This is a genomic window from Leifsonia sp. 2TAF2 (assembly GCF_052115085.1).
In the GTDB taxonomy this organism is placed as follows: domain Bacteria; phylum Actinomycetota; class Actinomycetes; order Actinomycetales; family Microbacteriaceae; genus Leifsonia.
This window is the reverse complement of record NZ_JBFRFY010000001.1, coordinates 1797935-1855605: the sequence shown is the minus strand read 5'-3', so window position 1 is coordinate 1855605 and position 57671 is coordinate 1797935. Positions and strand designations below refer to the sequence as shown.

The 57671-nt window shown below is 69.7% G+C and carries 48 protein-coding genes and 1 pseudogene (2 of these 49 running past the window's edge); 36 read left to right on the top strand and 13 right to left on the bottom strand.

Annotated features, from left to right (window positions below):
- Positions 1–1140, top strand: the 3' portion of a protein-coding gene (locus AB4Z18_RS08955) for a M50 family metallopeptidase (protein WP_441782333.1). The gene continues 192 nt to the left of window position 1, outside the view; 1140 of the gene's 1332 nt are visible here — the last part of the coding sequence; its start codon lies beyond the left edge, outside the window; the stop codon is at positions 1138–1140.
- Between the two features lie 104 nt (positions 1141–1244).
- On the top strand, positions 1245–2378 hold the full coding sequence (ispG, locus tag AB4Z18_RS08950) for a flavodoxin-dependent (E)-4-hydroxy-3-methylbut-2-enyl-diphosphate synthase (protein ID WP_441782998.1): 1134 nt from the start codon (positions 1245–1247) through the stop codon (positions 2376–2378).
- A gap of 326 nt (positions 2379–2704) precedes the next feature.
- On the opposite strand, the gene AB4Z18_RS08945 is transcribed toward ispG, so the two are convergent.
- Positions 2705–4138 carry an RNB domain-containing ribonuclease gene (locus tag AB4Z18_RS08945; RefSeq protein ID WP_441782332.1) on the bottom strand — a complete coding sequence of 478 codons (1434 nt, stop codon included), beginning with the start codon at positions 4136–4138 and terminating at the stop codon, positions 2705–2707.
- Between the two features lie 125 nt (positions 4139–4263).
- On the opposite strand from AB4Z18_RS08945, the gene AB4Z18_RS08940 reads away from it, so the two are divergent.
- Complete coding sequence (locus AB4Z18_RS08940; RefSeq protein WP_441782331.1) at positions 4264–6030, top strand: proline--tRNA ligase; 1767 nt, start codon at positions 4264–4266, stop codon at positions 6028–6030.
- 56 nt (positions 6031–6086) lie between these two features.
- Here the strand turns inward: AB4Z18_RS08940 and AB4Z18_RS08935 are convergent, their stop codons facing one another.
- The 3 genes from AB4Z18_RS08935 to AB4Z18_RS08925 are packed head-to-tail and all read right to left on the bottom strand — an operon-like array spanning position 6087 to position 9438.
- Positions 6087–7181 (bottom strand): FUSC family protein, encoded by a 1095-nt coding sequence (locus AB4Z18_RS08935; RefSeq protein WP_441782330.1) that lies wholly within the window; start codon positions 7179–7181, stop codon positions 6087–6089.
- Between the two features lie 18 nt (positions 7182–7199).
- Positions 7200–8297, bottom strand: a complete 1098-nt coding sequence (locus AB4Z18_RS08930) for a winged helix DNA-binding domain-containing protein (protein ID WP_441782329.1) — start codon at positions 8295–8297, stop codon at positions 7200–7202.
- A gap of 40 nt (positions 8298–8337) precedes the next feature.
- A complete protein-coding gene (locus tag AB4Z18_RS08925; protein ID WP_441782328.1) occupies positions 8338–9438 on the bottom strand; it encodes an App1 family protein in 1101 nt (366 codons plus the stop codon).
- Positions 9439–9640: 202 nt separating this feature from the next.
- Here AB4Z18_RS08925 and AB4Z18_RS08920 point away from each other — a divergent pair, with 202 nt between their 5' ends.
- The 5 genes from AB4Z18_RS08920 to AB4Z18_RS08900 all read left to right on the top strand — a co-directional run bounded on the left by AB4Z18_RS08920 (position 9641) and on the right by AB4Z18_RS08900 (position 13877).
- Positions 9641–10297 (top strand): TetR/AcrR family transcriptional regulator, encoded by a 657-nt coding sequence (locus tag AB4Z18_RS08920; RefSeq protein ID WP_441782327.1) that lies wholly within the window; start codon positions 9641–9643, stop codon positions 10295–10297.
- Positions 10298–10570: 273 nt separating this feature from the next.
- Positions 10571–11470, top strand: a complete 900-nt coding sequence (locus AB4Z18_RS08915) for an ABC transporter ATP-binding protein (RefSeq protein ID WP_441782326.1) — start codon at positions 10571–10573, stop codon at positions 11468–11470.
- Positions 11467–12156 carry an ABC transporter permease gene (locus tag AB4Z18_RS08910; RefSeq protein WP_441782325.1) on the top strand — a complete coding sequence of 230 codons (690 nt, stop codon included), beginning with the start codon at positions 11467–11469 and terminating at the stop codon, positions 12154–12156. Before AB4Z18_RS08915 ends, AB4Z18_RS08910 begins: the two co-directional genes overlap by 4 nt.
- Positions 12153–12896 carry an ABC transporter permease gene (locus AB4Z18_RS08905; protein ID WP_441782324.1) on the top strand — a complete coding sequence of 248 codons (744 nt, stop codon included), beginning with the start codon at positions 12153–12155 and terminating at the stop codon, positions 12894–12896. The genes AB4Z18_RS08910 and AB4Z18_RS08905 overlap by 4 nt, the downstream gene beginning before the upstream one ends.
- A 54-nt stretch (positions 12897–12950) precedes the next feature.
- Complete coding sequence (locus AB4Z18_RS08900) at positions 12951–13877, top strand: ABC transporter substrate-binding protein (protein WP_441782323.1); 927 nt, start codon at positions 12951–12953, stop codon at positions 13875–13877.
- Positions 13878–13879: 2 nt separating this feature from the next.
- On the opposite strand, the gene AB4Z18_RS08895 is transcribed toward AB4Z18_RS08900, so the two are convergent.
- The 3 genes from AB4Z18_RS08895 to AB4Z18_RS08885 are packed head-to-tail and all read right to left on the bottom strand — an operon-like array spanning position 13880 to position 15928.
- Complete coding sequence (locus AB4Z18_RS08895; protein ID WP_441782322.1) at positions 13880–14557, bottom strand: DedA family protein; 678 nt, start codon at positions 14555–14557, stop codon at positions 13880–13882.
- Positions 14558–14606: 49 nt separating this feature from the next.
- A complete protein-coding gene (locus AB4Z18_RS08890; RefSeq protein WP_441782321.1) occupies positions 14607–15563 on the bottom strand; it encodes a M56 family metallopeptidase in 957 nt (318 codons plus the stop codon).
- A complete protein-coding gene (locus AB4Z18_RS08885) occupies positions 15560–15928 on the bottom strand; it encodes a BlaI/MecI/CopY family transcriptional regulator (protein WP_441782320.1) in 369 nt (122 codons plus the stop codon). The genes AB4Z18_RS08890 and AB4Z18_RS08885 overlap by 4 nt, the downstream gene beginning before the upstream one ends.
- A gap of 112 nt (positions 15929–16040) precedes the next feature.
- Between AB4Z18_RS08885 and AB4Z18_RS08880 the strand changes: the two genes are divergently transcribed.
- Genes AB4Z18_RS08880 through cydC form a run of 4 tightly spaced genes read left to right on the top strand, consistent with a single transcriptional unit; the run spans position 16041 to position 21895 of the window.
- Entirely contained in the window at positions 16041–17450 is a 1410-nt protein-coding gene (locus AB4Z18_RS08880; protein ID WP_441782319.1) for a cytochrome ubiquinol oxidase subunit I, read from the top strand.
- A 12-nt stretch (positions 17451–17462) separates the two neighbouring features.
- Complete coding sequence (cydB, locus tag AB4Z18_RS08875; protein ID WP_441782318.1) at positions 17463–18515, top strand: cytochrome d ubiquinol oxidase subunit II; 1053 nt, start codon at positions 17463–17465, stop codon at positions 18513–18515.
- A gap of 1 nt (position 18516) precedes the next feature.
- Positions 18517–20166 (top strand): thiol reductant ABC exporter subunit CydD, encoded by a 1650-nt coding sequence (gene cydD / locus AB4Z18_RS08870; protein ID WP_441782317.1) that lies wholly within the window; start codon positions 18517–18519, stop codon positions 20164–20166.
- A 4-nt stretch (positions 20167–20170) separates the two neighbouring features.
- Positions 20171–21895 carry a thiol reductant ABC exporter subunit CydC gene (gene cydC / locus AB4Z18_RS08865; protein ID WP_441782316.1) on the top strand — a complete coding sequence of 575 codons (1725 nt, stop codon included), beginning with the start codon at positions 20171–20173 and terminating at the stop codon, positions 21893–21895.
- Between the two features lie 239 nt (positions 21896–22134).
- On the opposite strand, the gene AB4Z18_RS08860 is transcribed toward cydC, so the two are convergent.
- Positions 22135–22950, bottom strand: a complete 816-nt coding sequence (locus tag AB4Z18_RS08860) for an aminotransferase class IV (protein WP_441782315.1) — start codon at positions 22948–22950, stop codon at positions 22135–22137.
- 17 nt (positions 22951–22967) lie between these two features.
- On the opposite strand from AB4Z18_RS08860, the gene AB4Z18_RS08855 reads away from it, so the two are divergent.
- The 5 genes and pseudogenes from AB4Z18_RS08855 to holA all read left to right on the top strand — a co-directional run bounded on the left by AB4Z18_RS08855 (position 22968) and on the right by holA (position 31534).
- Positions 22968–24401 (top strand): anthranilate synthase component I family protein, encoded by a 1434-nt coding sequence (locus AB4Z18_RS08855; protein ID WP_441782314.1) that lies wholly within the window; start codon positions 22968–22970, stop codon positions 24399–24401.
- A gap of 170 nt (positions 24402–24571) precedes the next feature.
- Positions 24572–27187: a leucine--tRNA ligase gene (gene leuS, locus AB4Z18_RS08850; protein ID WP_441782313.1), complete on the top strand. Its 2616-nt coding sequence runs from the start codon at positions 24572–24574 to the stop codon at positions 27185–27187.
- 119 nt (positions 27188–27306) lie between these two features.
- Positions 27307–28053 (top strand): ComEA family DNA-binding protein, encoded by a 747-nt coding sequence (locus tag AB4Z18_RS08845; RefSeq protein WP_441782312.1) that lies wholly within the window; start codon positions 27307–27309, stop codon positions 28051–28053.
- Positions 28053–30212, top strand: a pseudogene (locus AB4Z18_RS08840) (ComEC/Rec2 family competence protein); the annotation flags it as partial. The gene AB4Z18_RS08845 and the pseudogene AB4Z18_RS08840, both read left to right, overlap by 1 nt.
- 284 nt (positions 30213–30496) lie before the next feature.
- Positions 30497–31534, top strand: a complete 1038-nt coding sequence (gene holA, locus AB4Z18_RS08835; protein WP_441782311.1) for a DNA polymerase III subunit delta — start codon at positions 30497–30499, stop codon at positions 31532–31534.
- Between the two features lie 92 nt (positions 31535–31626).
- Here the strand turns inward: holA and rpsT are convergent, their stop codons facing one another.
- Positions 31627–31887 carry a 30S ribosomal protein S20 gene (rpsT, locus tag AB4Z18_RS08830; protein WP_441782310.1) on the bottom strand — a complete coding sequence of 87 codons (261 nt, stop codon included), beginning with the start codon at positions 31885–31887 and terminating at the stop codon, positions 31627–31629.
- A 146-nt stretch (positions 31888–32033) separates the two neighbouring features.
- Positions 32034–32921 (bottom strand): NAD-dependent epimerase/dehydratase family protein, encoded by an 888-nt coding sequence (locus AB4Z18_RS08825; RefSeq protein WP_441782309.1) that lies wholly within the window; start codon positions 32919–32921, stop codon positions 32034–32036.
- A gap of 86 nt (positions 32922–33007) precedes the next feature.
- On the opposite strand from AB4Z18_RS08825, the gene AB4Z18_RS08820 reads away from it, so the two are divergent.
- The 4 genes from AB4Z18_RS08820 to hemW are packed head-to-tail and all read left to right on the top strand — an operon-like array spanning position 33008 to position 38060.
- Entirely contained in the window at positions 33008–34228 is a 1221-nt protein-coding gene (locus AB4Z18_RS08820; RefSeq protein ID WP_441782308.1) for an amidohydrolase, read from the top strand.
- A gap of 38 nt (positions 34229–34266) precedes the next feature.
- Entirely contained in the window at positions 34267–36117 is a 1851-nt protein-coding gene (lepA, locus tag AB4Z18_RS08815; RefSeq protein WP_441782307.1) for a translation elongation factor 4, read from the top strand.
- 60 nt (positions 36118–36177) lie between these two features.
- Complete coding sequence (locus tag AB4Z18_RS08810) at positions 36178–36825, top strand: DUF1990 family protein (protein ID WP_441782306.1); 648 nt, start codon at positions 36178–36180, stop codon at positions 36823–36825.
- Positions 36825–38060, top strand: a complete 1236-nt coding sequence (gene hemW, locus AB4Z18_RS08805) for a radical SAM family heme chaperone HemW (protein WP_441782305.1) — start codon at positions 36825–36827, stop codon at positions 38058–38060. Before AB4Z18_RS08810 ends, hemW begins: the two co-directional genes overlap by 1 nt.
- A gap of 37 nt (positions 38061–38097) precedes the next feature.
- On the opposite strand, the gene AB4Z18_RS08800 is transcribed toward hemW, so the two are convergent.
- Both AB4Z18_RS08800 and AB4Z18_RS08795 read right to left on the bottom strand, forming a co-directional pair.
- A complete protein-coding gene (locus tag AB4Z18_RS08800; protein WP_441782304.1) occupies positions 38098–38481 on the bottom strand; it encodes a DUF4870 domain-containing protein in 384 nt (127 codons plus the stop codon).
- 94 nt (positions 38482–38575) lie between these two features.
- Positions 38576–39091 carry a DUF4870 domain-containing protein gene (locus AB4Z18_RS08795; RefSeq protein WP_441782303.1) on the bottom strand — a complete coding sequence of 172 codons (516 nt, stop codon included), beginning with the start codon at positions 39089–39091 and terminating at the stop codon, positions 38576–38578.
- Between the two features lie 157 nt (positions 39092–39248).
- On the opposite strand from AB4Z18_RS08795, the gene hrcA reads away from it, so the two are divergent.
- The 15 genes from hrcA to leuA all read left to right on the top strand — a co-directional run bounded on the left by hrcA (position 39249) and on the right by leuA (position 57255).
- Positions 39249–40271 carry a heat-inducible transcriptional repressor HrcA gene (hrcA, locus tag AB4Z18_RS08790; protein WP_441782302.1) on the top strand — a complete coding sequence of 341 codons (1023 nt, stop codon included), beginning with the start codon at positions 39249–39251 and terminating at the stop codon, positions 40269–40271.
- 55 nt (positions 40272–40326) lie between these two features.
- A complete protein-coding gene (gene dnaJ / locus AB4Z18_RS08785; protein ID WP_441782301.1) occupies positions 40327–41442 on the top strand; it encodes a molecular chaperone DnaJ in 1116 nt (371 codons plus the stop codon).
- Positions 41443–41449: 7 nt separating this feature from the next.
- Positions 41450–42178 carry a 16S rRNA (uracil(1498)-N(3))-methyltransferase gene (locus AB4Z18_RS08780; protein ID WP_441782300.1) on the top strand — a complete coding sequence of 243 codons (729 nt, stop codon included), beginning with the start codon at positions 41450–41452 and terminating at the stop codon, positions 42176–42178.
- Positions 42179–42231: 53 nt separating this feature from the next.
- Positions 42232–42597, top strand: coding sequence for a histidine triad nucleotide-binding protein (locus AB4Z18_RS08775; RefSeq protein ID WP_441782299.1), 366 nt, complete (start codon positions 42232–42234; stop codon positions 42595–42597).
- Entirely contained in the window at positions 42587–43669 is a 1083-nt protein-coding gene (locus AB4Z18_RS08770) for a PhoH family protein (RefSeq protein WP_441782298.1), read from the top strand. Before AB4Z18_RS08775 ends, AB4Z18_RS08770 begins: the two co-directional genes overlap by 11 nt.
- A 7-nt stretch (positions 43670–43676) precedes the next feature.
- Positions 43677–44138 carry an rRNA maturation RNase YbeY gene (gene ybeY / locus AB4Z18_RS08765; protein ID WP_441782297.1) on the top strand — a complete coding sequence of 154 codons (462 nt, stop codon included), beginning with the start codon at positions 43677–43679 and terminating at the stop codon, positions 44136–44138.
- Positions 44139–44146: 8 nt separating this feature from the next.
- Positions 44147–45574, top strand: coding sequence for a hemolysin family protein (locus AB4Z18_RS08760; protein ID WP_441782296.1), 1428 nt, complete (start codon positions 44147–44149; stop codon positions 45572–45574).
- On the top strand, positions 45571–46464 hold the full coding sequence (era, locus tag AB4Z18_RS08755) for a GTPase Era (RefSeq protein ID WP_441782295.1): 894 nt from the start codon (positions 45571–45573) through the stop codon (positions 46462–46464). Before AB4Z18_RS08760 ends, era begins: the two co-directional genes overlap by 4 nt.
- Before the next feature lie 88 nt (positions 46465–46552).
- Positions 46553–48409 (top strand): sensor histidine kinase, encoded by a 1857-nt coding sequence (locus tag AB4Z18_RS08750; protein ID WP_441782294.1) that lies wholly within the window; start codon positions 46553–46555, stop codon positions 48407–48409.
- Positions 48406–49092: a response regulator gene (locus AB4Z18_RS08745; RefSeq protein WP_441782293.1), complete on the top strand. Its 687-nt coding sequence runs from the start codon at positions 48406–48408 to the stop codon at positions 49090–49092. The genes AB4Z18_RS08750 and AB4Z18_RS08745 overlap by 4 nt, the downstream gene beginning before the upstream one ends.
- Positions 49093–49198: 106 nt before the next feature.
- Positions 49199–49954: an ABC transporter ATP-binding protein gene (locus AB4Z18_RS08740; RefSeq protein ID WP_441782292.1), complete on the top strand. Its 756-nt coding sequence runs from the start codon at positions 49199–49201 to the stop codon at positions 49952–49954.
- Positions 49951–51396 carry an FtsX-like permease family protein gene (locus AB4Z18_RS08735; protein ID WP_441782291.1) on the top strand — a complete coding sequence of 482 codons (1446 nt, stop codon included), beginning with the start codon at positions 49951–49953 and terminating at the stop codon, positions 51394–51396. The genes AB4Z18_RS08740 and AB4Z18_RS08735 overlap by 4 nt, the downstream gene beginning before the upstream one ends.
- A gap of 149 nt (positions 51397–51545) precedes the next feature.
- Positions 51546–52835 (top strand): alpha/beta hydrolase, encoded by a 1290-nt coding sequence (locus AB4Z18_RS08730; RefSeq protein ID WP_441782290.1) that lies wholly within the window; start codon positions 51546–51548, stop codon positions 52833–52835.
- A complete protein-coding gene (locus AB4Z18_RS08725; RefSeq protein WP_441782289.1) occupies positions 52832–55315 on the top strand; it encodes a bifunctional lysylphosphatidylglycerol flippase/synthetase MprF in 2484 nt (827 codons plus the stop codon). The genes AB4Z18_RS08730 and AB4Z18_RS08725 overlap by 4 nt, the downstream gene beginning before the upstream one ends.
- A gap of 167 nt (positions 55316–55482) precedes the next feature.
- Positions 55483–57255, top strand: a complete 1773-nt coding sequence (leuA, locus tag AB4Z18_RS08720) for a 2-isopropylmalate synthase (protein WP_441782288.1) — start codon at positions 55483–55485, stop codon at positions 57253–57255.
- Positions 57256–57400: 145 nt separating this feature from the next.
- Here the strand turns inward: leuA and AB4Z18_RS08715 are convergent, their stop codons facing one another.
- A protein-coding gene (locus AB4Z18_RS08715; protein ID WP_441782287.1) for a trimeric intracellular cation channel family protein crosses the window boundary here: on the bottom strand, positions 57401–57671 show its end. The gene runs 491 nt beyond the window's last position; the window shows 271 of its 762 coding nt (coding positions 492–762); its start codon lies beyond the right edge, outside the window; the stop codon is at positions 57401–57403.

Genomic DNA, 57671 nt, shown 5'->3' with positions numbered 1-57671 from the left:
GCGATCCCGCTCGGCGGCTATATCTCCATGATCGGGATGTTCCCCCCGGGCAAGGAGGGCGGACGCGGCCGCAACGCGACCACCGGCTTCATGCAGCAGATGGTCCAGGATGCCCGCACGGCGAGCACGGAGACCGTCGCGGTCGGCGAGGAGGAGCGCACCTTCTACCGGCTCCCCGTATGGAAGCGGATCGTGATCATGTTCGGCGGTCCGTTCATGAACCTGGTGATCGGCGTCGTCCTCTTCGGCGTCCTGCTGATGGGCTTCGGCGCTCCGCAGAGCTCGACGACCGTCGCGACGGTGAGCCAGTGCGTCCTGCCGGCCGGGAGCACCTCCAAGACCTGCCCGGACGACGCTCCGCAGGGTCCGGCCGCCGCGGCGGGCCTCAAGCCCGGCGACACCATCGTCAGCATCGACGGCACCAAAATCAGCAGCTGGGACCAGTCCACCGCCATCATCCGCGAGTCGGCGGGTCGCTCGCTCACTATGGTGATCAGCCGCGGCGACGAGCAGCGCACGGTGCAGCTCACACCGGTCGTCAACAAGGTCGCCAAGACGGACGCCAACGGCGCCGTCGTGAAGAACGCCGACGGCGGCATCGAGACCCTCACGGTCGGCTTCGTCGGCATCGGCCCGGTCGCGAAACTGGTGCCTCAGCCGGCCACCGCCGTACTCCCCGCGGTCGGCGCCCAGACCGGCGCGGTCTTCAACGTGTTCCTGCACCTGCCGCAGCGCATGGTCGACGTCTGGAACGCCGCGTTCGGCTCGGCCGAGCGCGACCCGAACGGACCCATCAGCGTCGTCGGCATCGGCCGGGCGGCGGGGGAGCTGACCGCACTCGACGGCGTCCCCGCGGTCGACAAGGTCTACACGATGATCGGGATGCTGGCCTCGCTCAACATCGCGCTGTTCGTCTTCAACCTCGTGCCGCTGCTGCCTCTCGACGGCGGCCACATCGCCGGCGCCCTCTGGGAGGGGCTGCGCCGCACGTGGGCGAAGATCTTCCGCCGACGCGATCCCGGACCGGTGGACATGGCCAAGCTCATGCCCCTCACCTTCGCCGTCGTGATCGTCCTCGGTGGCATGAGCGTCCTGCTCATGTACGCGGACATCGTGAAGCCGGTCAACCTCTTCGGCTGACCCCTGGCCGGCCTGGGCGATCCGTTGGCGCGCTCACCGGAGGCACCCAGCCGCCTCCCACGGAGCCGCGTAGGATTGAGCCCGTGGCAGCAATCAATCTGGGGATGCCCAAAGTCCCCGAAACCCTCGCACCCCGTCGCAAGTCCCGCCAGATCAAGGTGGGCAAAGTCCTCGTCGGCGGTGACGCTCCTGTCAGCGTCCAGTCGATGACCACGACGCCGACGACCAACATCAACGCCACGCTGCAGCAGATCGCCGAGCTGACCGCATCCGGCTGCGACATCGTCCGCGTCGCCGTGCCCAGCCGTGACGACGCCGAGGCGCTGCCGATCATCGCCAAGAAGAGCCAGATCCCGGTGATCGCCGACATCCACTTCCAGCCGAACTACGTGTACGCCGCGATCGACGCCGGCTGCGCCGCGGTGCGCGTGAACCCGGGCAACATCCGCAAGTTCGACGACCAGGTCGCCGAAATCGCGCGCCGGGCGAAGGCGGCCGACGTCTCCCTCCGCATCGGCGTGAACGCGGGATCGCTCGACCGGCGACTGCTCGAGAAGTACGGCAAGGCCACCCCGGAGGCGCTCGTCGAGTCCGCCGTGTGGGAGGCCAGCCTGTTCGAGGAGCACGACTTCCACGACTTCAAGATCTCGGTCAAGCACAACGACCCCGTCGTCATGGTGAAGGCGTACCGGATGCTCGCTGAGCGCGGCGACTGGCCCCTCCACCTCGGTGTGACCGAGGCCGGCCCGGCGTTCCAGGGCACGATCAAATCGGCGACGGCATTCGGCATCCTTCTCGGCGAAGGCATCGGCGACACCATCCGCGTCTCGCTGTCGGCGCCGCCGGCAGAGGAGGTCAAGGTCGGTCTGCAGATCCTGCAGTCGCTGAACCTGCGCGAGCGCAAGCTCGAGATCGTCTCGTGCCCGAGTTGCGGCCGCGCCCAGGTGGATGTCTACTCGCTGGCGGACAGCGTGACCGAGGGCCTTCAGGGCATGAGCGTGCCGCTCCGTGTCGCCGTCATGGGCTGCGTCGTCAACGGCCCCGGCGAGGCTCGCGAGGCCGACCTCGGCGTCGCGAGCGGAAACGGCAAGGGACAGATCTTCGTCAAGGGCGAGGTCATCAAGACCGTGCCGGAGTCCGAGATCGTCGCGACGCTCATCGCCGAGGCGAACCGTCTCGCCGAGGAGATGGGCGACTCCACCTCCGGCGAGCCGACGGTCAGCGTCGGCGCGCACTGAGATTGGGGCGGCGTGCGCGCTGCCTCGCGTTTTCCGCCCGGTCCTGTTTTCAGGACCGGGCGGTCGCGTTTTCAGGACCGGGCGGTCGCGTTTTCAGGAGTTGGCGGTCCTGTTTTCAGGACTGGGCGTTCCTAGGTACGGGACCGGCACGCTGTCCCGTATTCAGGAGATGTGAGGTCGGTGGGGCTCTGCGGTCCTGAATAGAGGACATGGCTGAACGTGTCCGGCCCCGAGTCCTGAAAACAGGTCCGGGCGCCGGTCCTGAAAACAGGACAAGACGGAGCGCCGCCGAACGGAGGACGCCCAAGCCCTACTGCGCAGGGCAGCTACTCAGGGACGTCCGCGAACGACACGCGTCCCGTCGCGATGTCCGCCGCCGTCAGCCGCAGGCGTACTCGGTCGCCCGGCCCCACGCCGTCCGGGCGGGGCGCCGACGCCGTGACCGCCGGGTCATCGAGTTGGACGAGGATGTTGCCGTTGCGCACGCCGAGCACCGTGGCATCCAGTTCGCTCCCGATCCGGGAGGAGAGGAGGGCCGCCTCCACCCGGTCCACGGCGCCGGCGTCGAGCTGCGCGGCGAGTCGAGAGGAGTTGCCCATGATCGACGGCAGCACGCCGAGCGAGCCGCGCGCCCACTCGGGAACCGGCTCACCGGCGCAGAGAGCCGCGCAGATCACCAGCCCCCAGCGGTCGACTAGTCGGCGGAGCGGCGCCGTGACGTGCGCGTACGGAGCCGCGATGGCGGACTGCTGCGGATCCGTCGGCGCCTCGCCGTCCATCACGACGTAGCCAGCGCCTCGGAAGAGACTGGTTGCGGCCTGCAGCACCGCCGCGGCGCGCGGCTCCGCGTGGTCGAGCAGGCGCAGGTACTCGCCGTACGGCACGCTGTCGGCCCAGGGGAGACCGAGGGCGACGGTCTGCGCGCGAAAGGCGGCGAACGCGTCGGCGCTCGGCGCGGGCATGGTGCGGAGGATGCCGACCCGCGCATCCAGCATCAGCTTGGCGGCCGCCATGCCGGTGAGAAGCGACAGTTGCGCGTTCCACTCCTCGACGGGCAGGGGCGCCCGGCGCTCCAGGGTGTACGCGCCGTCGCGGAAGACCACTTCCTCGTCGGGGGTGTTGAGGCTCGCGCCGCCGCGTTCCCGCTCGCAGGCGATGCGGGCGGTGCCGATCTCGCGCAGCAACGCGAGCTCGGGCGGCGCACTGCCGTCGTCGAGCGCCCGCTGCGCTTCCTCGTAGCTCCATTGGCGGCGGGAGCGGATGCGCGCGCGCGACACGTGGACCGAAGTCTCGTGTCCATCAGCGTCGAGCGCGATGTCCCAGACGAACGCTCCGCGCACCGCGTCGGGCAACAGAGAGCCGGCGTGCTCGCCGATGGCGGAGGGGTGCAGCGGCACCCGCCCGTCGGGGGCGTACAGGGTCTGCCCTCTGCGCCGTGCCTCCGCATCCACCTCGCCGTCGGGCGTCACCAGGGCCGGGACGTCGGCGATGGCGTACCGGACGCGGAAGCCGTCGTCCGTGCGGGACAGATGCAAAGCCTGGTCGAGGTCGGTTGAGCCGGCGGGGTCGATAGTGAGGAACGGAACGTCGGTCAGATCGGCGTCGGGCAGGGGATGCTGCGCGGAGACCGCGTGCGCCTCGGCCTCAACGGGCGCGGGGAAGCCGTCGGGAAGGCCGAGCTCGTGACGCAAGGCCGCCAAGGAGGCGGCGAGCGGGGCCGCCGAGGCGGAGTCGGTGACACGGGTCCGGCGGTCGGGCATGCCGCCACATTAGCCTTCGCGTCCGACGCCCCCGGATCGCGTCCACAGGTTGCCTCTTCCCGTGGTTGTCCACACCGGGCCCGCGCCGAGCATGGAGCCCGGTCGTCGCCCCTTAACATGGAACGGTGCCTACACGCCTCAGCAACTACTTCCTCCGCACCCTCCGTGAAGATCCCTCCGACGCCGAGGTGACCAGCCACCGGCTGCTCGTCCGCGCCGGATACATCCGCCGCCAAGCGCCGGGCATCTTCGCGTGGCTGCCGCTGGGATTGCGGGTGAAGGAGAAGATCGAGCGGATCATCCGCGACGAGATGACGGCGGCGGGCGCGCACGAGGTGCACTTCCCGGCGCTGCTGCCGCGAGAGCCCTACGAGGCGACGGGCCGGTGGGAGGAGTACGGGGACGGCATCTTCCGCCTCCAGGACCGCAAGGGCGCCGACTACCTGCTCGCGCCGACGCATGAGGAGGTGTTCACCCTGCTGGTGAAAGACCTCTATTCGTCTTATAAAGATCTGCCGCTGAGCATCTTCCAGATCCAGGACAAGTACCGCGACGAGGCGCGTCCCCGTGCCGGGCTGCTGCGTGGGCGCGAGTTCACGATGAAGGATGCGTACTCGTTCGACTACACGGACGAGGGGCTCGACGCCAGTTACATGGCGCAGCGCGACGCCTACGAGAGGATCTTCACCCGGCTCGGGCTGTCGTATGTGATCGTCCAGGCCGACGCCGGGGCGATGGGCGGCTCGCGCTCGGAGGAGTTCCTGCACCCGACAGTCGTGGGCGAGGACACGTTCGTCCGTTCGCCCGGCGGCTACGCAGCGAATGTCGAGGCGTTCACGACCGAGGTTCCGCCGACCCGTTCGTACGAGAAGCTGACGCCGCAAGAAGTGCTGGACACGCCGGGCACTCCGACCATCCAGTCGCTCGTCGAACTCGCCAATGAGAAGCACCCGCGGCCGGACGGCCGTGCGTGGGGCGCCGCGGACACGCTCAAGAACGTGGTGCTCGCGCTCACGCACCTCGACGGCACCCGCGAGCTCGTGATCGTCGGTCTGCCCGGCGATCGTGGCGTCGACCTGAAGCGCGCCGAGGTGGCCTTCGCCCCGGCCGAGGTCGAGGCGGCCACGGACGCCGACTTCGCCAAGCACCCCGGGCTTGTGAAGGGCTACATCGGCCCCTGGTCACCGGAGGGTCCCGTGCTGGGCGAAGAGTCGGCGACGGGGATCCGCTACGTCGTCGACCCGCGCGTCGTGGATGGCTCGGGATGGATCACCGGTGCGAACATCGAGGGCAAGCACGTGTTCGGCCTGGTCGCCGGTCGCGACTTCGGCTGGGACGGCGTCGTGGAGGCCGCAGAGGTCAAGGCGGGCGACCCGGCACCGGACGGCTCGGGGCCCGTGGAACTCGCCCGCGGCATGGAGATCGGTCACGTCTTCCAGCTCGGCCGCAAGTACGCGGAAGCGCTCGGACTGAAGGTGCTCGACGAGAACGGCAAGCTCGTCACCGTGACGATGGGATCGTACGGCATCGGCGTCACCCGGATCCTCGCGATCATCGCGGAGGAGAACAACGACGACCGTGGCCTGATCTGGCCCGAATCGGTCTCGCCGTTCGACGTGCACGTGGTCGCGGCGGGTCGGGATGCGGCCGCCTACGAGCTCGCCGAGCAGGTCGTCGCGGAACTGGAGGACGCTCGTCTCGATGTGCTCTACGACGACCGCCCCAAGGTGTCGCCGGGTGTGAAGTTCGGCGACGCCGAGCTGATCGGCGTTCCTCGTGTGCTCGTCATCGGCCGCGGTGCGGCCGAGGGCGAGGTCGAGTTGTGGAACCGTCGCACGGGCGACCGCCGCACCCTTCCGGTCGGCGAGGCGGTAGCAGAGCTCACGGCGTAGTCGGGCCCAGCCCGGGTCAGCCCGGGTCAGCCTGGGTCAGCCTGGGTCAGCCCGGGTCAGCCCGTGGAAGCGTCGTCGCCGGCGATCTCCACATGGATGCGGCGGAGGTCCTCCACGAGCGACCCGATCAGCACCCAGTGGCGCGGGTCCGGGGTGACGACGGTCAGGGGAGCGGTGAGCACCGGAACTCCGGCGGTCTCCGTTCCGGGTACGACCACGGGCTCGTCCGGATCGCGCGTCAGCAGCCGGAGGTCGTGAGCGGCGCGGTCGAGTTCGTCCGCGATGGCCCGGATGGTCGGCTCGGCCGCCAGGCTGTCGTCGTAGTGGTCGTGGAAGGCGCGCGTCATCCCGAGCGTGCGGTTGATCAGCGGACGCAGCCGGTCGAACAGCTGCTGATCGTGGTCCAGGAACGCGCGATGCTTCCGCTGCCGAGGGTTCAGCGAGAGGCTCTCGTCCGCAGCGGTCAACGTCGCCTGCGCCTTGGCCTCCATCGGCCGCAGCAATCGCGCCTCGATCAGCAGCGCATCCAACTCGGGTCGGGTCTGCTCGGTCGTCAAGGCGTCGGCGAGACGATCCAGCGTCGACGCGATCTCGGCCCCCAGCGCGATCACCGCCTGGCGGGCGGGAGCCGTCAGGACGGGAGGGACGATCGCCACGTTGACGACGACACCGATCGCCGCGCCGATCACCGTTTCCACGATCCGGGCGAGCGCGTACTCGGGGTCGGAGGCCCCGATCGCGAGGACGAGCATGGCGGTGATCGGCACCTGGTTGGCCGTACCCGGTGTCAGCCGGAGCGCCCAGGCGAGCAGCACGGAGACGACGACCGCGAGCAGCACGATCCAGCTGTTGGTGCCGAACGCCAGACCGATCAAATACGCGATGACGACGCCCCCGATGACTCCGAGGGAGCGCTCGATGGCCCGGCCGACCGACTGATTCACACTCGGCTGGACCACGAGCAGGGCGGCGATGGTGGCGAAGATCGGCAGCTCGCCGTGGACGAAGAGGCTGGCCGCTCCCCAGGCGAGGATCATGGCAACCGCCGTCTTCACGACCTGCAGGAAGGGCGCGCGGGTCGACGTGCGGATGGTGGTGGGAAGCGCGAGGGCCGCCGGGAGCCGGCGTCCGGACGTCCTGTTGCGAGCCACCCGTCAACGCTACCCGGCCTACGCCGAGTACGTCGCGTATGCGCGCGCCGAGCGCTCCAACCGGGCCGCGCGCGCCTTGGTCAGCGTCGCGAACGGTTGGGGCACCACTCGGCCGCCGTCGCGGCGCCAGGTGCCGACGACGCGACCGCCGGCGACGATGATCGGCTGGAAGATCCCGTTGTTGCCGGGAACGATGAGTTCGGCGTGCTCGTCATCGAGGATCGGCGAGCGGTCCTGGTAGCCGAGCAGGTACTCGTCGAACCCCGGGAGCAGGTGGACCGCCTCCTTCTCGGCGCGCGTCTCCGGCGTGGCCTGCGCGCGGTCGAGGAGTTCCGTCGTCACGAGGTACTCGGTGCCGTCCACCTCGAGCGTCGTGAGCGCATCGCCCAGCACCGCGCGGGCAGTCTTCGCTCCCGCGACCGTGCCCTTCGTCCACCAGACGAAGTCGCGCACCGTCGCGGGCCCGTGTCCCTGCAGATACCGCAGCAGGAAGCGGGCGACCGCCTCGTCCGGAGACAGCTCTGCGGGAGGCGGCGCCCATTCGTCGAGCAGCACGAGTGCCTGGGACGGATTACCGTTGCCGGCACGCACCACCGGACCCCAGCACAGGAGCCCGGTCTGCGCGAGGAAGTAGATGAGGTGGTACCCGCGCTGTCCGGCCGCGGAGATCCCCGCCTCCTCCCACACCGTCATCAGGTCGGCCCGGCTGATGCTGCGGCCGCCCGTGAGTGCGGCGGTCACCACCTCGGCCGCGCGCGCAAAGTCGGCGGCCTCGAGTTCGAGCTGCCTCTGCCGGAGTGCAAGCCCGGCCACCATGCGCTCGGTCGTCACCGACAGCATCCAGCGCAGGTCCTCCGGCGGGACGAAGTGGAGGGTGCCGCGCATGGGCCAGGAGCGGATGATCCTGCCCGCGTCGAGGTCGGCGAGCACGTCGGCCTGCGTCGCGCCGGTCGTCCGCAGAGCGAGAGCCCAGCATCCTGCGGCGAAATCTTGGCCCTGCAGGGCGAGCAGGCGACGCGCGACGGAGGCGGGATCGGGCTCGCGCGGGCCGTCGATCGCTTGGGCGAGTCGACGCAGGCGGAGGAGGTCGGCGCGGCGGACTCGGCTGGCGGGCATGGGTCCAGCCTGCCAGTGACCGCCGACACGGCGCATCCGGCTAGTGGAGCAGGCCGAGCTCTCCGAGCTGTTCGCTCAAGCCGGCCCCGTCGGGGGCGTACACCCACGGCGTGCCGGACAGCTCGCTGTGCTTGTCGGCCTTCGACCGCCCACCGGCGAGGACGGCCTCACCACTGGACAGCTGTCGGATGGCGACTGCCGCGACGTTGTCGGGGTGGGCGACCGTGAACTCGCCGTAGAGGTCTTCGTCGTGCTGACCGTCGTCGCCGATCAGCAGCCACTTGAGCCCGGGGAACTCCTCCGACAGGCGCTCGAGGCTCGTCCGCTTGTGCTCGCGACCGCTGCGGAACCAGCGGTCGTGTGTGGGCCCCCAGTCGGTGAGGAGCAGGGGGCCGGCCGGGAACAGGTTCCGCGAGAGGAAGCGGCTGAGCGTGGGCGCGACGTTCCAGGCCCCGGTCGAGAGATAGACGACGGGTGCTCCGGGATGCGCGGCGGCGAGCCGTTCGAGCAGCACCGCCATGCCCGGCGTCGGGACGCGGGCGTGCTCATCGAGCACGAACGTGTTCCACGCGGCAAGGAAGGGGCGGGGGAGCGCCGTGACCATGACCGTGTCGTCGACGTCGGAGATGATCCCGAAGGTCGCCTTCGGGTCGATGACGAACACGGGTGCTTCGAAGACCCGGGCCGACTCGGCGGTCGAGAGGCGCACGGTGTGCCAGCCGGGGGTCAGCTGCACCGGGACGACGGTGTCGATCACGCCGCCGCGATCGGTGACGACTTCATGGCGCTCGCCCTCGATCTCGACCGTCACGGTGGTCATCGCCAGCGGGACGCTGACGAACGAACGCCAACCACGCACGGACTCCTCCCGCTTCCGGTGCAGGCGCTCGGCACGGCTCCCGGGTCGCGGGTCCTTCGCGAGCACGACGCGGCCGAGGATGCGCACCCAGGTCGGCGAACCGTAGCCGGTGTACGGCACCACGGTCGCCAGGAAACCGCGCTTGCGGGCGCGACGGGCGCGGAACTCGTGGAACGCATCCTCCAGGCGCGCTGCGCGGTGCATGATCGGCTCGACCGCGGCGCCTCGGCGGGCGACGGGGTCGCCGGAGACCTGCTCGGGGCGCGATTCGGGGGAGGGCATCTGAGCTATTTTCTCATGGAGTGAACGTGCGCACGAATGCATCCCCCAGATTTGGGGGACAATTCCGCGGCGCGTCACAGGGTAATCCTCAGCAGAAGTGAGGTTTCCACGAATATGATCGGGTCAGTGCGACGGGTCGCCCCGTCGCCGGGCTGGGGACCCGCAATACCGCCTTATTCGAGAGAAAGAAGGAGTCGCCCTCGTGCCCATCAACGATCTGGTTGCCGGTCAGACCTCTGTCGGAGCGCAACTCGTGCGTACGGAGCCGATTCAGGAGCGCAGTGCTGCGCGGATCGACGCCCTCCTCGATGCCGCCGCCGATGTCGTCGACGAAATCGGCTTCGACCGGCTCACCACCGCCATGGTGGCAGAACGCGCCGGCGCGTCCATCGGGACCGTGTACCGCTACTTCCCTGACCGCATCGTGCTGCTCCAGGCACTGCGCGACCGGGCGCTGCTGCGCTACCGACGCTCGGTGGTCGAGGCCATTGACGCCCAGTCGCCCGCGCACTGGTGGAACGCCGTGGAGTGCGCGATCGACGCTTTCGTCGAGATGTTCCGCACCGAGCGCGGTTTCCGCATCATCCGGTTCACCGACGCAGAGCGCTCCGGTGCCGCAGAGGATGAGACGCTTCCCGACACGGGATTCGCGAACCAATTCGCGCAGATTCTTTCCGACGAGTACGGGCTCCCGGGAGGCGACGACCTCGCTTTCCGGCTCCAGGTGGTCGTGGAGATCATGGATTCCCTGATCAACCGCGCTTTCGTGGAGGACCCGAACGGCGACGAGCGCTACATCTCGGAGGCGCGGGACGTCGCACGCGAGTACCTGGAACGGCGGTTCGGGCCGAACTCCTGAGTTCGGCTGGTCGCATCCCTCGGGAATGTCGGTGGTCGGTGGCAAGTTGCCATCCACAGAGGCGAGCACTCCGAACACAGAGTGCACCACACCGAATCGCCGCTTCACCGAGAGGAAGGGGGCCGGAATGCGACCGACCCTGTCCGCCACAATTCGACGTATTCCGTTGCGCAAACGGCTCGACGCTGTTTGGCTTACGTCGATGGCTGTCACGTCCCCCGCACTCTTCCGCGCCTCGATGAGCGCAGCGTTCCCGACCCAGGGAGCGCTAACGTGATCGAGTTCCGCGATGTGACCAAGCGCTTCCCGGACGGGACGCTCGCCGTCGACGACTTCTCGCTGGTGATCCCGTCCCGCAAGATCACCGTGCTGGTCGGCTCCTCGGGAAGCGGAAAGACGACCATCCTGCGGATGATCAACCGCATGGTCGACCCGACCTCGGGGCAGGTCGAGATCGACGGAGAGGATGTCCTCTCGCTGAAGCCGGTGGCCCTTCGCCGATCGATCGGCTACGTGATGCAGAATTCGGGCCTGCTCCCGCACCGCAAGGTCGTCGACAACATCGCGACCGTTCCGCTCCTGACCGGAGTGAAGAAGAAGGATGCGCGCGAGCGTGCCCTCGAACTGATGGACACGGTCGGACTCGAACGGTCGCTGGCCGACCGGTACCCGAGTCAGCTGTCCGGCGGGCAGCAGCAGCGCGTGGGCGTGGCCCGCGGTCTTGCCGTGGACCCCAACATCCTGCTGATGGACGAGCCCTTCGGAGCGGTGGACCCGATCGTGCGCGACGATCTGCAGAACGAACTCCTCCGGTTGCAGCGCGACCTGGGCAAGACCGTCGTCTTCGTGACGCACGACATCGACGAGGCCTTCAAGCTCGGCGACCAGGTCGTCATCTTCCGCAAGGGCGGGATCGTGGCCCAGAAGGGCACACCCGCCGAGATCCTCGCCGACCCGGCCGACGACTTCGTCGCGTCGTTCGTAGGCGCCGACCGGGGTCGCCGCGCCCTGCACGTGGAAGAGACGCCGACCGGTTCGGTACTCGTCGACAGCGATGGCCGCGCCGCGGGCGTCCTCTCCGGTCCACTGCACGGTGGTTCCGGCTCCTTCGAGGCAAAGGCCGCGACCGTTTCGGGCGCGGGTGCTCCGGCGCAGGGTGAGGACGCGCCGTGAGCTTCTTGTGGTCGAATCTCGGCCAGGTCTGGAATCTCACGGTCTACCACGTGTGGCTGAGCGCACTGCCGATCGTCATCGGCTTCGTGCTCTCGTTGCCCATCGGGTGGGTGGCGAACCGCTACCGGCTCAGCCGGGGCGTCCTGCTGACGGTGGGCGGCATCCTGTACGCCATTCCGTCTCTGCCGCTGTTCTTCGCCATGCCGGCGCTGATCGGCACGCAGATCCTCTCGCCCATCAACGTCGTGGTCGCGCTGAGCATCTACGCGCTGGCGCTGATGGTCCGTACCACGGCTGACGCGCTCGGTTCGGTCCCGGGGGATGTGCTTCAGTCGGCGACCGCGGTCGGCTTCTCCGCCTGGCGTCGGTTCTGGTCGGTCGAGCTGCCGCTCGCAGGTCCGGTCCTCCTCGCCGGCCTCCGGGTCGTTTCGGTCAGCACGGTCAGCCTGGTCAGCGTCGGGGCCCTGCTCGGCGTCCCGAACCTTGGCTACTTGTTCACCGACGGCCTCAACCGCTCGTACACGGAGGAGGTGGCGGTGGGCATCGTGCTCATCATGCTGCTCGCCCTCGTGTTCGATCTGATCCTCGTCGGCATCGGCCGTCTGCTGCTGCCCTGGTCGCGCGCCGACCGGCGCGCGGGGCGGCTCAGCCGTCGCCAGGCCATGAAGACGGTGGTGGGCGCATGACCGACATCGTTGCCGCCTTCGGGTGGATCTTCGACCCGGTCAACTGGTCGGGGCCGAACGGCATCCCGATGCGGTTGGGCGAGCACATCGTGTACTCGCTGCTGACGCTCCTCCTCGCGGCCATCATCGCGCTGCCCATCGGGTTCGCGATCGGTCACAGCGGGCGGTTCCGCGGGCTGGCCGTCGGAGTCTCCGGCGCCCTCCGCGCGCTGCCGACGCTCGGTCTCGTGATCTACCTGGCGCTGATCACGACGAACCTCACGATCGTGCCGCCGCTCATCGCGCTGACCATCCTGGCCATCCCGCCGATCCTCGCCGGCGCGTACTCCGGCCTCGAATCGGTCGACCGGGCGCCCATCGATGCGGCGCGCGCGATCGGGATGACGGGCTGGCAGGTGTTCGCCAAGGTCGAGCTCCCGCTCGCCCTGCCCCTCGTGATCGGCGGCATCCGCTCCGGAGCCCTGCAGGTGATCGCCACCTGGACGGTGGCCGCCATCCTCCCGGTGGGAGGCCTCGGCCGCTTCCTGTTCGACGGGATCGCCGTGCAGAACTACCCCGAGATGCTGGGCGGCTCCATCATCGTCGTCGCGCTAGCACTCGTCTCCGACGGGATCTTCGCGATCGTCCAGCGGCTGGTCGTCCCCCGCGGCGTCGCCGCAGGCCGCGTCCGCGACTCCGCTGAGGGGGAGCCCAGACGGGCCGCCCGCAGCACGGCGCGCGAGAGCGCATCCACCACCTGACCCGAACCCTTACGTCCCACGCACACAGAGAAACACACCAAGAGAAGAGAGATCATGTTCGCATCGAAGAAGAGCCGCATCGCGGCCGGCGTGCTCGCCGCCGGGGCGCTGCTCGCCCTCAGCGCCTGCTCGTCCGGCGGTGGCGCCTTCAGCTCCGACAAGGCATCGTCCTCCGGCGACACCGTCACGATCGGCTCGGCCGCGTTCGGCGAGTCCGAGATCCTCATGCAGATCTACGGCCAGGCGCTCGAGGCCAACGGCGTCAAGGTCGCGTTCAAGCCGAGCATCGGCCAGCGCGACGTCTACCTGAAGGCCCTTCAGGACGGCTCCATCGACCTCATCCCCGAGTACAGCGGCAACCTGCTCCAGTTCTACGACAAGAGCAGCACCGCCACCTCCAGCGACGACGTGATCGCCGCGCTCGGCAAGGCACTGCCGAAGGGCTACGAGGTGCTCGACCAGTCGGAGGCGCAGGACGCCGACTCGTACAACGTCACCAAGGAGTTCTCCGAGAAGTGGAAGGTCACGAGCCTCGATGACCTCAAGAAGGTGACCGACCCGCTGACGGTCGGCGCGAACCCGGAGTTCCAGACGCGGCCCTACGGCATCCCGGGGCTCAAGTCGGCCTATGGCGTCACCGCGACGCTCAAGCCGATCAGCGACTCGGGCGGCCCGCTGACCGTCGCCGCTCTGAAGAACGGCGATGTGCAACTGGCGGACATCTACACGACGACTCCGGCGATCAAGGACAACGGCTTCGTCACGCTGAAGGACCCGAAGAACCTGATCGCCGCGCAGAACATCGTGCCGCTGATCAACAGCGACAAGGCGTCCGACAAGGTCAAGGACGTGTTGAACAAGGTCTCCAAGGAACTCACCACGGAAGACCTGATCGACATGAACGGCGAGAACCAGGGCGACAGCAAGACGCAGCCCGACGCCGTCGCGAAGAAGTGGCTCCAGGACCACCCGATCAAGTAGGCCTATTCGGCATCAGGCAGCGGCGGCTCGGATTCCCGGGCCGCCGCTTCCATGTGCCGGGCCTCTCGCGCACCCAGCACCTTCTTCACCACGAACACGGCCACCAGGAAGACCGCGATGACGGCGACGAAGACATATCCCGCCCAGTGCAGCTCACGCGAGAGCTCGCGGTATCCGCCGGCCGCGGCAGAGCCGACGCTCACGTAGGCGAAGGCCCACAGCACGCACGCCGGCACCGTCCAGGCCATGAAGGTCCGGTAGCGCATCGGGCTCATGCCCACCGTCAGCGGGATGATCGAGTGCAGCACCGGCAGGAACCGCGAGAGGAACACGGCGATTCCGCCGCGGCGCGCCAGGTACGCCTCGGCCCGGTCGAAGTTGCGGATACCGATCCGCCGACCGAGACGGCTGCCCCGGATGCGTGGACCGAACCATCGCCCGAGCGCGAATCCGATCGACTCGCCGCAGAGCGCCCCCACGATCACCGCGAGCACCAGGGCGACGTATTCGACCGGGTTGGCGACTCCAGTGCTGGCGACGAGAACGATCGTGTCGCCGGGCACGATGAGCCCGACGAGGATGGACGTCTCCAGCAGGATGCCGACGCCGGCGAGAAGCGTCCTGAGAACAGGGTCGACGCTCTGGACGAGGTCGAGGATCCAGGTCAGCGCATCGTTCATGTCGTTCCCCGCGGCGGCATACCCGAATGCTAGCGGGGCGGTCTGCCTCTCAGCTGAGGAGGACCACGACGGGCGGAACGACGACCAGCAACACGGTCAGCACCACGACGACGGCCCGCAGCACCGGACCCACCGTGCGCCGGTGCCCCGTCAGGCGCTCCTCCCGGGCGACGAGCGCAGCGCGGCGCTGCTCGGGCGTCCTCCGATCCTTCGGAGCGCCGAGCACGGCGCCGGCCTGCCCCGTCTCGTCGACCAGCCGGATGGCCTCGGCGAGCGCCGCATCCCCGGAGGTGCGCCGGGCGGTGTCGTCGGCCAGCATCTCCAGCAGCAGGGCAACGGCGTCCTGTGCCCGGGTCGCGATGGGGAACCACGGCAGCGCCCGCTTCCACGACCGGAACGCGTCGAGCAGTAGGTGGTGCTTCTGCCGCAGGTGGGCGCGCTCGTGCGCGACCACCGCATCCAACTCGGCGGGGGAGAGGAGCTCGATCATGCCCTCGCTGAGCACGGTGACGCTGCGGGCGCCGGGCAGGCAGTATGCCGCCGGCGCCGGGTGGTCGATGACCCGGGTGCTCGGGGCGTCGGGGAGCGGCGAGGAGAGCAGCCGCAGCAGCTCCATGTGCCGGTGACGCTGGTTGCGGCTCCGTACGGAGGTGAGCGCGAGGTTCAGGAGCAGATGCGCGGTGAGCAGGATGGCGGCGCTGAGCAGGAACGCGTTGAACAGGGTCGCCTCGGGAGGGAGCGGGCCGTGGAAGAGAGACGCCCAGGCGCCTTCGATCCGGCTCCACAGGGTGTCGCCGAACGGCTGCAGCCCGGCGAGCAGCAGCGAGCCGATCATCGAGATACCGCCGGCGAGAGCGATCGACTGCCAGAGGGCGACGGCGAGTACCGGGGCGGCAGAGGGCCATTTCGCGCGGGCGAGCAGCAGCGGCACCGGCCACGCGAGGGCGACCGCGAGGGCGCCGAGGAAGATCGCCCCGGTCAGTCCCGCGGCGGGGTCGGCGCTCACACGCTGCGCGCGTCGAGCAGACGGCGCAGCATCTCCGCCTCGGATTCGTCGACCGAGCCGACGAAGTACGCGAGGGCTTCGCTGCGGTCGGAGGACGACTCCAGTACCTCCCGCATGAGGTCGGCGACGTGTCCGGCCCGTGTGAGGGCGGCGAAGTAGAGGTGGGGGCGGGCATCCCGGTCGCGGCCGACGAAGCCTTTGGCCTCCAGTCGGGAGAGCACGGTGAGGATCGTGGTCAGCGCCGGTGCCTTTCCTGTGTCGCGCGCCGCCGCTAGCTTGTCGCGTAGTTCGCCCGCGGTGATGGGCGCGTCGCCGTCCCACAGGGCGTCCATGACTGCCCGCTCCAGTTCTCCGAGATTGGCCACGGATACAGGGTAGCGCGATCGGGCTGGGAATGTTCTACACTTCGTAGAAGTTCTGTTCTACAGAGCGTAGAAGAACCGTCTACAGAGCGTAGAAGAGGCGAAAGGGATGCACGTGAACGAGCTGCTGGACCCGCTCCTGCTGTCGCGCTGGCAGTTCGGGCTCACCACGATCTACCACTTCCTGTTCGTTCCGTTGACGATCGGTCTGGTCACCTGCACCGCCGTCTTCCAGACGGCCTGGTACCGGACGGGGAAGCCGCACTACCTGCAGCTCACCCACTTCTTCGGCAAGATCTTCCTGATCAACTTCGCGATGGGAGTCGTCACCGGCATCGTGCAGGAGTTCCAGTTCGGCATGAACTGGTCGGACTACTCCCGCTTCGTCGGCGACATCTTCGGGGCCCCCTTGGCGCTGGAGGGTCTCCTGGCGTTCTTCCTGGAGGCGACCTTCATCGGGTTGTGGATCTTCGGTTGGGACCGATTGCCCAGGGGTCTGCACTTGGCGACCATCTGGGTCGTGTCGGTGGGCAGCATCCTCTCGGCGTACTTCATCCTGGCGGCCAACGCCTTCATGCAGAACCCCGTCGGCTACCACCTGAATGCGGCGAAGGGACGGGCCGAGCTCACCGACCTCTGGGCGGTGCTGACGAACAAGGTGGCCCTCGCGGCGTTCCCGCACACGATCTTCGGCTGCTTCATGGTGTCCGCCGGCCTCATCATCGCCGTCGCGGCCTGGCACCTGTCGCGCAACCGGCACCTCGACACCATGCGGCCGGCGCTGAAGTTCGGCCTCTGGCTGATGGTCGGCGCCGCGGTCGGCACGGTGCTCAGCGGCGACCAGCTGGGGCTTGCGATGGTCGAGACGCAGCCGATGAAGATGGCGGCGGCGGAGGCGCTCTACAAGACCTCGACCGGGGCTGACGCGTCCTTCTCGATCTTCACCCTCGGCACCCCCGACGGCGTGCATGAGCTGTTCTCCATTCGCATCCCGTATCTGCTGTCGTTCCTCTCGACGCACAGCCTGAACGGCACCGTGGAGGGGATCAACGACCTTCAGGCGCAGTACACGCAGCTGTACGGGCCGGGCGACTACACGCCGATCATCTGGGTCACGTACTGGGCGTTCCGGTGGATGATCGGGCTCGGCATGCTCCACGTGCTGATCGCCGTCGCCGGACTCTGGTTGACCCGCAAGGGCCGGACGCCGCGGCCGTGGATGTGGCGGATCGCGATCTGGGCGATGCCGCTGTCGCTCCTCGCCATGGTGGTCGGGTGGGTGTTCACCGAGATGGGCCGCCAGCCGTGGATCGTGTTCAGTCTCATGAAGACCGCCGACGGCGTCTCGCCTGGGACGACGGGCCTGGAGGTGCTGATCTCGCTGGTGGCCTTCACCGCCGTGTACGGCACCCTCGCCGTGGTCGAGTTCCTGCTCATCAAGCGCGCGGCGCAGAAGGGCCCGGAGGACGTGTCGAAACACCTCGATGACACCGGCGAGCCCATCCCCGTCGCGACGATCTACTAGGAGGCACCGCTCATGGATCTCGCAGTTCTCTGGTTCGGCTTCGTCGCCTTCTTCTTCGTCGGCTACTTCGTGCTCGACGGGTTCGACTTCGGCGTCGGGATGGCGCTGCCGTTCCTCGGCCGCGACGACGTCGACCGCCGCGTGATGATCAACACCATCGGCCCGGTCTGGGACCTCAACGAGACGTGGGTCATCGTCGGCGGGGCCGCCCTCTTCGCGGCGTTCCCGGAGTGGTACGCCACGCTGTTCAGCGGGTTCTACCTGGCCCTGCTGCTCATCCTTCTCGCTCTGATCGTTCGCGGTGTGTCGTTCGAGTACCGGCACCAGCGCGCCGGCGCCCGCTGGAAGAAGTGGTTCGACGGGATGATCATCACAGGTTCCGCGCTGCCCGCGTTCCTGTGGGGCGTCGCGTTCGCGAACATCGTGCAGGGCGTGGCTCTGGACGCGAACCACGACTACACGGGCACGTTCTTCGACCTGCTGAACGGCTACGCGCTTCTGGGCGGCCTGACGACCCTCCTGCTGTTCTTCACCCACGGCGTCGTGTTCATCTCGCTGAAGACGGATGGCGGCCTGCGGCTGCGGGCGCGGCGGCTGGCAACCAGGTCCGGCCTTGCGGCGATCGTCGTCGCGGTCGTCTTCCTCGGCTGGACGGCGCTGTCGCACTTCTCGCCGGTCTTTCTGGCGCTGGCCATCCTCGCAGCGGTCGCCCTCGTCTCCTCCTGGATCGCCAACCTGCGCGGGGCCGAAGGCTGGTCGTTCGGGTTCATGGCCGCGACGATCGCGCTGGCCGTTGTCTCCCTGTTCGCCGCGCTGTTCCCGGACGTAATGCCTTCCTCGCCGAACCCGGAGAACAGCCTGACGATCGCGAACGCGTCGAGCTCCCAGACGACCCTGACGATCATGACCTGGGTGGCGGCGATCTTCCTGCCGCTGATCCTCGTGTACCAGGGGTTCACGTACTGGATCTTCCGCAAGCGGGTCACGCGTGACCACATCCCGCAGGAGGGGACGCCCGTGGAGCCGACGGCAGACGACGACACCCCGCGGCCGGTGACCGCCTGACATGAAACCGCTCGACCCGCGCCTCCTGCGTTACGCGTCGTCCACCCGCGGCACCCTCGCCGTCGGGGGGATGCTCGCGGTGCTGCAGACCGCATCCATCATCGCGTTCGCGTGGCTCGTCACCGACCTGGTGGTGCACGCGATCGCGGGGGAGTCGCTAACGGACCTCGGCCGCACGCTCGCGCTGCTGGCCCTCGTGGTGCTTGCGCGCGCCGTGCTGCTGTGGGCCGTCGACGCGGTTGCGGCTCGCGGCGGCGCGCGCGCTGTCGGGCAGCTGCGCGAGCGCCTGGTGTCGGCGATCGGGCGCCTGGGTCCGGGATGGGTCTCCCGCCGCAACAGCGGTGAGGTGACGCTGATCGCGGGCCACGGCATGGATGCGCTCGACGGGTACTTCGCCAAGTACGTGCCCCAGCTGATCGCGACGGCGGTGGCGACGCCCTTGCTCGTGCTGACGATCGGATGGCGGGATCTGACCAGCGGGATCATCCTTGTCGTGACGCTCCCGATCATCCCGGTCTTCATGATCCTGGTCGGGTGGGCGACGCAGGCCGCCCAGCGGCGGCAATGGCGGGCGCTCTCGGCGCTGTCCAGCGGTTTCCTGGATGTCGTCGCCGGGCTCGCGACGCTCAAGCTGTTCGGGCGGCAGCACCGCCAGGAGGCCCGCATCCGCCAGGTCAGCGAGCAGTACCGCCTGCACACGATGCGCGTGCTGCGGATGTCGTTTCTGTCGGGCTTCGTGCTGGAACTGGCGGCGAGCCTGTCGGTCGCGGTCATCGCGGTGACGATCGGGCTGCGGCTGCTCGGCGGCTCGCTCGACCTCTCGGCCGGGCTGTTCGTTTTGCTGCTCGCGCCGGAGGCGTTCCTCCCGTTGCGCAATGTCGGCGCGAGCTATCACGCGGCCGCCGAGGGCATCGAGGCGGCTTCGAACGCGTTCGCGGTGATCCAGGCGGCGGAGGATGTGGCGGTTGTTGCTGCGGCGGATGCTGGAGCCGGCAGGGGCGGGCTGGTGTTCGACAACGTCTGCGTCGCGCATGACGGAAGGACCGTGGTGGACGGGTTCAGCGCGGAGGTCCGGCCGGGCGAGTTCGCCGTGCTGCAAGCGCCGAGCGGGGCCGGTAAGTCGAGTCTCATCGCCGCGGTGCTGGGGTTCGTGGCGGCGGAGGGTCGCATCCAGGTGGGCGGTCATACGGACGCCGAAGGTCGACGGGAGGCGGTGTCGTGGTCGGGGCAGCGTCCGGCGCTCGTGGCGGGGAGCATCGCCGAGAACGTCGCGCTGGGGGATGCGGTCGACCCGGTGCAGGTGGCCGAGGCGCTGCGTGACGCGGCTGCCTCGGAGTTGGACCCGAGGCTGGTGCTCGGGCCGGGCGGCGCGGGGCTGTCGGGAGGGCAGGCGCAGCGAGTCGCGGTTGCCCGCGCGCTGTACCGGCTACGGAGCCACGGATGCCGGGTGCTGATCCTCGACGAGCCGACGTCGGCGCTGGACGCCTCGACCGAGCGGCGGTTGTTCGAGTCTCTGCGGAAGGTGGCGGAGGACGGCGTGGCGGTGCTGGTGGTCAGTCACCGGCAGGCGGTCGCGGATGCGGCCGATACGGTGCTCACGATTCCCGAGCTGCGGGTCGCAGTGGGGACGGAGGTGTCCGGTGTCCGATGAGTCCGTGCGATCTGCAGCCGATGCCGCTGCCCAAGCCGCCGTCGATGGCGCTGCCGGTCCGTCGGAGGTGCGCCGCATTCTGCGCCTTGCCGTTCCCGCGGCCGGTCGGCTGTGGACCGCGATCGCCTTCGGCGCGATGAGCGGCGCGAGCGCGGTCGCGCTACTCGGCGTCTCCGCGTGGCTGATCACGCGCGCCTCGGAACAGCCCGCGCTGATGTACCTGTCGATGGCGGTCGTCGGCGTTCGGGCCTTCGCCCTGGGCAGGGCGTTCTTCCGCTACCTGGAACGGCTGGCCGGGCATGACGCGGCCTTTCGGCAGCTGGGCACCATCCGGTCGCGGCTGTTCGCCCGCCTGGTGCCGCTCGCGCCGGACGGGCTTCGCGGGGTGCGGTCCGGCGACCTCCTCGCCCGTATCGCGGATGACGTGGACGAGCTGCAGAACCTGTCCGTGCGCGTGATTCAGCCACTGGTCGCGGCCGGTGTCGTCGCCGTGGGCAGCGTGGTTGTGGCGGCCCTCATCCTTCCGGCGGCGGGCGTCGCGCTGCTGGTGACACTCGTCGCGGCGCTGGTCGCGGGCGCCCTGGTCAACCGCTGGTCCGCCGGGGCGGCCGAGCGCCGCATCGCGCCGCTGCGAGCCGCCGTGAACGATGCGCTGCACGACCTGGTGAGCAACCTCGACGTGCTCACCGCCTACGGCGCCCTCCCCGCAGCGGAAGAGGGGGTGCGTCGTGCGAGCGCGCGGCTCACCGCGGCGGTCCGCGCGCGAGCAGTGGGACTGGGGCTCACCGCCGGTGCGGTGTCGCTGTTCGCCGGCGCCGCCACGGTCGGGGCGCTGGCCGGCGGCATCCCGGCTCTGGGCGGCGGTGCGATCGACGGCCCTGGACTCGCCGTGATCGTGCTGCTGCCGTTGGCGGTGTTCGAAGTGTTCGGGACGGTGCCGCTCGCCTTCGGTGCCTGGCGCCGGGTGCGGGCCAGCGCCGAGCGGATCGCGTCCGTCGCGCCTGTGACCGTGCCCGATGGGATCCCGGTGGATGCGCCGGACGCGCATCCGCTCGAGGTCCGGGCGGTGCCGGAGGTGCGGCTGGATGCCGTGTCGGCCAGTTGGCCCGACACGGCGTCGCCGGTGCTCGATGGCGTCTCGCTGCGGTTGGCACCGGGGGAGCGCGTGCTGCTCACCGGTCCGACCGGCGCCGGGAAGACGGCGCTGGCGCACGTGCTGACGCGCCTGCTCGACCACACCGGCGACTACCGGCTCGACGGCATCCCCGCGCGGGAGCTGCGACAGGATGACGTGCGCCGTGCGGTCGGGCTCGTGGAGCAGCGTCCGTACCTGTTCGACTCCGACCTCCGGCAGAACCTGCTCTTCGCGCGGGACTCCGCGACCGACGACGAGCTGCTCGCGGTTCTCGATCGGGTGGGGCTTCGCGACTGGGCGGTCTCGCGCGGCGGGCTGTCAGCTCGGATGGGGGAGCGTGGGGCCCTGGTATCGGGCGGCCAGGCGCAGCGCATCGCCCTCGCCCGGGCGCTGCTCGCCGACTTCCCGGTGCTGATCGTCGACGAGCCGACCGCGAACGTGGACGCGCCGGTCGCGCACGCGATCGTCCGGGATGTGCTGCAGACGGCGGCGGAGGACGGCCGGACAGTGTTGCTCATCTCACACACGGAGGTGCCGGCCGGGCTGATCGACCGTGAGGTGCGGTTGGAGGGTGGGCGGCTCGTGGGCGCGTGAGCTGCTGTCCGACCCCGGTCCTGTTTTCAGGACGCCCCGCTCCTGTTTTCAGGAGAATCGGGCTCGGCCGTGCAGCCATGCCACGAACTCAGGACATAGCTGCACGCGAGCACCTCGAAGTCCTGAATACAGGATCGACCCAGCGGTCCTGAATACAGGACGATGCTCGTCCTCAAAGCAGGACGGGCAACGGGACGCGACGACATCCGGCCCGGCCGCCGCCGCCTGCGGTCCTGTATTCAGGACCGCGACACCGGGGGCAACGGCCGCGCGAGCATCGCGAACCGCGCCCGCCACGCCTCCGTCCGCGCAGCATCGTGCACCAGCGCCGGCCCGTCGACCCACGCCGTGACCATGCGGATCCCGTGCAGCGCATTCACGGCCCACAGCACGACGCCGTCGAGCTCCGCCGGACGCACCGCCTCCTCGTCGACCGGCACCCCGAGCGCCGCGGCGATCCCGCGTACCGTCCTCGCCGCGACGCTGTCCACCCGCGGAAGGGAGAACGGCGGCGCGAACAGCGCATCCCCGCGCCACCACAGCAGCGCGGTGCTCGTGCCGTCCGACACCTGCCCGCCGTCGAGGAGGATCGCCTCCTGCGCCCCGCGCCGCTGGGCCCGCTGACGTACGGCGCTCAACGCGTCGATGTCCGGCCCCTTGAGTTCGGGGGTGCGCCGCGGGTCCGCCTCCGCCGTCGCCACGACCACCGAGGTCGTCAGCGGCGGCGCGGTGCGCAGGCGGAATCGCAGGCGCAGCGCATCCCGTGCGCGAACCAATTCGAAGCGGGGGAACCACGCGCCGTCGCGCGGCAGAGTGGCGACGCCAGCCTCCCAGAACGCCTCGAGCTCCCCGGCCGAGGCGAACCCTTGCTCGCGCGCGGTCTCGGCGAACCGCGTCCGGTGGAGGCCCAGAGCGAGGGCCTCACCGTGCTGCACCAGGAACGAATCGGCCGCCAACAATTGCGTCTCGACCAGCTCGCAGTCGTCGCGCACCCGCAACGCGCCGTCCGCCCAATCGGCGATCGTGCTGACAGGTCCGGTGCCGTGCGCGTCCACTCGCCTAGGCTAGCCCGGTGGTCCTCCCGCTCCGCACGCAGCCGCTCGACTTCTGGGTCGACCCGGCGGACGCATTCGTTGCCCTTTTCGGCGACGAAGCCGGGGCGGACGCCGCCTGGCTCGACAGCGGGCCGGAGGCGGCCGCCGGACATTCGTTCATCGGCACGGGCCGGCTCACCATGACGTCGTCGGTCGCCGACGGCACCGTCACGGTCGGCGAGGTGCGGAAGCCGGGTGGAATCCTGGATGCGCTACGCACCGACCTCGCGCAGCGCCCGCATTCCGAGCCGTCGCCGTATTCCGTGGGCTGGTGGGGCCGGATCGGGTACGAAGCCGGGGCCGCGGCGGTCGGCGCGCCGGTCGCAGCCGGCGACGCGACGGAGAACGCGCCGGAGAACGCGACGGAGAACGCGCCGGAGAACGCGACGGGCGACGCGACCGCCGACGCCGCCCTGCTCCTCGTCGACCGCCTCGTCGCCTTCGACCACGCGGCGCGGTCCGTAGCGGTCGTCACCGCCGACAATTCCGACGGTCGCGCCTGGGCAGCCGCGACCGCGGCGACGCTGGGCCAGGCCTCCGGCGCCGCGCGTGCCTACGAGACAGCGCATCCCCTCCCGGAAGCCGCAGCGCACTGGCGTCACGACGACCCGGCCTACCTCGCCGCGATCCGCGCGTGCCAGGACGCCATCCACGACGGGGATGCCTACCAGCTCTGCTTGACGAACCGTGCCGTCGCGACGACCACCGCGGATCCGCTGGCCGTCCATCTCCGCCTCCGCCGGGCGAGCCCGGCACCGCACGCCGGTTTCCTCCGGATCGGCGGCGAGACCCTGGTGAGCTCGTCGCCCGAGCAGTTCCTCCGCGTCGAGCCGGACGGTCGCGTGCGCACGCGCCCGATCAAAGGGACGCGGCCGCGAGGAGCGACCCTCGCCGCCGACCTGGAGCTGCGGGCGGAACTCGAGGCGAGCGAGAAGGAACGCGCCGAGAATGTGATGATCGTCGACCTCATGCGCAACGACCTGGGCCGGGTCAGCCGGGTCGGATCGGTCGAAGTCACGCACCTCCTCGCGGTGGAGAGCTACGCGCAGGTGCACCAACTCGTGTCCACCGTCGAGGGGCTCCTGCGGCCGGGTCTCGGCGCCGTGGATGCGGTCGCCGCGTGCTTCCCGGCCGGCTCGATGACGGGCGCGCCGAAGCTCAGCGCGATGCGCATCCTGAATCGTCTGGAGGGCGGTCCGCGTGGGGCGTTCGCGGGATGTTTCGGCTTCTTCGCCTTCGACGGCACGGCGGACCTGGCCATGGTGATCCGCAGCATCCACTTCACCGGGGACACCGCGGTGATCGGTGCGGGAGGCGGGATCACCGCGCTGTCGGTGCCGGAGGAGGAGCTCCAGGAGGTGCGGGTGAAGGCCGCGGCCCTGCTCGCAGCGGCCGGGCTGACGGTGCGCTGACCACACCGCCCGCTCGGGCAATGACGCCTGCCGCGAACTGAACGGTCACTGGGAACGGACTGGGCGTGTCCGAGGTTTAGTACGCTGGAGTCCCGGGCGCACGCCGTCCGGCCTCTTCCGTGCCGTCCGAATCCCGCCGACGGCACGACGGAACCCAGATTGAGAGTCACGTGGCACACGAGCACGACGCAGCCGGCACCACGGCAGCGAGCACCCCGCAGGACACCCGCGCCGAGCGCGCCCAGTACGACTTCGCGGCGATCCAGGACAAGTGGCTCCCGGTGTGGGAGCAGCTCCGGCCCTTCGCGACCGACGACCCCGCCGACACGCGTCCGCGCAAGTACATCCTCGACATGTTCCCGTACCCCTCCGGCGACCTGCACATGGGCCACGCCGAGGCCTACGCGCTGGGTGACGTGGTCGCCCGGTACTGGCGCCAGCAGGGCTTCAACGTACTGCACCCGATCGGCTGGGATGCGTTCGGCCTGCCCGCCGAGAACGCCGCCATCAAGCGCGGGCTCGACCCGCGCGGCTGGACGTACGACAACATCGCGCAGCAGAAGGCCAGCATGCGCCGCTACGCGCCCAGCTTCGACTGGGACCGCGTGCTGCAGACGAGCGACCCCGAGTACTACCGCTGGAACCAGTGGCTGTTTCTGAAGCTGTACGAGAAGGGACTGGCGTACCGCAAGGCGAGCCAGGTCAACTGGTGTCCCTTCGACCAGACGGTGCTGGCGAACGAACAGGTCGTGAACGGACGCTGCGAGCGCTGCGACCACCTGGTCACCAAGAAGAAGCTGACCCAGTGGTACTTCCGGATCACCGACTACGCGGACCGGCTGTTGGACAACCTGAACCAGCTGGAGGGCGCGTGGCCGTCCAAGGTCATCTCCATGCAGCGCAACTGGATCGGACGTTCGACCGGCGCTGACGTCACCTTCCAGATCGAGGGACGCGACGAGCCGGTCACCGTCTACACGACCCGTCCGGACACGCTGTACGGCGTGACGTTCATGGTGGTGGCGCCCGACTCCGACCTGGCCGCCGAGCTGGTCGAGGGTGCGCGTCCCGAGGTCAAGAAGCGCTTCGACGACTACCTGGACGTTGTGCGCGGCACCACCGAGATGGACCGCCTGAGCACCGAGCGCGAGAAGACCGGCGTGTTCCTCGAGCGCCACGCGATCAACCCGCTGACCGGTGAGCGGCTGCCGATCTGGGCCGCCGACTACGTGCTGAGCGACTACGGTCACGGCGCGATCATGGCCGTGCCCGCGCACGACCAGCGCGACCTCGACTTCGCGCGCGCTTTCGACCTGCCGGTGCGCGTGGTCGTCGACACCACGCAGCCGGTGACCGGTGCCATCCCGGTGATCCACACGGACCCTGCGACCGGCGAGCCGATCCTGCCGGACGAGGCGGCGCTCGAGAACCCCTCCGAGACGGGTGTCGCGCTGACCGGCGAGGGCCGGCTGATCAACTCGGGACCGTTCGACGGCCTGAGCAAGTCGAACGCCATCCGCCGGGTCACCGAGGCTCTGCAGAGCTCCAAGCTGGGCGCGCCGGCGAAGAACTTCCGCCTGCGCGACTGGCTGATCTCCCGCCAGCGGTACTGGGGCACGCCCATCCCGATCATCCACTGCGAGCAGTGCGGCGAGGTGCCGGTTCCCGAGTCCGACCTGCCCGTGCTGCTGCCGCCGGCTGAAGGCCTCGACCTGCAGCCGAAGGGCACCAGCCCGCTGGGCGCCGCGAGCGACTGGGTGAACGTCTCCTGCCCGAACTGCGACGGACCGGCGAAGCGCGACACGGACACCATGGACACCTTCGTGGACAGCTCGTGGTACTTCCTGCGCTTCCTGTCGCCGAAGGACGACACGCAGGCGTTCGACCCGCGCGAGGCGGAGAAGTGGGCGCCGGTCGACCAGTACATCGGCGGCGTCTCGCACGCCATCCTGCACCTGCTGTACGCGCGGTTCATCACCAAGGTGCTGTTCGACCTCGGCTACATCAGCTTCACGGAGCCGTTCACGGCCCTGCTGAACCAGGGCCTGGTGCTGATGGACGGCTCAGCCATGTCGAAGTCGCGCGGCAACCTGGTCAAGCTGTCCGAGCAGCTGGACGAGCACGGTGTGGATGCGGTGCGCCTGACGATGGCCTTCGCCGGCCCCCCGGAGGACGACATCGACTGGGCGGACGTGTCGCCGTCGGGTAGTGCCAAGTTCCTGGCGCGCGCCTGGCGTATCGCGGACGACGTGACGAGCGCTCCGGATGTGGTCTGGAAGACCGGCGACCCGGCCCTCCGCCGGGTGACCCACCGCTTCCTGGCGGACGCCCCAGGGCTCATCGAGTCGTTCAAGTTCAACGTGGTCGTCGCTCGCCTGATGGAGCTGGTGAACGCCACCCGCAAGGCGATCGACACGGGAGCAGGCCCGGCGGATGCCGCCGTGCGCGAGGCCGCCGAGGTCACCGCGATGGCGCTCAACCTGTTCTCGCCGTACACCGCCGAGGACATGTGGAGCAAGCTCGGCTACGAGCCGTCGGTGGCGCTGGCGCAGTGGCGCAAGCCCGACCCGACGCTGCTGATCGAGGAGTCCGTGACGGCCGTGGTGCAGGTCGACGGCAAGGTCCGTGACCGGCTGGAGGTGTCGCCCAAGATCGCGTCCGACGAGCTGGAGGCGCTGGCTCGCGGCCTGGAGGCGGTCGTCCGCTCGGTCGGGGACCGAGAGATCGTCAACGTGATCGTGCGCGCGCCGCGGCTGGTGAACATCGCTACCAAGCCGCGCGGCTGAGGTCGGTCGCTCGCGCCCGAGGGCGTCGGATTGTCGTGCACAATCCGGCGCCCTGGGCGTTTGTCCACCTCTTCGCTCTCGGGCGGTTCGGGAGCGGCGGCTCTTCCTAGCGTGAAGGGATGCGACATCGTTCCGATTCCTCCGACCTCGACGGGCCACCGCCCGAGCTGAGCGACGGCTCCGCCGGCCCTGCGCCGGATGTGGAAGTGCCGGGGGATGGCGACGGGAACGACGGGCGACGTCCGCGGCGGGTGCGGGTCGGGGTCGGAGCGGCCGTCGTGCTGCTCATCGTGGCGGCCGTCGTAGCGGTGCTCGTGTCGGCGACCGCGCAGCGGGGGAGTTCGCTTCCGCTGCCGACCGGCACGGGCGCCGTCTCGCGCGCCCCCTCCTCGCCTGGATCCGGGCCGGACACGGCGGGCAGCAGCGCGATCGTGCATGTCACCGGCGCGGTTCGAACACCCGGTCTCGTCGTCCTGCATTCCGGGGCGCGGGTCGTCGACGCGGTCGCTGCAGCGGGAGGGTTCGCCGACGGAGCGGATGCGGCCGCCCTGAATCTCGCCCGGCCGGTGGCCGACGGCGAGCAGCTGGTCGTTCCGCGGGTGGGCGAGCAGCCGCCCTCCGGCGCCGTCGCGAACGTTGGGAGCAGTCCTGGAGGGGCGGCGGCCGTCCCCGGAGCGCCCGTCAATCTGAACACGGCGACTCAGCCCGAGCTCGAGAACCTTCCGCGGATCGGCCCGGCGCTCGCCCAGCGCATCCTGGACTGGCGAGCGGCCAACGGCCGGTTCGTCCAGGCGACGGATCTCCTGAAGGTCTCCGGCATCGGCCAGAAGCTCTTCGACGGCCTGAAGGATCGGGTGACGGTGTGATGCCCGACCTTCGGCTGGCTCTTCCCGCCGTGGCCCTGTGGGTCTGCTGCGCGGTGCTGATCGGGCTTCCCGACGTCGCTTGGATCGTTGCGATCGTTTCGGCGGCTTCGGCCGTTGTCGCTGTCTGCGCCGCGCTGATCGGCCGGCCGGGAGCGGGCCGGGTTGCCCTGACATCGCAGGGGCGGATCACGCGGATAGGTCCGTTGATCGCGACGGTGCTCGCGGCTGCCGGGTTGGCCGCCGCCATCGTCGCCACGCAGGCGCCCGGTCGGTCCTCCCCGGAGCTGGATGCCGCCGCCGACGCCTTCGAGACAGCGGACCTCCGCGTCCGTGTGGAGCGAGCGCCGCAGCGCGTCGCTGCCGGCTTCGACGGGGCCTCGCGGTGGAGCGTTCGGGGCAGGACGGTCGAGCCGCACGCGTCCATCCCGGTCTCGGTGCTGTTCGGGGCCGGCGAGCGGGAGGCGAGAGTCCTCGCGCTGGGCGCGGTGATCGAAGTGGAGGGAACGGTCGTCCTCAACGAGCCGGGGGAGGCGACGACCTATACGATCCGGGTGAGTGGCGACCAGCCTCCTGCCGTCTCGGAGCATCCGCCGTTGTGGGTCGCGTGGACCGCCGTGATCCGCACCGGCTTCGCCGAGGCGGCGAGCGTGACGCCGGGTGACGGGGGAGCGCTGCTTCCGGGCCTCGCGATCGGTGATGAGACGGCCGTCTCGCAACAGCTCGACGAAGCGATGAAGGCGTCGTCGCTGAGTCATCTCACAGCGGTGTCGGGGGCGAACTGCGCGTTGGTGATCGGACTCGTCTTCGGCCTCGCCCGCTTGGCGGGGGCCGGGCGGCGGATGCGCATCCTCGCGGCGTTCACTTCGCTCCTGGCCTTCGTGGCGCTGGTCGGTCCGGGAGCGAGTGTGATCCGCGCCGCAGCGATGGCCGTCGTGCTGCTCATCGGGTTGGCACGCGGTCGGCCGGCTGACGGCGTTCCTGCGCTCGGCCTCGCGGTGATCGCGCTGCTGGTCAACGACCCCTGGCTGGCGCGCGACTACGGTTTCGCCCTCTCGGTGCTGGCGACGGCGGGCCTGTTGGTCCTCGCGGGCCCGCTGAGCCGGGTGCTCTCGCGATGGATGCCGCGCTCACTCGCGATCGCACTGGCCGTCCCGACCGCGGCGCAGCTGGCCTGCCAGCCGGTGCTGGTGCTGCTGACGCCGACGCTGCCGCTGTTCGGCATCCCCGCGAACCTGCTCGCCGAGCCGGCAGCGCCCGTCGCGACCGTGCTCGGGTGCCTCGCCTGCGCACTGCTGCCCTGGGCGCCCGCCGTGGGTCAGTTCGTGGTGTGGCTGGCGTGGGCGCCGTCGGCATGGATCGCGCACGTCGCGACCTTCGCGAGCGGACTACCCGGCGTCGCACTGCCGTGGGCGCCCGGGGCGGTCGGAGTGGTCCTCAGCGGTGTCGTCCTTCTCGCGGTCGGAGTCCTGCTTCTCGCCCGTCGAGCTCCGCGCCTCGTGTCGGCCACGGCCGTGGTCGCGCTCTGTCTCGGCGCTGTCGTGTACACAGGGGCACTGGGTGGCAGCGCGGTGGGCCGTGCGCTGGCCATCCCCGCCGACTGGCAGATCGCCGCGTGCGACGTCGGGCAGGGAGACGGCGTGCTCATCCGCGATGGCGACTCGACGGCCATGATCGATGTGGGACGGAAGCCGGAACCGGCGACAGCGTGCCTCGACCGGCTCGGGATCGACAGACTCGACTTCCTTCTCCTCACTCATTTCGACGCGGACCACGTCGGCGGTGTCGCATCGGTGGCGCAACGGGCTGATCGCGCGATCGTTCAGCGTCCCGTGCGGGACGCCGACGAACGGACGCTGGCCGTGCTGGAGTCCGCCGGGGTACCGCTGGAGCAGGGCCACGCCGGGCTCCAGGGCCGGCTGGGTGCCCTGTCCTGGCGGCTGCTCTGGCCTCTCGGCGGGAAGGGCCGGGAGACCCTCGCCACCTCCGGCGCGGCGGAGGACACCGGTAACGCCGGGAGCTTGACGCTCGAGGCGGAGGGTCGGGGAGTCCGCTCGATCTTCCTCGGCGACCTGGGCGAGCAGGCACAGGATGCCCTTCTCGCCACGCGAGCCATCCGGCCCGTGGATGTGGTGAAGGTCGCCCACCACGGCTCCGCCGACCAAAGCGCCGCGCTCTATCAGGCGCTCGGGGCGAGGGTGGGCCTGGTGTCCGTCGGCGCGCACAACGGCTACGGGCATCCCACCCGACGTGCGCTGGAGCTGCTGGCGGACTCGGGAACGGCGGTCGCACGGACCGACGAGTCCGGCCTGCTGCTCGTATCGCCCGGTCCCTCCGGGGTGCAGCTGTGGAGCGAGCACGCCGCGACGAGCAGTGCCGGTGGTCGCCCGTATCCTGGATACGCAGGGCCGGAACAGGACGGCTCCCGACCCCGACGAGGAGACCCGTGGCGACCCGAGGCAGCAGTAGAGCCGGCGCAAGCAAGCCGCGTGCCGCGAGCGCGATCCCGCAGGTCCCGTGGAATCAGATCCGCGCGGCGCCCGTGGTGCTCGTCACAGGGACCGAGGGATTCCTCGCCGAACGTGCCGTCCGCACCCTTCGCGATGCGCTCAAGGCCGACGACCCCAGCCTCGAGATCAGCGACCTCAATGCCGGTGACTACGCCCCCGGAGAGCTCCTCACCCTCGCGAGCCCCTCCCTGTTCGGTGAGCCGCGGCTGATCCGGGTCGAAGCCGTGGAGAAGTGCAACGACGCGTTCCTCGCCGACATGCTCGACTATCTGAGCTCTCCCGCCGAAGGCACGGTCGTCACGCTGCGGCACGGCGGCGGCGTCCGAGGCAAGAAGCTGCTCGACGCCATCCGCTCCGGCTCCGGTGGAGGCATAGAAGTCGTCTGCGCAGAACTGAAGAAGGACGCCGAGAAGTACGACTTCACCCAGGCCGAGTTCGCGGCGGCGGGACGCAAGGTGACGCCGGGCGCGCTTCGCGCGATCACGTCGGCGTTCTCCGACGACCTCGCCGAGCTCGCGGCGGCGTGCCAGCAGCTCCTGTCCGACTCCTCGGAGCAGATCACCGAGGCCACGGTCGACAAGTACTACGGAGGGCGCGTCGAGACCAACGCCTTCCAGGTCGCGGACGCCGCGATCGCCGGTCGGCACGGCGAAGCGCTGGTGACCATGCGTCACGCCCTTGCGTCCGGCGCCGACCCGGTCCCAATGGTGGCCGCCTTCGCCAGCAAGATCCGCACGATGGCGAAGATCTCGGGGTCGCGAGGCGGCTCCGGGCAGCTCGCCCAGCAGTTCGGCCTCGCTCCGTGGCAGGTCGACCGCGCACGCCGCGACCTCCAGGGCTGGACCGAGGACGGCCTGGGACGCTGCATCGAGCTCCTCGCCGAGACCGATGCCAACGTCAAAGGCGGAGGACGCGACCCGGTGTTCGCGCTCGAGCGGATGATCCGCATCATCAGCGCCCGCGGTCGCGACTGAGCGCACCGCACATGCAGCGAGCCCCCGCCCGGACCGTAGTCCTGACGGGGGCTCGCTAGCGGCGCGGGACAGGTCCCGCGGGCGGTCGTCGCTTAGAGCGCGGCGACCTGCTTGGCGATTGCCGACTTGCGGTTCGCCGCCTGGTTCTTGTGGATTACGCCCTTGCTGGCAGCCTTGTCGATCTTCTTCGCGGCGAGGCGCAGCGCCGCGGTCGCCTTGTCCTTGTCACCGGCGGAGACAGCCTCGCGGGTGGCGCGGATGGCCGTCTTGAGCTGGCTCTTCACGGCCTTGTTGCGCTCCTGCGCCTTCTTGTTGGTGCCGTTGCGCTTGATCTGCGACTTGATGTTTGCCACGAATGGTCACTTTCGTTCTGGAGTGAGTTAGGGATGTGCCGCTCAGCGGAGAGGGCGCCTTGCGGCGTTTCGTGCGGACACATCCACACGCAAGCCAACAAACAACATTACCAGCGATTGCACCCTCCCACCAAAACGGTGTGCGGTCACCGTCCGACGCGTGCGGGCGCGTACGACCCGACGAGCAGCTCCTCCGACAGCGCAGGGCCGTTCGGCTCCCATCCGAGCTCCACCCTCGCGCGGATTCCGCGTGCCTGCTGATCGAGCAGCAGCGCCTCCGCGAGTCCTTCGCCCAGCCGCGAGGTCGTCTCTTCGAGAGACTCGGCAGCGACCCCGCCGGCCACGTCCGCGGCCTGGGCGGCGACTTCGCCGAGTTCGCGGACCGTGGGGTTGTGCCCGCCGGCGCCGATGTAGGTGTGTCCCGCCGTGCCGTTCTCCAGGGCGAGCACGTAGAGCGCCGCCAGATCGTCGACATGCACCGTCGCCCAGTGCTGCGACCCATCGCCGATGAGACGGAGCGTCGGGACGGCGCCTGTGCCGCGGGGCGCGTCCACGATCACGTTCGCGAGGCCCTTGCCGTGCCCGTAGACGATCGAGGGGACGACGAGGGTGCCGCGCACGCCCTCCGCCGCGAGCACCAGACGCTCGCCCGTCGCCCGCCAGGCGGTCAGGACAGGTGGCGCGGCCGGGGACTCCTCGGTGATGTCGTCGCACGAGCCATAGGTCCAGATTCCGCCAGTGTGCACGAACGGCTTTCCCGAGTCGGCGAGTCCGGCAAGGACCGCGGGGACGAGCACGGCATCCACGTCCTTCGAGGAGGCCAGGTGGATGACGCCGTCGCTGGCCCGCGCGGCACGCTCCACGAGAGCGGCGTCACTCGCGTCGCCGATGAGCGCCGTGGCGCCCGCCATCTGGACTGCAGCTGCCTTGGCCTCGTCGCGGACGAGGGCGGTGATGGCGTGGCCCTCGTCGAGAAGACGGGGGAGAACGGCCGATCCGATGAAGCCGGTCGCGCCGGTGAGAAGGATGTTCATATCGTCCACAACATCAGATGCCCGCGAACATTCCCCAGGTTGCCGTCCCCTCGGAGCCCGCCGGGCCACGCGCGTAGGCTCCTTCCATGACTTCCACCAGCATCGCCATCGTCAACGGTTACGTCGTCCCCGTCTCGCAGGAGCCGATCGAGAGCGGCGTCGTCCTCATTCGGGACGGCGTCATCCACGCGGTCGGAGCAGCGGGCGACATCGAGATCCCCGATGACGTGACCGTGGTGGATGCGGCAGGCAAGTGGGTGCTTCCCGGCTTCATCGAATCGCACGGGCACGTCGGCATCCACGAGGAGGCGAACGGCCCGGCCGGCGACGACACCAACGAGATGACGACGCCGAACACTGCGGCGGTCCGCGCGATCGACGCGATCAACATCGACGACGAAGGGTTCCGCGATGCCCTTTCCGGCGGTGTGACCTCGGTCGTGGTGAAGCCCGGATCGGGCAACCCGATCGGCGGCCAGACCGTGGCGATCAAGACCTGGGGCGGACGGATCATCGACGAGCAGGTCATCCGCGAGGCCGTCAGTGTGAAGTCGGCTCTGGGCGAGAACCCCAAGCGTGTCTACGGAGCCAAGAATCAGACCCCGAGCACGCGTCTCGGCGTCGCCATGATCATCCGCGAGGCGTTCGTGGACGCCCAGAACTACCGGACCCGCCGCGACGAGGCGCAGCTGGAGGGCAAGCCCTTCGACCGCGACCTCGCGAAGGAGACCCTGGTCCGCGTGCTCGACGGCGACCTCGCCTGGGATCAGCACACCCACCGTCACGACGACATCGCGACCGCGCTGCGCCTCGCGGACGAGTTCGGCTACCGCCTGGTCATCAACCACGGCACGGAGGCCCACAAGATCGCGGACGTTCTGGCCGAGCGCGACATCCCGGTGATCTTCGGGCCCATGTTCACCTCGCGCTCCAAGGTCGAGCTCCGTGACCGGGCGATCGCCAATCTCGCCACCCTCGCCCAGGCCGGAGTCCGGGTCGCGATCACCACGGACCACCCGGTCGTGCCGATCAACTTCCTCGTGTACCAGGCAGCTCTGGCGGTGAAGGACGGCCTGCCGCGGGAGACCGCGCTCGAAGCCCTGACCATGAACCCTGCGGCATTCCTCCGTCTCGACGACCGCGTCGGCTCGCTGGCCGTGGGGCTCGACGGCGATGTGGTGGTCTGGTCGGGTGACCCGCTCGATGTGAACTCGCGCGCCGAGCGCGTCTACATCGGCGGCGCCGAGGTCTACCGCTTCGAGGACGGGCGCGGCCACGTCGCCGAGCGCGCCGAGCGATTCGCCTGACGACGGCCACCGAGCGTTCATGGGAGAATGGCCGGACGATGTCACCACGAGCTCTTCAGGCCCTCGAGCCCGCCGCGACCGACCCGGCCTCCCTCCGCAACTTCTGCATCATCGCGCACATCGACCATGGCAAGTCGACCCTGGCCGACCGGATGCTGCAGATCACCGGCGTGGTCTCCGACCGGGACATGCGCGCCCAGTACCTCGACCGGATGGACATCGAGCGTGAGCGCGGTATCACGATCAAGAGCCAGGCCGTCCGCATGCCGTGGGAGGTCGACGGGCAGACCTTCGCGCTGAACATGATCGACACCCCCGGGCACGTCGACTTCACCTACGAGGTGTCGCGCTCCCTCGCCGCGTGCGAGGGCGCCATCCTGCTGGTGGATGCGGCCCAGGGCATCGAGGCGCAGACGCTCGCCAACCTGTACCTCGCCCTGGAGAACGACCTCACGATCATCCCGGTGCTGAACAAGATCGACCTGCCGGCGGCCGACCCCGAGAAGTACGCTCAGGAGCTCGCCAGCCTGATCGGTGGCCGCCCGGAGGACGTCCTGCGCGTGTCCGGCAAGACCGGCATGGGTGTCGAGGCGCTCCTCGACCGCGTCGTCGCCGAGATCCCCGCGCCCGTTGGCGCCGCCGACGCCCCGGCCCGCGCGATGATCTTCGACTCCGTCTACGACAGCTACCGCGGCGTCGTCACCTACGTCCGCATGGTCGACGGCACGCTCCACCCGCGCGAGCGCGTGCAGATGATGTCCACGAGGGCCACCCACGAGATCCTCGAGATCGGGGTCTCCTCGCCCGAGCCGACGCCCTCCAAGGGGCTCGGCGTCGGCGAGGTCGGCTACCTCATCACCGGCGTGAAGGACGTCCGCCAGTCGAAGGTCGGCGACACGATCACGACGGCGGCGAAGCCAGCCACTCAGGCCCTGCCCGGCTATACCGAGCCGAAGCCGATGGTCTTCTCCGGCCTGTACCCGCTCGACGGCAGCGACTATCCCGAACTGCGTGAAGCCCTCGACAAGCTGAAGCTGTCGGATGCGGCGCTCGTCTACGAGCCCGAGACCTCCGTCGCCCTGGGCTTCGGCTTCCGCTGCGGCTTCCTCGGCCTGTTGCACCTCGAGATCATCACCGAGCGGCTGTCGCGGGAGTTCGACCTCGACCTCATCACGACCGCCCCGAGCGTGATCTACGAGGTGACGACGGAGGACAAGAAGACCGTCACCGTCACCAACCCGAGCGAGTTCCCCGGTGGCAAGATCGAGAAGGTCGAGGAGCCGGTCGTCAAGGCCGCCATCCTCGCCCCGAAGGACTACGTCGGGGTCATCATGGAGCTGTGCCAGGGTCGCCGCGGGACGCTCCTCGGCATGGAGTACCTCGGCGAGGACCGCGTCGAGATCCGCTACACGATGCCCCTCGGCGAGATCGTGTTCGACTTCTTCGACCAGCTGAAGTCCAAGACCGCCGGTTACGCCTCGCTCGACTACGAGCCGTTCGGAGAGCAGGAGTCGGACCTCGTGAAGGTCGACATCCTGCTGCAGGGTGAGGCGGTGGATGCGTTCAGCGCGATCGTCCACCGCGACAAGGCCTACGCGTACGGCACCATGATGGCGTCCCGTCTGCGCGAGCTCATCCCGCGCCAGCAGTTCGAGGTGCCCATCCAGGCCGCCATCGGCGCCCGCATCATCGCGCGCGAGAACATCCGCGCGATGCGTAAGGATGTCCTCGCCAAGTGCTACGGCGGCGACATTACGCGAAAGCGCAAGCTCCTCGAGAAGCAGAAGGAGGGCAAGAAGCGCATGAAGATGGTCGGCCGCGTCGAGGTCCCCCAGGAGGCCTTCATCGCGGCGCTCTCCGGCGACACGGAGAAGAAGGACAAGAAGTAACGAGTCCCGGCGGTCGCAGCTCGTTTCGCGAACCCCGGGGACATGGCGGAAGATGAATACATGCGCCGCTCCACGTTCACCGATCAACCCGTCACGTACGGGGCGGTCGGCGGCACCCAGGCGGCCGATCTGCTGTACTACCCGCCGAAGGGCTACAAGCCGCTCGAGCGCAGCATCCGGCTGGGCAGCGGCGACGAGCGCTTCGAGACCGCGGCCACCGCGCTGATGGCGTGGGGTGTGCAGAAGGGCAGCGGCATCCAGGTCACGGACGTCCACGAGGGCACCGGCGTGCAATACGAGGGCGTCGAGTTCGGCCCGGACGGCACACCGGTCAGGATGCGCACCAACCGGCCTGAGGAGGACGTCTTCGCCGACGACGGAACGCCCTTCGTCCGCAACGGGATGACCGCGGTCCTGAAGATCCCGTTCGGCCCGTTCCGGGTGTCCGCGCCTATCCGCGTCGTCTACGTCATCGACGAGCCGCACCGGCGCGGTTTCGCCTACGGCACCCTGCACGGCCACCCGGAAAGCGGTGAGGAGCTGTTCCTCGTCGAACAGCGTGAGGACGGGACGGTCTGGTTCCTGCTCCGCGCGCTGTCCCGACCATCCAACGCGTTCTACCGCCTGGTCTCGCCCGTGCTCGGCCTCGTGCAGCGCCGGTTCACCGCGAAGTACCTGCGCGCGCTCCACCCCGTCCGGTCCGCCTGATGCCGAGCGTCCTTCCGCTCGGTGACCCGGCGCCCGCCGACGGTCTGCTCCCCGCGACCGCCGCCGACGGCACCGAGACCCGCGACTTCGGCGTCTACCTGCACGTGCCGTTCTGCCGCGTGCGCTGCGGGTACTGCGACTTCAACACCTACACGGCCACCGAGCTGCGCGGGGTCTCGCAGTCGGACTACGCCGGGCACGCGGTTCGGGAGGTGGAGTTCGCCGCGGGTGCGCTCCGCGCCAGCGGGATCCCCGACCGTCCGGTGTCGACCGTTTTCTTCGGAGGCGGCACCCCCACGCTGCTGCCACCCGGCGACCTCAGCGCCATGCTCGGCGCGGTCAGGGACACCTGGGGTCTCGCCGACGGTGCGGAGGTGACCACCGAGGCGAACCCCGACTCGGTCGATGCCGACGACCTGCGGCGCCTCGCCGACGCCGGGTTCACCCGCGTGTCGTTCGGGATGCAATCCGCCGTCCCGCATGTCCTCGAGACACTGGAGCGCACCCACGACCCGGCGCGAATCCCGATGGTCGTCGGCTGGGCGCGCGAGGCGGGCCTTCAGGTCAGCCTCGACCTCATCTACGGGACGCCGGGGGAGTCGCTCGACGACTGGTCGCAGAGCCTCGACACCGCGCTCGCCTGCCAGCCCGACCATCTGTCGGCGTACGCCCTGATCGTCGAACCGGGAACGAAGCTGGCCCGCCAGATCCGGTCCGGCCAGGTGCCCGAGCCGGATGACGACCTCGAGGCCGACATGTACGAGCTCGCCGACACCCGGCTCGCCGACGCCGGCTACGACTGGTACGAGGTCAGCAACTGGGCGACGGATGCGGCCCACCGCTCGCGGCACAACCTCGCATACTGGCTCGGCCACGACTGGTGGGGCATCGGTCCGGGCGCGCACAGTCACGTCGGAGGCGTCCGCTGGTGGAACGTGAAGCATCCCGCCGCGTACGCGCAGCGCGTCCTCGCCGGCGAGTCTCCGGCAGCCGGGCGCGAGACGCTCGACACGGAGACCCGCCACGTGGAGCGGGTGCTGCTGCTCTCGCGCATCCGCGACGGTCTGCGCACCACTGAACTCGGGGAGGCCGGGCGACACGAGGTTCCCGGGCTGATCGCGGACGGGCTGGTAGACGGAAGAGCCGCCCTTCGCGGGTCGATCGTGCTGACCCTGCGGGGGCGGCTCCTTGCCGACGCGGTCGTGCGCCGGCTGCTGGCGGACGAGGCCGCCTGACGGCTCGCCCAGCGGACGAGGCCGACCGGCCGCTCGCTTAGCTCACGAATCGGATAGCGATCGGGTACGTGTAGTACTCGCCCTGGTTGGCCTTCACGGCGGCGATGATGCTGAACACGATGTTGATCACCCACGCCGCGATGATAATGAAGATGCCGACGACGACGATCGACAGGATGCCGCCGACGATGTACGCGATGAAGATGGTGATCTGGAAGTTGAGCGCCGTCGCGGTGTGTGCGCGCACGAACGGGCCGCGGTCCTTCAGCACGAGGTAGCCGATCAGCGCCGGGATCCAGTTGAACAGGATGCCGCCGACCTGCACGAGGGTGGCCCACAGCTTCTCGTCTGCGGGGCTGAGTTGCTGCGCCCCTCCGTACGGCTGCTGGGGTGGTGGGGGCGGCGGGGGTGTCGCGGACATGGTGCTGTTCTCCTCTGAAGGACCAGGGGTGGACGTGTTCAATCCAGCCTAGGGCGCGGGGCCCCAGGCTGAAAAGAGCCTGAACGCGCTATGGCTACTTGATGAAGCGGAAGTTCACCGGGTAGCGGTACGTGCCTCCACTGTTCACGCGGACGAAACCGAGGATCGAGAACACGAGGTTCACGATGTACAGCGCCCACGGGATGAGCAGCCCGAACAGCAGGTAGCCGATGCCGTAGGTGAAGCTGCCGATGATGATCCCGATGATCTGGGAGGCGACCCAGGCGATGATCCAGGTGATCTGCCAGTTGAGGGCCTCTTTCGCCTCCTGGTCGGTGAGGCGTCCGCGGTCCTTGAAGACGAGCCAGATGATCAGGGAGGGAAGGATCCAGAGGATGCCGCCGAGGTGGGCGAACGACGCCCACTGCTTGTCCTGGGCCGGGTCGAGCGGCGCGGCCTGGGCGGGGTAGGGCTGTTGGGGCGCGCCGGCGGGCTGCGAGTACGGCTGCTGGGGCGGTACGTTCGAGTACGGCTGCTGCGGGGGGACGCCGCCGGGCTGCTGCGGGGGGACACCGTCCGCGGGGTCGGAGGGCTGGTTCGGGTCTGTCATCGGCGGAACCCTTTCATGATCGGTTGCAACGCTGTCGAACCGGTGCCCATACGGTACTGCGGGCGAGTCTCAGGCAGCAATCATCCTCACCGCGTTTCGGCGCGGTAGGATTGGCACTCAGGAACAGCGAGTGCTAATCGGTCGACGGGAGGCGGAGATGGTCTCGGAACGCAGCCTCGAAGTGTTGCGCGTCATCGTCCAGGACTACGTGGCGTCGAGGGAGCCGGTCGGGTCCAAGAGCATCGTGGAGCGGCACTCCTTCGGCGTGTCGGCGGCCACCATCCGGAACGATATGGCGCTGCTGGAGGAAGAGGAGCTGATCGCAGCCCCGCACACCTCCTCGGGCCGCGTGCCGACCGACAAGGGCTACCGGCTGTTCGTCGACCACCTCGCAGAGGTGCGCCCGCTGACACCTGCCCAGCGCACGGCGATCGAGACGTTCCTCGGCGAGTCCCTCGACTTCGACGACGTGCTTTCGCGCACGGTGCGCCTGCTCTCGCAGCTCACGAGCCAGGTCGCCCTGGTGCAGTACCCGTCGGTGGCGCGCTCGCGCATCCGGCACATCGAATTGGTGGCCCTCGCGCCGCGTCGGCTGCTCAGCGTGCTGATCACCGACTCGGGGGCCGTCGAGCAGCGCGTGATCGAGTCGCACGACGAGATCAGCGACGAGGATGTTGCCGAGATCCGCGGCGCGATCAACGGCGCCGCCGCCGGGCTGACCCTGGCAGAGGCGACCGCACGACTGCGCGAACTGCCGGAGGCGCTGACCGAACGCACCCGCCAGTTGGTCGAACCGGTCGTGGGTGCCCTGCTCGACCAGATCGCTGCCAATCGGCAAGAGAAGCTGGTCATGGCCGGCGCCGCGAACCTCGTGCGCACCGAACACGACTTCCCCGGCAGCATCACACCGGTGCTGGAGGCGATCGAAGAGCAGGTCGTCCTGCTCCGGCTGTTCGACGAGATGGCGACCGACCAGCACGGCGTCGCCGTCAGCATCGGGCGCGAGAACGCGGTGTTCGGGCTGACGGAAGCATCCATCCTCTCCAGTGGTTACAGTGCAGCGGGATCGGATGTGGCCCGCGTGGGCCTGCTCGGGCCGCTCCGCATGGACTACTCCGGCAACATGGCGGCCGTCCGCGCGGTCGCCCGCTACCTCTCCCGGCTGCTCGGCGACCAGTAGGCCGCCTGCGACCGAGACCACAACACGCGATCGAGAAGAAGAAGGAACAGCCTACGTGGCCGACCACTACGAAGTCCTCGGCGTCGAGCGCGACGCCAGCCCCGACCAGATCAAGAAGGCGTACCGCCGGCTCGCGCGCGAGTTGCACCCGGATGTCAACCCGAGTTCTGAGGCGCAGGAGCGCTTCAAGCTCGTCACGCACGCGTACGACGTCCTCAGCGATCCGCAGCAGCGCCAGCAGTACGACCTGGGCGGCTCCGGCGGCTTCGGTGGGGGCGCAGGAGCCGGCGACTTCGCCGGGTTCAGCGACATCTTCGAGACGTTCTTCGGCGGCGGTGGAGGGGCGACGCGCGGTCCGCGGTCGCGCCGCGAGCGCGGCCAGGACGCCCTGCTCCGCGTGGAGGTGGACCTGGACGAGGTCATCTTCGGCACGCACCGCGACCTGGAGGTCGATACGGCGGTCGTCTGCGAGACCTGCAACGGCTCGTGCTGCCAGCCGGGCACCCAGCCGGTGACGTGTGACATCTGTCACGGCACCGGCAGCATCCAGCGCTCCGTGCGCTCGCTCCTCGGCAACGTGATGACCTCGAGCCCCTGCGGCACCTGCCGCGGCTACGGCACCGTCATCGCGACGCCGTGCGTGACCTGCCAGGGTCAGGGCCGCGTCCGCGCCCGGCGTTCCGTGCCGGTCGACATCCCCGCGGGTGTCGACACCGGCCTGCGCCTGCAGATGCCGGGCAGCGGCGAGGCCGGCCCCGCCGGTGGCCCGAACGGCGACCTGTACCTTGAGATCAAGGTCAAGCACCACGAGGTGTTCAGCCGCGACGGCGACGACCTGCTCTGCACGCTGGAGCTGTCGATGACGGATGCCATCCTCGGCACCACGGCGACCATGAAGGCGCTCGACGGCGACATCCGGCTCGAACTCAAGCCGGGGACTCAGTCCGCCGACATCATCACGGTGAAGGACCGCGGCATCACGCACCTGCGCGGCGCCGGCCGCGGAGACTTGCGGGTCGGCATCCAGGTGGTCACGCCCACGAAGCTCGACCACAAGGAGAAAGAGCTGATCAAGAAGTTCGCGGCGACCCACGCGGGCCCGGAGCCGTCGCTCGCGCGGTTCCAGCAGGGGCTGTTCGCGAAGCTGCGCGACCGGTTCCTCAACCTCTGAGCCGCTTGTGGCATCCCTCTACCTGCGTGAGGATCTCGACGACGTCGGGGTCGGCGCCCGGCTGTCGCTGACCGGCGCCGAGGCGAAGCACGCGGCGACCGTGAACCGCACGCGTCCGGGCGAGTCGGTGCTGATCGGCAACGGCCGAGGACTGGTCGCCTCGGGCGAGGTTCTCGTCTCCACGAACACCGAGCTCACCATCGACGTGGAGTCCGTCTCGCGCGTGGAGCGCCCGGCTCCGCTCGTCACGCTGGTGCAAGCTCTGGCCAAGGGCGACCGCGATGAACTCGCAGTGCAGGCGGCCACCGAACTGGGCGTGGATGCGGTGGTGCCGTGGGCCGCCTCCCGGTCGGTTTCCCGGTGGGAAGGCGCCAAGGTCGCGAAGGGCCGAGAGCGCTGGGCGGCGATCGTGCGGGAGGCGGCGAAGCAGTCGATCCGCGCGTGGACGCCGGAGGTCGCCGAGCTCGCGACGACGAAGCAGGTCGCCGCACTGGCCGGCGGCAGCCGTGTGCTCGTGCTGGAGCCCGACGCCGACACTCCGCTGACCGCTATCGAGCCGGATGGCCGCGATCTGGTTCTGGTCGTCGGCCCGGAGGGCGGCATCGCTCCGCAGGAGCTCGCCCTGTTCCGTGAGGCAGGTGCCGAGATCGTGCGGCTGGGCAGCACGGTGCTCCGCACGTCCACCGCAGGCCCTGCCGCCCTCGCCGTGCTGAACGCCTCCCTCCACCGCTGGTGACGCCCTGGGCGGACACCCCCGCCGTTGTCGTCCCCCGCGAATAGGATGGAAGCATGGCAGAAACGGAGCGTTCGATCTTCTCCCGCATCATCGCGGGCGAGATCCCAGCCGACGTCGTCTACGACTCGGAGCGGTTGATCGCGTTTCGCGACATCGCCCCGAAGGCGCCGCTGCACCTGCTCGTCGTTCCGAAGACGGAGCAGTACCGCGACGTCGCGGAGCTTGCCGCCGGTGACCCCGAGCTCCTCGCCGAGCTGGTGGCGACCGCCAAACGCCTCGCCGGGGAATACGGCGACGGCGACTACCGCTTGATCTTCAACTCGGGCGAGGGCGCGGGTCAGACCGTGTTCCACGTCCATGCACATGTACTGAGCGCCGCCGGCGAAGGCGGGCTCGAGGAAGGAAGCCTTGCCCTCTAGCGATTCGACCGCGGCCCCTGACGAGGGCGCCGAAGCCCGGCTGAGCGTCGACGGCGTGCAGATGGTCCGCCTGCTCGGCCCGCAGGACCGCCTGCTGACCACGCTCGAGCGCCAGTATCCGCTGGTCAGCGTGCACGTGCGCGGCAACGAGATCACCCTCGCCGGCGACCCGACGCAGGTTGCGGCCGCACAGCGCCTCGTGGAGGAGCTGCTGCAGATGGTGCGCAACGGCCAGGAACTGTCGCCCGCCGAGGTCACGAGCTCGGCCAAGATGCTCGGCACCGACCTCAACCTGAGCCCGGCGGATGTGCTCGGCCAGGCCATCCTGACCGCCCGCGGCAAGAGCATCCGCCCGAAGACGCTCGGGCAGAGCCAGTACGTCGACGCGATCGACCACAGCACGATCGTGTTCGGGATCGGCCCGGCCGGTACCGGCAAGACCTACCTCGCCATGGCGAAGGCCGTGCAGGCGCTCCAGCGCAAAGAGGTGACCCGCATCATCCTGACCCGTCCTGCGGTGGAGGCGGGGGAGCGGCTCGGCTATCTGCCCGGCACGCTGACGGACAAGATCGACCCGTACTTGCGGCCTCTGTACGACGCGCTCAACGAAATGCTGGACCCGGACCTCGTCCCGAAGCTTCTCGCCGCAGGCACCATCGAGGTCGCGCCTCTGGCATACATGCGCGGCCGGACCCTGAACGACTCGTTCATCATCCTCGATGAGGCGCAGAACACGACGCCGGAGCAGATGAAGATGTTCCTCACGCGTCTGGGCTTCAACTCGAAGATGGTCGTCACCGGCGACATCACCCAGGTCGACCTGCCCAACGCGGCGAGCGGCCTGCGCCTGGTGACCCGCGTGCTCAACGACATCGACGACATCCACTTCGCCCGGCTGACGAGCGAAGACGTCGTGCGCCATAGCCTCGTCGGCCGTATCGTCGACGCCTACACCGAGTACGACGCGCGCCAGCAGGCGCGGCACTACGAGCGCGAGCAGGCGGCCGAGTTCGCGAACCGCGCCGAGCGCCGCGGCGGATCGCCGCGCGACCACCTCCCGAAGCGACGATAGGGCCGGAGTGAGCATCGAGATCAACAACGAGTCGACCATCGCGGTGGATGAGGCCGCCCTGCAGCGGCTCGCCACCTACGCGTTCGACATCCTGCACGTGCATCCCGACGCCGAGCTCGCGATCGTGCTCGTCGACGAGGCCGCCATGGAGCAGCTGCACGTTCAGTGGATGGACGAGCCGGGCCCGACCGACGTGCTCAGCTTCCCGATGGACGAACTCCGCCCGGGCACGGAGGAGGAGCCGTCGCCCGCCGGGCTTCTCGGCGACGTCGTGCTCTGCCCGCAGGTCGCCCAGGTGCAGGCGGAGACCGCCGGTCACTCCCTGATGGATGAGCTGCTCCTGCTGACGACGCACGGCATCCTGCACCTGCTGGGCTTCGACCACGCCGAGCCGGCCGAGGAGCGCGAGATGTTCGCCATCCAGCGCGACATCCTCGTCGGGTTCGCGCGCTACGACCGACAGCGGTAGGGGGCGGGATGCTGCAGGCGCTGTTCTTCATCGTCGCGTTCCTGCTGGTGGCTTTCGGCGGTCTGATGGCCGCCGTCGACTCCGCCCTGGCGGTGCAGTCGCGTGGCGACATCGCCGACCTGGCCGAGACGTCCCGTGCGAAGAAGTCCCTCCGTTCGATCGCGGAGGATCCGGGCGCCTACCTCAACGCGATCAGCTTCACCCGTCTCCTCGCCGAGACGACGGCCGCGGTGCTCGTGACGCTCGCCTTCGAGCAGATCTTCGCGGAGTGGTGGGTCTCGCTCATCCTCGCGGCCCTGATCATGACTGCGGTGTCCTTCGTGCTGGTCGGCGTGAGCCCCCGCAGCGTGGGCCGGGCGAACGCGCCCGTGCTGCTGCGGCTGACCGCGCCGATCGTCCGCTTCGTGCGCGTGGTCCTCGGGCCCATCCCGGGCGGGCTGGTCGCGCTCGGCAATCGGGTGACGCCGTCGCGCGCCCGGTCGGCGCCGGTCACCAGCGAGGAGCAGCTCCTCTCGATCGTGGATGAGGCGACCGAGTTCGACGTGCTCGAAGAGGACGACCGCGAGCTCATCCACTCGATCTTCGAGTTCAACGCGACGGTGGTGCGGGAGGTGATGATCCCGCGAACCGACATGGTCACCGTGGATTCGACGGCCGGCCTCGGCACCGCGATGGGACTCTTCTTCAGCACCGGCGTCTCGCGCATGCCCGTCATCGACGGCGGCGACCCCGACGAAGTGGTCGGCATCCTCTACCTGCGGGATGCGGCCAAGCTCAGCTACGAGCGGCCGCTCGGCGCCGACGACATCACCGTGCGCGAACTGGCACGGCCAGCCCTGTTCGTGCCCGAATCGCAGAAGGCCGACGCGTTGCTCGCCCAGATGCAGCGCGAATCGAATCACCTGGCAATGGTGGTGGACGAGTACGGCGGCATCGCGGGCCTGGTCACGCTCGAGGACCTCATCGAGGAACTGGTCGGAGACATCTCGGACGAGTACGACCATGAGCTGGAGCTCATCCAGGTGCTCGGCGAGGGCCGCTACCGGATCGCCACGCGCCTGCCCATCGACGACCTCGGCGAACTGTTCGACATCGAGATCGAGGAGGAGGACGTCGACAGCGTCGGCGGCCTCGTCACCAAGGCGCTCGGGCGCCTGCCGGAGGTCGGTTCCACCGTCACGGTGCACGGGCTGAGGTTCACGGTCGACCGCATCGAGGGTCGGCACAAGCACGTCGCGACGGTGCTGGTGGAGCGGGATGCGGCCCTGCTGCCCGAGCCCACCGAACGCCCGGATCGCACCGAACGGCCGGAACGCCACGAACGCCCGGAGCGTCCCGAACGCCACGAACGCCACGAACGGTCGGACCGCAGCGACCGGCACAGCGAGTCCCGCCACGGCGACTCCCGACACACCGCACAGGAGACCAGATCGTGACCGAGTACCACGCCGGATTCGTTTCGTTCGTAGGCCGCCCCAACGTGGGCAAGTCGACGCTGACCAACGCCCTGGTCGGTGAGAAGGTCGCCATCACGAGTTCCAAGCCGCAGACGACCCGGCGCGCGATCCGCGGGATCGTGCACCAGAAGGACGGCCAGCTCATCCTGGTCGACACCCCGGGCATCCACCGCCCGCGCACCCTGCTCGGCGAGCGTCTGAACACGCTCGTGCAGTCGACCCTCGGCGACGTGGACGTCATCGGGTTCTGCATCCCGGCTGACGAGAAGATCGGCCCGGGCGACCGCTTCATCAACGAGCAGCTCGACGACTACCCGCGCGCCAAGAAGGTGGCCATCGTCACCAAGGTGGATGCGACCGGCAAGGCGCAGGTCGCCGAGCAGCTGCTCGCGGTGTCGGCCCTGCGGGAGTGGGAGGCGATCGTCCCCGTGTCGGCGGTGAGCAACATCCAGTTGGAGACACTGACCTCCGAACTGATGAAGCTGCTGCCCCTTTCGCCGGCGCCGCTCTACCCCAAGGAGGCGATCACCGACGAGGGCCTGGAGGACCGCATCTCCGAGATGATCCGCGAGGCGGTGCTGGAGGGCGTCGAGGACGAACTGCCGCACTCGCTCGCGGTGACCATCGACGACATCGTGGAACGCGACGACAAGGACCTCGTCGAGGTCTACGCGAACCTGTTCGTCGAGCGCGACAGCCAGAAGGCGATCGTGATCGGGAAGGGCGGGAGCCGCATCCGCGATGTGGGTGCGACCGCCCGTGTGCCGATCGAGCAGCTACTCGGCCGTCACGTGTTCCTGTCGATCCGGGTGAAGGTCGCGAAGGACTGGCAGCGCGACCCGAAGCAGCTGGGCCGACTCGGGTTCTGAGCCGGCGTCAGCGGGGCCCCGTACATCCCGAGGATGATTCCGGTGACCGGATGCCCGGCCGCGGTGCGCCGGACCGTACGGTAGAAGCATGCCCGACCGCCGCCGACTCCTGAGCGCCCTGGCGCCGCACCGCTGGGTGCTGGAGCCTGCGCTCGCGCTCGCGCTGTTCGCGGCCTGGTTGGTCACCGGCCTCCCGTTCGATATGGCGGCGGGACTCGCGCTCGTGTTCTACTGCGCCGCGGTGGCGCTGTCGCGCATCCTTCCGGCCGTCGCGCTGGGGCTCGTCTGGATCGCTGTGCTGCTGGAGCTGACCGAGCAGGAGCCGATGGACGGCGCGTTCCGGATCATCGCGGCGATCGCTGTCGTCGCGGCGCTCGTCGGTGTCGCGGCGCACGGCGGTCGGGTGCTGCGCTGGTTCGACTTCGGGTCGGCGATCCTGTTCGCGCCCGCCCTGGCGTACCTGTTCACGGTGCGCGGCGACCTGAAGTTCCCACAGTTCGGCCCGGTGATCGGCGGCTACTACACCAGCCAGGGAGTCGGTTTCCTGCTGATGAGCCTGCTCCTGGCGGTGATCTTCGTCGCCGGATGGCTGCTCGGCTTCCTGGTGGCTCGGCAGCGCGCGGAGACGGCCGGGCGCGGGCCGTCGATGCTCGTCTGGCTGGCCTCGAACGGGGGAGCAGAGGTCACCGAGGACGAGACCGATCGTGCTGTGCTGGTCCGGCGGCTGACGCGGACCCAGCTGACGGCCGACATCCTCGGGGCCGTCCTGTTCGAGGTGTTCTGCCTGGTCGTCGGCGAGCAGGACCGCGCTGCCTTCGTCGTGCTGACCGCCTTCGCGGTGGCCGTCGCCCTGCGCCGGCTGTCGCCGGCGGTCGCCCTGGTGATCGCGTGGCTCGCGGCGGTGCTCCAGATGACGACCGGCCACAGCATCCTGGTCAGCGACCTGGGCGTGCTGATCGTGCTGTACGCCACGGCGAGGTACGGCGACCGAATCGTGCGGGGCGCCGGACTCATCTCGGCGGGCATCGGCGCGTTCGTCGCGGCGCTGTACCTGACGGTGACCTCGGCGGTCGCGCAGAACTACTACGACCTGCTGTCGAGCGCGATCGCCAGCGTCGCGCTGCAGTTCGCGTTCTTGTTCGTTGTCAGCATCACGGTGCTCGGGCTCTCGTGGGTTCTCGGCCTGCTCGCGCGCACCTGGCGGAACGCCCGGGTGGCCCGCCGCGCCCGTGCCGAGGCCGAACTCGACCGCAACCGCGCGGTGGAGGACGTGGTGGTCGAGCAGGAGCGGACGCGCATCGCCCGCGACATGCACGACGTCGTCGCCCACTCGCTCGCCGTTGTCATCGCCCAAGCCGACGGGGCCCGTTACGCCCGCCACTCGGACCCGGACGCGGTGGATGAGGCGCTCGCGACCATCGCATCCACCGCCCGTTCGGCGCTCGGGGACGTGCGCGTGCTGCTGGCGGAACTGCGCCAGTCGCATCCCTCCGACACTCCACGCCAGCCGGGCGAGCACGACGGCCCGCAGCCGTCGCTGGCGGACCTCGACCTGACCGTCGAGCACATCCGCTCGGCCGGGCTCCCCGTCACCCTCGAGCGCCACGGAGAGGTGGCGGGGCTCGGCTCCGCGCAACAGCTCGCTGCCTTCCGCATCGTGCAGGAGGCGCTCACCAACGCGTTGCGGCACGGCGACACCGGCAGCCCCGCGAGCGTCGTGCTCGCGGAGGCGCCCGCCGACCGCGGCCCAGGCCTTGTCATCACCGTGAGGAACAGCATGAGAGACACCACCCTCGAACCGACCACGACCGGGGCGCTGCCGCGCATCGGGCACGGACTCCCGGGGATGCGCGAGCGCGCCTCGCTCGCCGGCGGCTCGCTCACCGCGGGGCCCGTCGACGGCGAGTTCGTCGTCACGGCCTTCCTCCCGGGGGCGGCCGCGTGAGCGGGGTGGAGGCGGCACCGATCCGGGTGCTGCTGGTGGACGACCAGCCGCTGTTCCGAGCCGGCGTCCGGATGCTGCTGAGCTCGCAGGGCGACCTCGAGTTCGCGGGGGAGGCGGGCAACGGCCAGGAGGGCGTCCGGCTGGCGGCGGAGACCCGTCCGGATGTGGTGCTCATGGACATCCGGATGCCCGTGATGGACGGCATCGCTGCGACGAGCACGATGATCGAGGAGGCGGAGAGGGCGGGCCGTACGCCGCCACGCATCGTCGTCCTGACCACATTCGATCTCGACGAGGCGGCCGCCCGGGCGATCCGCGGCGGCGCGAGCGGATTCGTGCTGAAGGACGCCGAGCCGGAGTTCCTGCTCGCCGCGATCCGCACGGTCCACGCCGGGAGCGCCGTGATCGCCGCCGGCGCGACCCGCGAGCTGTTCGAGTACTTCTCCTCCGCACAGCCGAGCCTCCCGGAGCCGCCGGAATTCGCATCCCTCACCTCGCGCGAGCGCGAGATCTTCGTGCTCGCGGCCCGGGGCTTGAGCAACGCCGAGATCGCCGGCTCCGAGTTCCTGAGCGAGGCCACGGTGAAGACGCACATCTCGCGCATCCTCGCCAAGCTCGGCCTGCGTGACCGCGTGCAGATGGTGGTCTACGCGTTCGAGCACGGGCTCACGGCGGTGGAGTAGGCGGGCTGCCGCGCGAGCGGTACCACTCCGCGTCATCCTCAGGGAGGACACAGGATCGCCCCGCCGCCCGATCCGCCGGGGAGGCCGCGTCCCTAGCGTTGAGGTCATGGAGCTGACTCTCACCGATACGGTGGCCCGCGTCGAAGCGGCCACGAAGACCTACGGCACCGGCGCGGGGCGCGTGAACGCGCTCGACGGCGTCACCCTCGGCATCCCGGCAGGCCGGTTCACGGCGATCATGGGTCCGAGCGGGTCCGGCAAGTCGACGCTGATGCATGTCATGGCGGGGCTCGACTCGGTCACCGGAGGTCGCGTTTTCCTCGGCGACACCGAGATCACCCACCTCAAGGATGCGGAGCTGACCCTCCTGCGCCGCCGCCGCATCGGCTTCGTGTTCCAGTCGTTCAACCTGGTGCCGACGCTGGATGTGCGGGGCAACATCCTGCTCCCGTTCGAGCTGGACGGCCGCCGTCCGACCCGGGAGCAGAACGAGTGGATCGACCACCTGATCGACACGCTCGGGTTGCGCGACCGGCTGACCCACCGCCCGCACGAACTGTCGGGCGGTCAGCAGCAGCGTGCCGCCATCGTTCGCGCCCTCGCGACGCGGCCGGACCTCGTGTTCGCCGACGAACCGACCGGCAACCTGGATTCGCGCACCGGGCGCGAGGTCCTCGGGGTGCTGCAGGAGGCATCCCGGACCTTCGGGCAGAGCATCGCCATGGTCACCCACGACCCGGTCGCCGCGAGCTACGCCGACCACATCGTCTTCCTGGCCGACGGCCGGGTGGCCGCCGAGCGCCCTCAGTCGACGCCGGAGGACATCTCGTCGTTCATGCTCGGGATGGAGGCACGCGCGTGAGCCGGCCGTTCTCGGCGTTCCGGGCGAACGCGCGCGACCATCGGGCGGGAATCCTCGTCGCAGCCCTGAGCTCCGCCTTCGGGGTGGCGCTGGTCGGGGGCGTGGACGTGCTCGGCGCCTACATCGGCGGGTCGTCCATGGGGGAGCACGGCAGCGTCCAGATCGCCCTCACCGTGGTCGCCGGAATCTTCTTCGTCGTCGCGGTCTACGTCGGCGCCATCGTCACCACCAACACGTTCGCGACGGTCATCGCGGGTCGCACGCGCACCATCGCGCTGCTGCGGTTGATCGGATCCAGCGCACGCACCCAGCGGCGCTCGGTCGCGGGCGAGGGGCTGGCCGTCGGACTGATCGGGGGAACGGTCGGGGGCGCGGCCGCCGCGGTGCTCGCGCTGGCGGCGGTGCGCGTCCTCGTGGTCACGGGGGCTATCCCGGAGGCGACGTATCCGGTCCTCAGCATCGAGATGGTGCCTCCGGTCGTCGCGGTCGTGCTCACCACGTGGCTCGCGTCGTGGGTCGGCAGCCGCCGCGTGCTCGCCGTCACGCCGATGCAGGCGCTCGGGGCGGCACAGGAGCGCCCGGCCGCGGTGGTGCGCAGCCGCGGCCGGCTGGCGGTGTCGCTGGTGCTGATCGTCGTGGGCGCCGCTCTGCTCGTCTTCGGGCTTCTTCTCGGGCTCGGCACGTTCGTGAAGGTGAGTGCGACGCTCGCGAGCCTGTCATCGTACGGGGTCCTGATCGCCCTGCCCGGCGGCATCCTGTCGTTCACGGGGATCGTGCTCGCGGCGCCGTTCTTCCTGCCCGCCGTTCTGCGGGCCGTCGGCCTCCTGCTCGGCCGGGGAGCAGCGGGCCGTCTCGCTGCCGCGAACGCCGTGCGGAATCCCGAGCGCAGCTCCCGCACCGCGATCGGCCTGGTCATCGGCGTGACGCTGATCACGATGTTCGTGGTCGCCGCATCCACGTGGCAGCAGCTGATCCGGGATGCGTCCGCGCGCGAGCCGGGCATGTACGAGGGAGCCGACCAGGTGATCGGCGGGACGCTGGCCGTGTTCACGGTGCTGGTCGGGTTCTCCGCTGTGATCGCGGCGTGCGGGGTCGTCAACACCCTCTCGCTCAGCGTCCTGCAGCGCGGGCGCGAGCTGGGACTGCTGCGCGCCCTCGGCTTCAGCGCGGGCCAGGTGCGGCGAATGGTGCTCGCCGAGAGCGCTCAGCTGACCGTCGCCTCCGTGGCCACCGGGCTCGTCCTCGGCACGGCGTACGGCTGGATCGGGGCGCAGTCCCTGCTCGGGATGATCCCCGGCGGAGGTCTGCTCGCGCCGGTGTTCCCGTGGCCGTTCCTGGCCGCGATCCTGGTCGGAGCGGCCGCACTCGCGGTCGTCGCCGCCCTCGCGCCGACCCGCCGGGCCACGCGGGTGTCGCCGGTCGCGGCTCTCGCGGTGGAGTGACACGCCCTGGATGGTTGCTGAACTCTCACAGAGCTTCAGCTATCGATGAACTGAGCCCGGGATAATGGGGCGGCCCGCGTGACCACCTGCTGCTCCGCCCGCTCGCGGGCCCCCGCCCGCTCCCGAGAGGATGCCCTCTGAACTGGCTGATGACCCTGAGGATCGACGAGCCGCCGTTCCTCAGCGCGCTGTACGTCGTGGCCGGGGTTCTGGCGCTGTACCTGCTCATCCGTCCGACCTGGCGCCGGACGCTGGCCGGCCTGACGGCTGCAGTGCTGGGCGGACTCGCCGGGTGGTTCCTGGTCTGGCTGGTCACCGACGTGCTGGATGTGTTCGGCGTCGGTCTCACACCGGTGACGACGCTGTGGACGGCCCTGGGCTTCGGCGGAGTGAGCCTCGCGATCGCGAACCTGTTCCGCTCCCGCTGGTGGCGGAAGGTGATCGCCGCGGTCAGCATCCCGGTGTTCGCGGCTACGGCGTTCTGCGGGATCAACGTCGACTTCGGTGCGTACCGCAACCTCAACGACGTGTTCGGCGTCGTCCCGTACGGGGCGCTGCAGCTGCACTCCGAGCACGGCGAGGTGGTCGCCGGGACGGACTGGCTTGCGACGACGACGACCGCCACGACCGCGGACGTGCCCGCGAAGGGCGAGGTCGGCACAGTGCGCATCCCCGCCACCGAGTCCCGGTTCCCCGCGCGCACGGCGGTCGTCTACCTGCCGCCGGTCGCGCTGACCCCGAACCCGCCCGCGCTCCCCGTGCTGTACGCCCTGTCTGGGCAGCCAGGCGCGCCGGCCGACATGTTCACGGCGGGCGGCATGGCGACGGCGATGGATGCGTTCGCGGCCCAGCATGACGGCTACGCGCCGATCGTCGTCGCGGCCGACCAGCTCGGCGGTCCTGGCCGCAATCCGATGTGCGTCGACTCGCGCGACTACGGTGATTCCGCGACCTACCTGCTGACCGATGTCCGCAACTGGGTGCGTTCGAACCTGCGGGTGAGCAGCGACCCGGCAGGATGGAGCGTGTTCGGCTACTCGCAGGGCGCGACCTGCGCCGTGCAGTTCGCGAGCGGGCGACCGGACCTGTTCGGTTCCGCGCTGGCGTCGTCGAGCGAACTGGGGCCGACACTGGGGAATGAGGAGCTGACCATCAGCACGGGGTTCGGGGGATCCAAGAAGGCGTACGAGAAGGCACAGCCGGCTTCTCTGCTCGCCGCGCACGCACCGTACCGGGATTCGGTCATGGTGTTCGGCGCGGGAGCGATGGATGCGAAGTACTCGGGCTTCGCGCGAACCCTGTACGAGGAGGCGAAGGGCGCAGGCGTCCGCGCCGAGCTGCTGAGCTCCCCGGGCACCGCGCACGATTGGAAGACGGTGCGGTATGTGCTCGCGCACGGCTTCCCCGTGATCGCACGACAGCTGGGGCTCGGTTCGTGAAGCCGGCCGCTCTGGCCGCGCGCACCGGACGGCTCATCGCGCAGCATCCGTTCACCACCGCGGTGACCCTGCTCATCCTGGTGCTCGCGCTGGCGACCGGTCCCATCCGCGGTCCGCATCGCCCCCTCCGCGGCTGGCTCGGTGCCGGCGCCGTCCAGCTGCTCGACGGGCACTGGTGGTCGCCGTTCACGGCGGTCCTGTTCACCGACGACCTGCTCGAACTCATCGTCGTCCTTATCCTGACGGTCGCACTCGTCGGCGTGTCCGAACGGCTCATGGGGACGTGGCGGACGGCGCTCGCCTTCTTCGGGACGGCCGTGGTCGGCATTGTCGTCGGGGTCCTGGTGCAGGTGGTCGCGAACGACATCGGCGAGTTGTGGGCGCGGAACGTGCACGGGCTGCTGGTGCTGGATGCGTTCACCGCGATCGGCGGCACGATCATGACGGCGAGTGCGTTCGCCGGAACGCTGTGGCGCCGCCGTATCCGGGTGATCACCCTCCTCGTGGCGATCATGTACCTGCTGTACTCGGGGCTGCCCTCCGACCTGTACCGGCTGCTCGCCGTGCTCACGGGCCTCGCCCTCGGGCCGCTGCTGCGTCAGGCGCACGTCGCCGGGGGCTGGCTGCGCAGCTCGCATCATGAGGTCCGGGTGCTGCTCGCGTCGGCGCTGACGATCACGGCGCTCGGGCCGGTCATCGGCCTGCTCGGGGCGACCCGGTACGGGATGCTGTCGCCGATCGGCCTGCTGTTCAGCAACGAGGCGCCGAGTGCGAGCGCCGTCGTGGAGCGCTGTCAGGCGTTCGCGGTCACGCGGCAGTGCTTCCGCGATCTCACGCTCGAGCGGATCAACGGTCTTGGCCCCGTCCTCCTCTCGGTGCTGCCGCTCCTGCTCCTCCTGGTCGCGGCGTACGGGCTGCTGCGCGGTCGGCGGTTCGCCGTGTGGCTGGCCGTTTCGGTCAACGGCTTGCTGGCGCTGCTCTCTGCGCTCTATTACGGCATCCTCCCGGTCGCCTCCGCCCATTCCGTCGGGTCGCCGCGGTATTGGGAGGTGACGGTCATCCTGGCCCTGTCGACGCTCATCCCTCTGGCCATGGCCGTGCTGCTGATCGTGTACCGGAGGCACTTCACGGTGATGCCGTCGGCGCGCGCGGTGCGGCGATACATCATCCTGGTGCTGGCGACAGGCGTTGGCCTCATCGCCTTCTACGTGCTGGTCGGATGGCTGCAGCGCGACACGGGGTTCACGCGGCCGATCGAGCTCGGCGACCTGTTCGCCGATGTGCTCGAACGCTTCGTGCCGGTGAGCTTCCTGCGGCGCGAACCGGTGGAGTACCTTCCCACCACCCCGTTCGCGACGGTCGTCTACCACAACATCGGAACCGTGTTCTGGCTGGTCGCGATCGTCGGCGCCATCCCGGCGACGCTCGGCCGCGGGCTGCGCAGGCGGGGGACGGGGGAGGCCGCACACGTGCGCGACCTGCTGCATCGCGGCGGGGGCGACGCCATCTCCTTCATGGCGACCTGGCCCGGCAACTCCTACTGGTTCGACCCCATCGGCGGCGGGGCGATCGCCTACCGGGTGGAGGGACGTGTCGCCCTGACCACCGGTGGTCCGTTCGGCAGCCCCGGGCCGCAGGACGGCGCCATTCAGGGATTCGCGCGGTTCTGCGACGACAACGGCTGGATCCCCGTCTTCTACAGCGTGGATGCGCACTACGGGCCGCTGTTCGAGCGCCTCGGCTGGTCGACCATGACCGTCGCCGAGGAGACCGTCATCCGGCCGCAGCTGTGGGCGACGACCGGCAAGAAGTGGCAGGACGTGCGGTCGTCCATCAACCGGGCGCAGCGCGCGGGCATCCGGTCGGAGTGGACGAGCTTCGCGGCCCTCCCGCTGACCGCGTCCGTGCAGCTGTCCGACATCTCGGAGCAGTGGGTCGCCGAGAAAGACCTGCCCGAGATGGGCTTCACCCTCGGCGGTCTGGACGAGTTGCGCGACCCCGAGGTCCGGCTCATGCTCGCGGTGGATGAGGACGGCCGTATCGAGGCCGTCACCAGCTGGCTGCCGACCTACCGCAACGGCATCGTCGTCGGCTGGACCCTCGACTTCATGCGCAGGCGCCCGGACAGCATCAACGGCGTCATGGAGTTCCTCATCGCCGAGACGGCCACGCGGATGAAGGAGGACGGCATCGAGTTCATGTCGCTCTCGGCGGCGCCCCTGGCGCACACGGCCGCGACGGCCGAGGGCGAGAAGGACACGATGGATCGTGTGCTCGGCTATCTGAGTTCGTCGCTCGAGCCGGTCTACGGTTTCCGCTCGCTGCTCAAGTTCAAGCAGAAGTTCCAGCCTGAGCTGCACCCGCTGATCATGGCCTATCCGGACCCGGTCGCCCTGCCCGCGATCGGGATCGCGCTGGTGCGCGCCTACCTCCCGGAGCTGTCCGTGCGGCAGGCCGCCGGCTTCGTTCGGGGTCGGTAGGGGGCATCCTGCCCTACGGAGGTGGTACCCTCGTTGCTGTGTACGGTCTGCTCCTCCTTAGCTGCCGCGACGAGTCCTAGTTCTGGGCCTCACTCGTCGCGGAGTTCGTCGTCGGCTCACCACCCCAGCACACGAACAAGCGCAGCTCGCGAAGAGGAAAACAGACCATGAAGAACCGTCAGGCGCCGAGCGCCATGCCGATCCACAAGTACCGACCGTTCCACGAGCAGATCCGCGTGGACCTGCCCGACCGCACCTGGCCGTCCAACCGCATCACTCAGGCGCCCCGCTGGTGCGCCGTCGACCTGCGTGACGGCAACCAAGCCCTGATCGACCCGATGAGCCCCGAGCGCAAGCGCATCATGTTCGACCTGCTGGTGCGGATGGGCTACAAGGAGATCGAGGTCGGCTTCCCGTCGGCCAGTCAGACCGACTTCGACTTCGTCCGCAGCCTCATCGAAGAGAACGCCATCCCGGAGGACGTCACCATCCAGGTGCTGACGCAGTCGCGAGAGCACCTGATCAAGCGCACGTACGAGTCGCTGGTCGGCGCCAAGCAGGCGATCGTGCACCTGTACAACTCGACGAGCATCCTGCAGCGGGAGGTCGTGTTCCGCACAGACCAGCAGGGCATCATCGACATCGCCCTCAGCGGTGCGCGGCTGTGCCGCCAGTTCGAGTCGCTGGTCCCCGGCACGACGATCTACTACGAGTACTCGCCCGAGAGCTACACCGGCACCGAGCTGGAGTTCGCCGCCGACATCTGCAACCAGGTGCTGGAGGTGTTCGAGCCGACGGCCGAGCGCAAGGTCATCATCAACCTGCCGGCTACGGTCGAGATGGCGACGCCCAACGTCTACGCCGACTCGATCGAGTGGATGTCGCGCCACCTGAACCATCGCGAGAACGTCATCCTGTCGCTGCACCCGCACAACGACCGCGGAACCGCCGTCGCTGCCGCCGAACTGGGCTACATGGCAGGCGCCGACCGCATCGAGGGGTGCCTGTTCGGCAACGGTGAGCGCACGGGCAACGTCGACCTGGTGACCCTCGGCGTCAACCTGTTCACGCAGGGCATCGACCCGCAGATCGACTTCAGCGACATCGACCAGATCAAGCGCACGGTCGAGCACTGCAACCAGCTGCCGGTCGGCGAGCGCAGCCCGTGGGGCGGCGACCTGGTCTTCACCGCGTTCAGCGGATCGCACCAGGACGCCATCAAGAAGGGCTTCGAGGCCATGGAGGCGGAGGCCGTCCGCCAGGGCGTCACGGTCGACGACCTGGTCTGGGGCGTTCCCTACCTGCCGGTCGACCCGAAGGACCTGGGCCGCAGCTACGAGGCGGTCATCCGCGTCAACTCGCAGTCGGGCAAGGGCGGCGTCGCGTACCTGCTGAAGTCGGACCACTCGCTCGACCTGCCGCGCAGGCTGCAGATCGAGTTCTCCGGTGTGGTGCAGGCCAAGACGGATGCCGAGGGCGGCGAGGTCACCAGCGACCAGATCTGGGCCGTGTTCCAGGACGAGTACCTGCCGGCCCCGACGGACGACGCGGACGCCAAGTGGGGACGCTTCGAACTGGGCAGCACGACGACCTCGAACGAGACCGGCGAGCACGTGGTGCTCACCGTGACCCTGCGCGACGGCGACACCGTCTCGAAGGCCACGGGTGAGGGCAACGGTCCGATCGCGGCGTTCTTCGACATCCTGCACCAGCACGGGGTGGACGCCCACCTGTACGACTATTCGCAGCACACGCTGTCGGCCAGCGAGTCCGCTCTGGCGGCAGCCTATGTCGAGGTGGATGTGGACGGCCAGCGCCGCTGGGGCGTCGGCATCGACGCGGACACGACCACGGCATCCTTCAAGGCGGTCGTCTCCGCGGTGAACCGCGCGGTGCGCTCCGGCGCCGGCCGGTCGGCGGAGGAGCTCGTCACCGCCTGACGCCTCCCTCGCCTCCCTTCGCGAAGCCCGACATTCGTGCTGGATGTCGGGCTTCGTGCTGTCCGCCCGGCGAGATTCGTGCCGAATGTCGATTTTCGTCACGCAAGAGTCGACATCCGTGCCGAATCTCGCCGGCAGCTTGGCGCTACTCGGGCTTGTCGATGCGGTAGCGGGGGATGGCACCGGTGTCGGTGCGCTCGGCCGTGCGCTCGGCGCTAGGCGCGCGCGTGAAACGGGGCCAGCGCGGGCGCGGGATGCGGCCGAGCTCCCGCTGCTCCGGAAGGCTCCAGCCGAATCGGACCGCGAGCAGCCGGATGGTGAGCGTCACCACGACGCAGACGATCGCGGCGACCGTCAGCGGCACACCGAGGTCGATCATCACGACGAGCACGATCGTGCCCGCCCCCGCCGCCACC

Excerpts from the sequence above, each read along its gene's own strand:
- leuA (WP_441782288.1), top strand. The coding sequence starts at position 55,483 with ATGAAGAACCGTCAGGCGCCGAGCGCCATGCCGATCCACAAGTACCGA.
- AB4Z18_RS08895 (WP_441782322.1), bottom strand. The coding sequence starts at position 14,557 with ATGAACGATGCGCTGACCTGGATCCTCGACCTCGTCCAGAGCGTCGAC.
- cydD (WP_441782317.1), top strand. The coding sequence starts at position 18,517 with ATGAAACCGCTCGACCCGCGCCTCCTGCGTTACGCGTCGTCCACCCGC.
- AB4Z18_RS08945 (WP_441782332.1), bottom strand. The coding sequence starts at position 4,138 with ATGCCCGACCGCCGGACCCGTGTCACCGACTCCGCCTCGGCGGCCCCG.
- ispG (WP_441782998.1), top strand. The coding sequence starts at position 1,245 with ATGCCCAAAGTCCCCGAAACCCTCGCACCCCGTCGCAAGTCCCGCCAG.
- AB4Z18_RS08800 (WP_441782304.1), bottom strand. The coding sequence starts at position 38,481 with ATGTCCGCGACACCCCCGCCGCCCCCACCACCCCAGCAGCCGTACGGA.
- AB4Z18_RS08730 (WP_441782290.1), top strand. The coding sequence starts at position 51,546 with ATGACCCTGAGGATCGACGAGCCGCCGTTCCTCAGCGCGCTGTACGTC.
- AB4Z18_RS08795 (WP_441782303.1), bottom strand. The coding sequence starts at position 39,091 with ATGACAGACCCGAACCAGCCCTCCGACCCCGCGGACGGTGTCCCCCCG.
- AB4Z18_RS08825 (WP_441782309.1), bottom strand. The coding sequence starts at position 32,921 with ATGAACATCCTTCTCACCGGCGCGACCGGCTTCATCGGATCGGCCGTT.
- hemW (WP_441782305.1), top strand. The coding sequence starts at position 36,825 with ATGCCGAGCGTCCTTCCGCTCGGTGACCCGGCGCCCGCCGACGGTCTG.
- AB4Z18_RS08900 (WP_441782323.1), top strand. The coding sequence starts at position 12,951 with ATGTTCGCATCGAAGAAGAGCCGCATCGCGGCCGGCGTGCTCGCCGCC.
- AB4Z18_RS08820 (WP_441782308.1), top strand. The coding sequence starts at position 33,008 with ATGACTTCCACCAGCATCGCCATCGTCAACGGTTACGTCGTCCCCGTC.
- AB4Z18_RS08750 (WP_441782294.1), top strand. The coding sequence starts at position 46,553 with ATGCCCGACCGCCGCCGACTCCTGAGCGCCCTGGCGCCGCACCGCTGG.
- AB4Z18_RS08760 (WP_441782296.1), top strand. The coding sequence starts at position 44,147 with ATGCTGCAGGCGCTGTTCTTCATCGTCGCGTTCCTGCTGGTGGCTTTC.
- cydB (WP_441782318.1), top strand. The coding sequence starts at position 17,463 with ATGGATCTCGCAGTTCTCTGGTTCGGCTTCGTCGCCTTCTTCTTCGTC.
- AB4Z18_RS08740 (WP_441782292.1), top strand. The coding sequence starts at position 49,199 with ATGGAGCTGACTCTCACCGATACGGTGGCCCGCGTCGAAGCGGCCACG.
- AB4Z18_RS08925 (WP_441782328.1), bottom strand. The coding sequence starts at position 9,438 with ATGCCCTCCCCCGAATCGCGCCCCGAGCAGGTCTCCGGCGACCCCGTC.
- AB4Z18_RS08905 (WP_441782324.1), top strand. The coding sequence starts at position 12,153 with ATGACCGACATCGTTGCCGCCTTCGGGTGGATCTTCGACCCGGTCAAC.
- hrcA (WP_441782302.1), top strand. The coding sequence starts at position 39,249 with ATGGTCTCGGAACGCAGCCTCGAAGTGTTGCGCGTCATCGTCCAGGAC.
- lepA (WP_441782307.1), top strand. The coding sequence starts at position 34,267 with ATGTCACCACGAGCTCTTCAGGCCCTCGAGCCCGCCGCGACCGACCCG.
- AB4Z18_RS08930 (WP_441782329.1), bottom strand. The coding sequence starts at position 8,297 with ATGCCCGCCAGCCGAGTCCGCCGCGCCGACCTCCTCCGCCTGCGTCGA.
- AB4Z18_RS08810 (WP_441782306.1), top strand. The coding sequence starts at position 36,178 with ATGCGCCGCTCCACGTTCACCGATCAACCCGTCACGTACGGGGCGGTC.
- AB4Z18_RS08845 (WP_441782312.1), top strand. The coding sequence starts at position 27,307 with ATGCGACATCGTTCCGATTCCTCCGACCTCGACGGGCCACCGCCCGAG.
- AB4Z18_RS08775 (WP_441782299.1), top strand. The coding sequence starts at position 42,232 with ATGGCAGAAACGGAGCGTTCGATCTTCTCCCGCATCATCGCGGGCGAG.